The sequence below is a fragment of the Promicromonospora noduliphila genome (assembly GCF_056951025.1).
Map to the genome: position 1 here is coordinate 1434828 of NZ_CM167806.1, position 55920 is coordinate 1490747.

The window sequence follows — 55920 nt, forward strand, 5'->3', positions numbered from 1 at the left end:
ACGGCGTTGCCGAGCCCGCTGGTCATGCGGGGGTTCGGCGAGGAGCACCGGGGCGTCGTCGCGCTCGTGACGACGTGCCCGCTGACGGTCGAGTGCAAGGCCGACCTGTTCGCGGCGGCCTACGCGAGCCTGATCGGCGCGGCGATCTCCTCGGTGCTGCACACGGCCGAGGGGGCCGCCGAGCGGGGCGGCGATGCCGAGGACGCCGCGGTGTCCGAGGTGGTGGCGGCCCTCGCGGAGCGGCCGGGCGAGCCGTGGACCCTCGACCGGATGGCCGGCCTGGTGCACCTCTCCCGCTCGGCGCTGACCGACCGGTTCCGCCGCGCGACGGGGCACAGCCCGATGCGGATGCTGCGGGAGGTCCGCATGAACCAGGCCCGTCGGCTGCTCACCAAGCAGTGCCTCGCGGTCACCCGGGTCGCCTTCGAGGTGGGGTACGGCTCGGTCGCCGCGTTCAGCCGGGCCTTCACCGCGGACCACGGCGTCTCGCCCCACGCCTGGCGCACGGCGCCCGACGTCGCGACGCCGGCCGCGACCCCGGAGCGGGTTCGCGGCCGGCTCATCGCCAGGACGTCAGCCGCGGGGTATCCGCAGGAGCGCCCAGCCGAGGCCCGCCGCCACCGCGGCCCCCGCGCCGACCAGCAGCAGCGGCCCGACGCCGTACCCGTCCAGTAGCGCCCCGCCCAGCGCGGAGCCGGCCGTGATGGCCACCTGGAAGGCCGTGACGTTGAGCGACATCGCGGACTCGGCCCGCTCGGGCTCCGCCCGCGTGACCCAGAGCTGGGTGATCACGGGGGCCATGTTGAACGCGAAGCCCCACACGACCACCGCGACGGTCAGCACCGGCACGGACTGAGCGGTCGCCGCGAGCACCAGGGCACCGCCGAGCGCGATCGGCGCAGAGGCGGCCAGCGGCCGCAGCCAGCGCGCGAGCATCCCGGCGACGACGGTACCCGCGACGGCGCCGACGCCCCACGCCAGCAGCATCCAGGTGGTGGCGCTCGGGTCGACGCGCTCGATGGCGATGCGGATGTACGGGTAGGCCGCGAAGTTGCCGAGGGCGATCAGCACCACGCAGCCGATGCCGGCCATCAGCCGCGGGTTGCGCAGGGCCTCGCGGAGCATCTGCAGGCCGGCCGCCGGGTGGGCGGGGACCGAGGGCATGGTCACGGCAAGCGCGACGGCGCTCAGTACGCAGAGGACGGCGGCGCCCCCGAACGCCGTCCGCCAGCCGACGGCGTCGCCCACGAGGGAGCCGAGCGGGACGCCGAGCACCGTCGCGAGGCTGACGCCGAACGAGAGCGCCGACGACACCACACGGTCCTTGCCCGGCACCGCGTGCGTGCCGGCGCCGAACGCGAACGACCAGTACCCGGCGAGGGCGACGCCGAGCAGTAGACGGCCGGCCAGCAGGACGGCGAAGCTCGGCGCGACGGCCACGGCGAGGTTGGACACGGCAGCGCCCGCGAGCAGGGCGAGGAGCACGGTGCGCCGGTCGGTCCGGGGGAGCAGCACCGCGATGCTCGGTGCCGTGAAGGCCCCTGCGATCGCCGTCGCGGCGACAGCCAGGCCGGCCGTGCCCTCGCTGATGCCGACGTCGGCCGCCAGGGCCGGCAGCACGCTCGCGGGCAGGAACTCGCTCGCGACCAGCATCGTGATCCCGAACGAGAGGGCGACGACAGGGGTCCAGGTTGTGCCCGCCGAGCCGGATGTGGTGCTCGCCGAGGCGGGTGCGGTGCTCGTCGGGCCGGTGCTCGGCGGGGCGGCGGTCGTGGTGGTGGTCGTGGTCGTCGACGGTTCGCCGGCCGGGCCGGCGTCGGGCGGAGTGGGCACGGGCGCGTCGGCCGACGTGGTGCTCTGGGTGGGCATGCCCCCAGCCTGGGCGCCACACGCCCTGATGAGTTGATCGCACGGCGCCCCATGTTGATCCCCCGGCCACCGACGCGGCCGGCGCAGGGTGGTCGGCAGAATGTCAGGTGATCGGCATTCCGGGGTACCGATCACCTGACATTCTGCCGATCACTCGGTTTCTGATACGGCCTCCGCGCGTCCTGCCCGGTCCTGGTGCCAGGCGTGGAGGCCTGCTACCACCGACGTTGCGATGACCGCGCCCGCCACTATGTAGGCGATGGGCCGTACCGACGGGTCCGAGGCCGCGAAGTAGCCGAGCACCGTGATCAGCACGCCCCAGCTCAGTGCGCCGAAGATGTTCGCGGTGAGGAACCGCAGGTAGGGCATCCCCGCGATGCCCGCGATGACCGGCACGAACACGCGCGCCCACGGCATGTACCGGCCGATCACCACCGACCACCAGCCGAACAGCTCGTAGAACCGCTCGGTGCGCACCACGGTGGCCTGCACCCACCGGCCCTTCCGGCTGCTCAGGTACGGCCGCCCGTACCGCCGTCCGAGGAGGAACGCCACCTGGTCGCCCGCCACGGCGGCGACGCCGACGCCGATCGCGAGCACCCAGATGTCTATGCGGTCGGTGGTCCCCGCCACGATGCCCGCGCCGAACAGCAGGCCGTCCCCGGTGAGGAACGGGATGAAGACGCCGACGAAGAACGCCGTCCCCACGAACACCAGGCCCCACACGACCAGGTAGAACGCGAGGGGCCCGAGCACGTCGAGCCAGCCGGCGACGTCGTCGGACACCGAGGTTCTGATCATCGTGGGCGTCCTCCGGTCCTCGCGGAACATCCTGGTTAGGACAGCCTAAATGCTGCGGGCGCCCACCCGGTCCGTGGTGCCGGTCACGTCACGCCCCCGGCCGGTCGACGACCCGGGACATGACCAGCGCCGTGCGCGTCTTGACCACGTGGGTGACGGTCCGGATGCGTTCCACCGTGCGCTCGATCTCCTCCATGCTCGTGGCCATGACGTGCACTATCGCGTCGGCGTCGCCGGTCACCGTCGAGACCCGGACTACCTCCGGGATCGGCGCGAAGTCGCGCTCCAGCACGGCGGGCGACACGATGCCGGAGCAGAAGATCTCGACGTACCCCTCCAGCGTCCAGCCCATCGCCTGGGGGTCGACGCGCACGGTGAAGCCGGCGATCTCCCCGCGCGCGAGCATGAGGTCGACCCGCCGCTTCACGGCGGGCGCGGACAGGCCGACGGCGCTGCCCACCTCCTGGTACGTGGCACGACCGTCGCGCAGCAGTTCGCCGACTATCGCCCGGTTCACGGCATCCATGAACGAATCGTTCAATGTGCCGTGAAATTTTGCAAGATTCAGCGGCTGAACGCGCAACGGATGCTCGCCTGTTGTGAACCGGTCGGGCCGTAGCCTCGCGCCATGACGCAGACCACCGCGCAGACCACCGCGCAGCGCACCGCCACCCCGCGCCGCTACCTCATGTGCCCGCCCACGTACTTCGACGTCGTCTACGCCATCAACCCGTGGATGGACCCGTCCTCGCCCGTCGACACCGCCAAGGCCCTCGCCCAGTGGGAGGCCCTGCGCGACGCCTACGAGGCGCGCGGCCACAAGGTCGACGTCATCGAGCCGGAGCCCGGCCTGCCCGACATGGTCTACGCGGCCAACGGCGGCATCGTCGTGGGAGGACGGGCGCTCGCGTCCCGCTTCACCTACCCCGAGCGTGCGGCCGAGGGCCCGGCGTACGACCGCTGGTTCGGCACCCCCGCCGCCGAGGGCTACCGCAGGCTCGGCGAGGCCGTCGAGGTCATGGAGGGCGAGGGCGACCTGCTGCTCATCGGCAAGCTGCTGCTCGCCGGCACGGGCTTCCGCACCACGCCCGCCGGGCACGCCGAGGTCGCCGAGCGCCTGGAGCTCGCCGAGCAGGGCATCGAACTGGTCCCGCTCGAGCTCGTGGACCCGCGGTACTACCACCTGGACACCGCGCTCTCGGTGCTCGACGACGGCGCCGTCTCCGGCGAGACCGTCGTGGCCTACCACCCCGAGGCGTTCAGCCCGGCCGCGCAGGAGACGCTGCGCCGCCTGTTCCCCGACGCGATCCTGGTCGGTGCCGACGACGCCGCGGTGCTCGGTCTGAACGTCGTGTCCGACGGGCTGCACGTGTTCCTCAGCGACCGCGCCACGGACTACGCCGACGCGCTCAAGGAGCGCGGGTTCGTGCCCGTCGGCATCGACCTGTCCGAGATCTTCAAGGGCGGCGGCTCCGTCAAGTGCTGCACGCTCGAGCTGCGCCCCGAGACCACCACCGCGTCCGCCGTCCCCGCGCTGACCGGCACCGCTCTGGCCAGCGCTGTGGTCGCCAGCGCCGTCCTCGCGGACACGGCCACCACCACCGCCACCGAGGAGACCCGATGACCACCGTCCCGTACCTCGACGTCGCTGCCACCGCCCGCTGGGTGGCCCGCCGCGGCCCGGAGGCCGCCATCGCCGCGCTGACCGACGCCCTGGAGCGCGACTTCGCACGCTGGACCGAGCTGGACAAGCGGCCGCGCATCGCATCGCACTCGGCGGAGGGCGTCATCGAGCTGATGCCGACCTCCGACGCCGAGACGTACGGGTTCAAGCTCGTCAACGGCCACCCGCTCAACCCGTCCCGGGGCTTCCAGACGGTGACGGCGATCGGCATGCTCGCCGACGTCGGCAACGGCTACCCGACGTTCCTCGCCGAGATGACGCTGCTCACCGCGCTGCGCACGGCCGCGACGTCGGCGCTGGCCGCGCGCTACCTCGCCCCCGCCGAGTCCAGGACCCTCGCCCTGATCGGCTGCGGCTCGCAGGCCGAGTTCCAGGCGCTCGGCATGCGCGCGGAGCTGGGCATCGAGACGCTGCGCGTCTTCGACGTCGACCGCGCCGCGATGGAGAAGCTGGCCAGGCACGCCAAGGCGCTCGGCTTCGACGTCGTCCTGGCCGACGACGCCGCTGACGCGGTGCGCGGTGCCGACGTCATCACGACCTGCACCGCGGACAAGCAGAACGCGACGGTGCTGCAGGACGCCGACGTGCGCGGCGGCGTCTTCATCAACGCGATCGGCGGCGACTGCCCGGGCAAGACCGAGCTGGACCCGGCCACCGTGGCGCGCGCGAGCGTGTTCGTGGAGCTGCCGGAGCAGACCCGGATCGAGGGCGAGATCCAGCGCCAGGCGGCCGACTTCCCCGTCACCGAGCTGTGGCAGGTCGTGACCGGGGCCGCGCAGGGCCGCCGGAGCCAGGACGAACTGGTCGTGTGGGACTCCGTCGGGTTCGCCGTCGAGGACTGGACCACGCTGAAGTTCGTGCTCGACGACGTCACCGCGAACGCGCCCGAGCTGCTGGGCCACCTCGACCTGATCGCGGAGCCAAAGGACCCGAAGGACCTGTTCTCCTTGGTCGCCGAGGCCTGACCTTCCTCTCGGTCGCAGAGGACATGGCCTTCCCCTGGTCGCGGAGGGCGTGACCTTTCCCCTGGTCGCGGAGGGCATGACCTTCCTCTTGGTGCGCGGAGGGCTGGCCCCGGTGGCTCGCCAAGGATGGAGGGGAAACTTGCCTCGCGGAGGTGTGTTGCTCTGAGTAGACGACTGCTACGCAGAGCAACACACCTCCGCGACGGGATTCAACCCGAGCCGCGACACGCCGTACGAACGCGCGTGAGTACCGCGCCGCGATGGGCCGTACGGACGCGCGTGAGTACCGCGCGACGGGCCGTCGGACGTGGGTCGGGGCCGCGCCACGGAGCTCCTGGGTCGCCACGGCGCCCTTGTGTCAGGCGGCCCTTGTGCCAGGGAGCGCTTGTGTCAGGGAGCCGTTGCGTCAGAGGAGTTCCGCGCGCAGGGGCGGTTCGGCATCGAACTCGTGGAACGGGTGCACCGGGGCTGCCAGGCGGTGGTGGCCCAGGCGTAGCAGGTCCTGGTCCACGCCGCCGGGGGTGAGCATGAGCATCCAGTCGGCGGCCATGTCGTACAGCTCGGGCTCCAGGTAGCCGATCTTGACGATCACGATGTCGGTGTGGCGCGGGTCCAGGCCCAGCACCGTAAAGTCGCGTTCCAGGTGGTACGGCTTGCGGCGTTCCGTGAGGATGACGCGCAGGCCGCCCGCACGGACGACCGCGACGATGCCCGCGTCCGGGTCGCCCTCGCTGACGTGCTCGACCACGCCCCGGAGCCGGACCGGCCCGTGCGGGCCGTCGTCGACCCGGGCACCCACTTCGATGTCGACCTCGAGGTCGACCTTGACGTCGCCCGCGCCGACACCGCTCGCGGCGGCACCGCTTGCGCCGATGCCGCCCACTTCGGCGGCTCCTGCGCCGACACCGTCCGCGCCCACCCCGCTCGTGCCAACAGCGCCCGCGCCGACACCTCCCGTACCGGCGTCGGTGCCGCGTTCCGCCCAGAGCCTCGCGATCTCGCGCGCCGCCGCGGCGTCCGGCAGCGAGGCGTAGATCGCAGTGCGACCGCCGTCCTCGGCCGGTCGGGCGAAAGCCGGCTCCGCCAGGAGGCGGGCCAGGGTCCAGGTGACGTCGCCCGCGCCGCCCGCCGTCGGGTTGTCGCCGGAGTCGGACAGGAAGTACGGCCGCGCCTCGCTCGCCAGGGCGGTCGCGACGCACTCGTCGTACGGGGCGGCGGGCGCGACGAACGCGAACTCGTCGCGCGCGTCCCAGTACCGCTGGGCGAGGCGTTCGGCCTCGCGCACGATCACCTCCTCGGAGTCTCCCGTCACGACGACGGCGGCCTGGCAGCTCGGCTCGTCCGCCCACGCGTACCCGACCCAGAGCGCGGCGTCGACGACACCGGGCAGCTCGGCCACGCGGGCGACGTCGGCGTAGATCGACGCGGCGGGCTCGATGCGCGTGCTGGTCTTCTCGCCCGGGAGCAGCACGGGCACCTGGAGCCACGCCTTCTTGGGCGCGCCCCCGTCGCGCAGACGCTCCAGCAGGTTGGTCGCGGCGCGTTCGCGTGTCTCCCAGGCGTCCTCGTGCGGCGCCATGCGGTAGCACGTGATCAGGTCGCTGACCTGCGCCAGCTCACGCGGCACGTTGCCGTGCAGGTCCATGGTGGTGCTGATCAGCGCCCCGGGTCCGACGGCGGCGCGCACCGCCGCGGCGAGGTCGGCCTCGGCGTCGTCCCGGCCGACAACCGTCATGGCGCCGTGGATGTCGAGCAGCAGGCCGTCGTACGGCCCGTGCTCGGCCTGCTGGGTGCGCAGGGTCGCCACGATCTCGTCGCGCACCGACTCGTAGACCTCGGCGGGGACCGCGCCGCCGGGCAGCGAGCGCGCGTGCAGCACGCCGGTCCAGGCGGCGGCGTCCCGCAGCGGCGCGCCGTCGGCGAGGAAGGGGTAGTGCAGCACCAGTTCGTCGGCGCGCCGCAGGGTGAAGGCCTCCCACCCGGAGCGGTGCGGCGAGAACGTGCTGGACTCGATCGACATGCCGGCGATCGCGACCCGCGGGCGGGGATTCGTCATCGTGGTCCTTCCGGTCGGGTCGTGGCCAGGGCGTGCGGCACGAGCGCGTCCTCCAGGAGGCGGCCGACGCCCACCAGGTTCGCGTCGGCGCCGAGGGCCGACGGTGCGATCACCAGGTCGCGGGTCATGAGCGGGTGGGCGCCCTCGTAGATCTGGCTGCGGATCGCCGAGACGAACGGCTCCAGCGTGGACAGCGCGCCGCCCAGGTACACGGCTCCCGGGTTGAAGAAGTTGACCACCGTGCACAGCGCGGCGCCCAGGTGCCGGCCCGCGGTCCGGGTCAGGGTCGTCGCCACGGGCTCGGCGTCCCGCACCAGGGCGACGACGTCGGCGGTCGCCGCGACGTCGTAACCCTGGTCCCGGAGCAGCCGGACCAGGGCCGCGCCCGAGGCCACGGTCTCCAGGCAGCCGCGGTTCCCGCAGGAGCAGGGGGTGTCGCCGGCGGCCGGGACGCGGGTGTGCGTGATGTCGCCCGCGGCGCCGCCCGAACCGCGATACAGCCGGTCGTCCACCAGGATCCCGGCCCCGATCGCGCTGCCCGCCTTGACCGACACCGAGTGCCGCGTGCGGCGGGCGTGCCCGAAGTGCTCGCCGACAGCCATCGCGTTGGCGTCGTTCTCGACGACCACGGGCACGTCCAGGGCGTCCTCCAGCCACGAGCCGACGTCGAACCCCGACCACCCGGGCATCCGCGACGGGCTGTCGAGGGCACGGCGGGCGACGTCGACGGGTCCGGGCAGGGAGATGCCGACGCCGAGCAGGCGGCCGCCGTCGTCGGACCCCGCCGCCGACTCCGGCCCCAGCGTCCCCGCCAGTTCCCGCAGCGCCGCCGTGACCTGCGTCAGTACCGGTTCGGGGCCGTCGGCGATCGCGAGGGCGACCTCCGTCGTCGTGACGAGCTCGCCGCCGTGCCGCAGGATGCCCAGCCGGGCGTGAGAGCCCCCGACGTCGACGACGCCCAGGTAGCCCGTGCTGCCGGGCACACGCAGGGACCGCGGACGCCGTCCGCCGCTGGACGCGCCCTCGCCCGTCTCCTCCAGCGCGCCCGAGGCGAGCATCGCCTGCACCCGCTGGGAGACGGTGGACGGCGCCATGCCGAGCGACTCGGCGATCTCCTTGCGGGACCGTGCGCGTCCGCTCGACACGAGCACGAGGATCTCCCGCTCGAGCCGCGCGGCGGCGACGCGGGGGCGCGCGAGCTGGGGCACAGGTCTCCTCCAGACTTTTCTCCGAACACGGAACAAGTAGCGGGCACGAGTCTGCCCCACGGCGGGTGTGGAAACGGCCCTCGGGCCTTTTTGCGCTAGCGAATTAACAGCCTTGTTACTGATTCCGCATAGATCCGGGCAACTTGGTACGTCTACGGTGCTCGATTATTCGGCCGTCGAATCAAGTGCCCGGCCTCACAGGGCAGCGACGGCCCGCGACCAAGGAGACTCAGATGCGCACCACGCCTGCCGGACGGGCGGCACGGCTCGCCGTCGGCGCGGCCGCCGCCGTCGCCCTCCTCGCCGGATGCTCGACGTCCTCCGGTGCGGACGGGGCGGCCGACCGCACCGACGTCAACTACGCCCTGCCCGCCAACGCCACGCCCAACTGGATAGTGCCGCTGGGCATCGCGGGCAAGCTCGCGACCCACAACTCCGCCATCATGCGCACCCTCTGGGAGCCGCTCGTGGCCTACGACGGCTCCGAGGGCGAGGTGGGGCGCGTGGCCACCGCCGATCTCGCCGACGAGATCACCTTCTCCGACGACGGCACGTCGGTGACCATCACCCTCGACGAGGGCCGCACCTGGAGCGACGGCGAGCCCGTCACCTCGGCGGACGTGAAGTTCTGGTTCGACCTCGTGCGCGCCAACACCGACGTCTGGGCCAGCTACTCCGAGGGCCGCATGCCCGACAACGTGACCGACGTGGCCACCCCCGACGAGCAGACCGTCGAGCTCACCTTCGACAAGGTCTACAACCCGGAGTGGCTGCAGGCCTCCCAGCTCAACCTCATCGTGCCGCTGCCCGCCCACGCCTGGGCCAAGACCGCCGACGACGAAGAACCGGACCCTGGGCTCGCCGAGACAGCACAAGGTGCGAAGGCGATCTTCGACTACCTCGTCACCGAGAGCGAGGACCTGGGCAGCTACGCCACCAACCCGCTCTGGCAGACGATCAACGGCCCGTACTCGCTGACCGGGTTCACCGACGCCGGCCAGGTCGAGCTGACCAAGAACCCTGAGTACGACGGCGACGACGCCGCCTCGATCGAGACGGTCAACCTGCTGCCCTACACGTCCACGGACGCCGAGGTGAACGCGGTGCGCTCGGGCGCCGTCGACTACGGGTACATCCCGACCACGGGCCTGGACGCGCCGGAGCAGTACGAGCAGCTCGGCTACTCGGTCGAGCCGTGGGCCGGCTGGTCCATCACGTACCTGCCGTACAACTTCAACCACCCCGAGATGGGCCCGGTGTACCGCCAGCTCTACGTGCGGCAGGCGCTGCAGCACCTGGTGGACCAGGAGCAGATCTCCGAGGTGATCTGGAAGGGCGCCGCGCTGCCCGGCTACGGCCCGGTGCCGCAGAACCCCGAGAGCGACTTCCTCTCCGACGAGCAGAAGGAGAACCCGTACCCGTTCGACCCGGAGGCCGCGGCCACGCTGCTGGCCGACCACGGCTGGACGCCCGGCTCCGACGGCGTGCTCGAGTGCACCGCCCCGGGCGACGGCGACGACGAGTGCGGCGACGGCATCGAGGAGGGGCAGCGGCTCGCGATCACGATCCTGTCGCAGAGCGGCTCCGCCGAGACGGACAACATGTTCGCCGAGATCAAGTCGACGTTCGAGCAGGCGGGCATCGCCGTCACCATCGAGACGGCGCCGCTGAACACGGTGCTGTCGTCCATCGCCCCGTGCACCGCGGACCAGCCCGACTGCGACTGGGAGCTGCCGTTCTTCGGCACGGCGGGGAGCTGGTACTTCGGCGGCTACCCGAGCGGCGAGCGGGTGTTCGGCACGAGCGCGGCGTCCAACTTCGGCTCGTACTCGGACGAGGAGTTCGACACCCTCATGCTCGACTCCACCGAGAGCACGGACGCGTCGGTGATGCGGGAGTACTCGAAGTACGGTGCGGAGAACCTGCCGGTGATGTGGCTGCCGAACCCCGTCTACCAGGTCTCGGTGATCAAGGACGGCCTGGAGGGCACCACGCAGGACCCGCTCGCCAGCTTCCACCCGCAGCGCTGGAGCTGGGCCGGCTGACATGACGACAGCGATCCCCGCGCAGAGCGGGGCCGGTCAGCCCGGGGTCGCCGCGCCAGGGCTCACGCGAGCGCCGCTCGCGGGGGCACAGCGCGGCGGCTTCGGCCGGTTCCTGCTCCGGCGCGTGCTGCAGGCGCTCGTGGTGATCCTCGTGGTGACCGTCATCGTGTTCGCGCTGCTGCACGCGCTGCCGGGCGGCCCGGCCCGCGGGGTGCTCGGCCAGCAGGCCACGCCCGAGCAGATCGCGGCGTTCGAGGCCGCCAACGGCCTGGACCAGCCGGTGGTGGTGCAGTACCTGTCGTTCCTCGGGCGCTCCCTCACGGGCGACCTCGGCGAGTCGTACCTGCTCAACCAGTCGGTGGCGGACGCGATCGGCCTGCGGCTGCCCAAGACCCTGCTGCTGACCGGCCTCTCGCTGGTGGTCGCTGTCGTCATCGCGGTGCCGGTCGGCGTCTACCAGGCGGTGCGCCGCAACCGCGCCGTCGACTACTGGCTCTCGACGCTCGCGATCGTCGCCTACTCGACCCCCACCTTCTTTCTCGGCATGCTGCTGATCCTGCTGCTCAGCCAGGGCGCCGGGCTGTTCCCTGCGGCGGCGCCGCAGGGCAGCGGGGTCCTGGAGGTCCTGGCCCAGCCGGCCGGGCTCGTGCTGCCGGTGCTCACGGGCGCCGTGCCGATCGTGGCGACGTTCAGCCGCTACATGCGGTCCTCGACGCTGGACAACCTCGGCGAGGACTACGTCCGCACCGCCCGCGCCAAGGGCACCGCCTACCGCGACGTGGTGGTCCGGCACGTGCTGCGCAACTCCCTGACGCCGGTGGTCGCGATGCTCGGCTACTACCTGCCCGTGATGTTCGGCGGGGCGCTCGTCGTGGAGCAGCTCTTCAACTACCCGGGCATGGGGCTGCTGTTCTGGAGCGCCGCGCAGAGCAGCGACTTCCCGGTGCTGCTCGGCTGCGTGCTCGTGATCTCGGTGGCCACGGTGGTCGGCTCTCTCTTGGCTGACGTCGTCCAGGCTCTCCTGGACCCGCGCACCAGGGGAGCCCTGCGATGACCGCGCTGCGGCGGTTCGCCGCCAACCGGCTCGCCCTCGCCGGCGCGGTCGCCGTCGTCGTGCTCGTGCTGTTCGCCGTCGTCGGCCCCTTCGTGTACCCGACGGAGCAGGTGGCGACCGACCTCGGCGCCGCCAACCTGCCGCCCGGCGCCGACGGGCACCCCCTGGGCACGGACGCCCTCGGCTACGACAACCTGGGCCGGCTCATGGTCGCCGGGCGGGTGTCGCTCCTGGTGGGAGTGCTCGCGGGCGCGCTGGCGACGGTGGTGGGCACCCTGTGGGGCGCGGTCGCCGGGTACGTGGGCGGCGTGCTGGACGCCGTCATGATGCGCGTGGTCGACGCCGGCATCGCCATCCCCGCGATCTTCCTGCTGCTGGTGCTCTCCACGATCGTGCGGCCGACGGTCGGCATGATGATCGTCGTGCTGGGCCTGGTGTCCTGGCTGGTGCCCGCCCGGCTGATCCGGGCGGAGGCGCTGTCGGTCCGGACCCGCGACTACGTCGTGGCCGCCCGCGCCATGGGCGCCACCCACCGCCGCACGGTGCTGTCGCACGTGATCCCGAACACGGTGGGCACGGTGGTGGTGAACGCGACCTTCCAGGTGGCCGACGCGATCCTGCTCGTCGCCTACATCAGCTTTCTCGGGATGGGCGTCCAGCCGCCCACCACCGACTGGGGCGCGATGCTCAACGACGGCATCAACTACATCTACCAGGGTGCGTGGTGGCTGATCCTGCCGCCCGGCCTCGCCATAGTGGTCGTCGTGTGCGCCCTGAACTTCGTGGGCGACGGGCTGCGGGACGTCTTCGACGTGAAGGGGAGGACGGCATGAGCGCGCCGCCCGTGGACACGGCACGCCAGGACGACGTCGTCCTGCGCATCCGGGACCTGAAGGTCACCTTCGCCACCGGCTCCGGTGACGTGCCCGCCGTCCGCGGCATCGACCTGGAGGTGCGGCGCGGGCGGGTGGTCGCGCTGGTGGGGGAGTCGGGCTCCGGCAAGAGCGTCACGTCGCTGTCGGTCCTCGGCCTGCTGCCGTCCACGGCACGGGTCACGGGTTCGGTCGAGCTGGCCGACGGCGGCGGGCTGCGCGACGTCGTCGGCGCCGCCGAGGACCAGCTCGTGGACCTGCGCGGCCGGGTGGCGTCCATGGTCTTCCAGGAGCCGATGACGGCGCTCAACCCGACCATGACCCTCGGCGACCAGATCGCCGAGGCCGTGCTCAACCACGAGCGGGTCCCGCGTGCCGTGGCCCGCGAGCGGGCCGTCGGGCTGCTCCGGTCGGTCGGCATCCCGGACCCGGAGCGGCGTGCGAGGCAGTACCCGCACGAGCTGTCGGGCGGCCAGCGGCAGCGTGTGGTCATCGCGATCGCGCTGGCCTGCGAGCCGCGCCTGATCATCGCGGACGAGCCGACCACAGCGCTCGACGTGACCGTGCAGGCCGGGATCCTCGACCTGCTCCGCGAGCTGGTGGCCGAGCGGGACACCGCGCTGCTGCTCGTCACGCACAACATGGGCGTGGTCGCCGACCTCGCCTCCGACGTGGCCGTGATGAGCGACGGCCGGATCGTGGAGCACGGGCCCGTGGAGCAGGTGCTGCTGGATCCGGCGCATGCGTACACGCGGAGCCTGCTCGACGCGGTGCCGGCGGCGCCGCCGGCGAGTGTCGCCCTGGTACCGGGCGGGGATGCGGCGTCGGACGGCGGGCGCGGCTCGGCGTCGGACCGGAAGCCGGTGCCAGCGGCCGGGGCGGGCGACCGCGAGGTGGTGCTCGACCTGCGCGGCGTGAGCCTCGACTACCGCGTGCAGGGTCGCACCGTCCGCGCGGTGGAGGGCCTGGACCTGACCGTGCGCGCGGGCGAGATGCTGGGGCTGGTGGGCGAGTCCGGCTCGGGCAAGTCGACGGCGGGGCGGGCCTGCCTCGGCCTGCTGACGCCGTCCGAGGGCGAGGTGCTGCTGCTCGGCACGTCCGTGGCACGCGCGAGGGGGCGGGCACGACGGCGCCTGCTGGCCGACGTCGGCGTCGTGTTCCAGGATCCCGGCGGGTCGCTGGACCCGCGCAAGCTCGTGGGCGAGTCGATAGCGGAGCCGCTGGCGATCCATGGGCGGGACGGGCGGCGCCTGTCGGCGGCCGAGCGGCGGGCGCGGGTGCGCGAGCTGCTGGACGCGGTGCGGCTGCCGGCGGGGGCCGAGCGGCGCTACCCGCACGAGTTCTCCGGCGGGCAGCGGCAGCGCATCGGCCTCGCGCGCGCCCTGGCGCTGCGCCCGCGCCTGCTGGTGGCCGACGAGCCGACCAGCGCCCTCGATGTCTCCGTGCAGGCCGAGGTGCTGCAGGTGCTGCGCGACCTGCACGCGGAGCTGCGCTTCGGCTGCCTGTTCATCAGCCACGACCTGGGCGTGGTGCACGAGCTGACCGACCGTGTGGCCGTGCTCCGGTCCGGCCGCCTGGTCGAGAGCGGCACGACGGCGGAGGTGTTCAGCGCGCCGCGCGAGCTGTACACGGCCGAGCTGCTGGCCTCCGTGCCGACGCCGGATCCAGCGGCGCAGCGCGAACGGCGTGCGGCGCGGCGGCGGCTGGTGTCGGAGGCCGGCGGCGGTTCCGGCGTCGCCCCATGACGGACGGGTCCACCGCGGGCGTCGACATCGGCGGCACCAAGATCCGGGCCGCCGTCGTCACGCCGGACGGCGAGGTGCTCGCCTCGGCGACCGCGCCGACGCCGTCGGGGGGCGAGGTGATGCTCGACGTCGCGGCGGGCCTGGTGGCGCGCGCGACGGCGGAGGCGGGTGTGCCCGTTGCGGCGGTCGGCGTGGGTGCGGCGGGTGTCGTCGACCCCTGGACGGGCGAGGTGCTCGCGGCGAGCGACTCCTTCGTCGGCTGGGTCGGCACGAACCTGCGCTCCGGCCTCGCGTCCCGGACCGGCCTGCCCGTGACGGTGGCGAACGACGTCGACTCGTTCCTCGTGGGCGAGGCGACCTGGGGCGCCGTCCGGGGCGTCCGGTCCGCTGCCGGCATCGCGCTGGGGACCGGGGTCGGGGGAGCGCTGTGGCTGGACGGCGCGCTGTACCGCGGCGCCGGCGCGGCGGGGGAGATCGGGCACATGCCCGGGTTCGGTGACGCGCGGTGCACGTGCGGCCAGCGCGGGCACCTGGAGACGCTCGCGTCGGGCCGCTCGGTGGAGCGGCGGTACGCGGAGCTTGTCGGTGCTGAGGGTGGTGGTGTTGGGGTCGTCGGCGCAACCGAGATCGAGTCCCGTGCTCGCGCAGGGGACGAGACGGCGGTCCGGGTGCTCGCCGACGCCGGCCGGGCGGTCGGGTCGGCGGTCCTCATGCTGGCGGCGCTGCTCGACGTCGGACACGTGGTGGTGGGCGGGGGCCTGGCCCGCGCCTGGGACCTGCTGGAACCCGCGCTCCTGACGCGGCTCCGCGACGAGCCGCCGGTGTCGGGACACGCGATCGAGGTGCGCCGGGCGACCCTCGGCGCGGACGCGACGGTGGTGGGCGCCGCGGCGCTGGCGCGCGGGCCTGTTGGACTCCACTGAGTTCGGTCAGCTGCCCTGCGCCGTCGCCGAGATCGGTCGGTTGTCCTGAGATCGGTCCATCAATGGACCGATCTCAGGACAACCGACCGAAGTCGGCGAGTTCGGTCCGACGTCGGACCGAACTCGGTGAGTGCGGGGCTCAAAGGCGAACTTGGTGGGCGCGGGGCGCTCGAAGACTTGGTGAGCGCGGGCGCTCAAGACAGGGCAACGCAGACGGCGCCCGGCCGCATGAGCGGTCGGGCGCCGTCGGTGTGTGCGCCTGAAATGATCAGGCGGCGGTGGTGACCTCGATGCGCTGCGGCGTGGTGCCGGCGAAGATGCCGGTCACGGTGACCGTCAGCACGCCGGCGTCGTAGGACGCGCGGACAGCGTCGCCGTCCACGGTCTTCGGGAGCGTGACGACGCGCCGGAAGGAACCGAAACGGACCTCCGAGATGCGGCGGCCCTCCGACTCCTCGGAGCGCTGGTCCTTGCGCTCGCCGCGCACGACGAGCTTGCGGCCCTCGACCTCGACGGTGATGTCGGCCAGGTCGACGCCCGGCAGGTCGAGGCGGGCGACGAGGTCCTCGCCCTCGCGGTAGACGTCGGCCGCGGGCACGGGGCCCTCGGTCGCGGCGAACTGCGGGCTCCACGGGTCGCGGAGCCAGGCGTGGGCGAACGGGGAACGGGTCAGAACGGTGGTCATGGTGTCCTCCTCCGGATGATGCTGATGATCAGCTCAACGTGAGTCGACCCGACTCAATTTCAGGGTTCGCCGACGGCGGACGGTGCGGCGTGCCGGTGTGGTAGGCGCCGGGCAGTTTCGGTATGTCGGCGATATGTGCCGGCTCGTAGCATCGAGGGCATGCGTGTCTTGGTCGTCGAGGACGAGCCCTACATGGCGGAGGCCATCCGCGACGGGCTGCGCCTGGAGGCGATCGCCGCGGACCTGGCCGGCGACGGCGACACCGCGCTGGAGCTGCTGAGCGTCAACACCTACGACATCGCCGTGCTCGACCGCGACATCCCCGGCCCGTCGGGCGACGAGGTCGCCAAGAGCATCATCGCCTCCGGCAGCGGTATGCCGATCCTGATGCTCACCGCCGCCGACCGGCTCGACGACAAGGCCTCGGGGTTCGAGCTCGGCGCCGACGACTACCTCACCAAGCCGTTCGCGCTGCGCGAGCTCGTGCTGAGGCTGAGGGCGCTCGACCGCAGGCGCGCGCACAACCGGCCACCCGTGCGGGAGATCGCGGGCCTGCGGCTGGACCCGTTCCGCCGCGAGGTCTACCGCGACGGCCGCTACGTGGCGCTGACCAGGAAGCAGTTCGCCGCGCTCGAAGTGCTGGTCGCCGCCGAGGGCGGCGTGATCAGCGCCGAAGAGCTCCTGGAGCGGGCGTGGGACGAGAACGCCGACCCGTTCACCAACGCCGTGCGCATCACCGTCTCGGCGCTGCGCAAACGCCTCGGTGAACCGTGGATCATCGCCACCGTGCCCGGCGTCGGCTACCGCATCGACGTCCGGCCGGACGGCGGAGGTGGCACCCGGCCGGACGGCGAAGGCGACGCCCGGCCGGACGGCGAGAGCGACGTCCACCGAGACGCGGGACGTGACGTTCAGTCGAACGCGGAACGTGACGTTCAGTCGAACGCGGGACGTGACGTCCAGCCGGACGTCGGACGCGAGGAACGCGGCCGTGGATAGAAAGCCCGGGATGAGCGCTCGTCTCCGGCTCACCCTGAGCTATGCCGGGTTCCTCATGCTCGCGGGCGCTCTGCTGCTCGCGGTCGTCTGGGTGTTCCTGCTGCGGTACGTGCCCGAGAGCATCGCCTACGACCTGCCCCGGCGTGGCGGCCCGGTGATCTTTGTCCCGAACCGCTCCGACCTGGAGAGCGCCTTCATTCCGAGGGCAACCGCTGCGCTCGTGGCCCTGCTGGTGTTCGGCCTGGTGGGCGGGTGGATCCTCGCGGGGCGCATGCTCACCCCGCTGACTCGCATCACGCGCGCCACCCGCCAGGCAGCGGGAGGATCCCTCTCGCACCGGATCGAGCTGGAGGGCCGGCGCGACGAGTTCCGCGAGCTCGCCGACGCCTTCGACGCCATGCTCGGGCGGCTCGAGGCACACGTCGCCGAACAGCGGAGGTTCGCGGCCAACGCCTCGCACGAGCTGCGTACCCCGCTGGCGATCACGCAGACGCTGCTTGACGTCGCCCGCAACGACCCTGGCGGCGACACCGAGGAGCTTGTCGAGCGCCTCTACGTCGTCAACGCGCGGGCCATCGACCTCACCGAGGCGCTGCTCCTGCTCAGCCGCGCCGACCGGCGGTCGTTCACGCGGGAGCACGTCGACCTGTCCCTCGTGGCGGAGGAGGCCGTCGAGACGCTCCTTCCCCTCGCCGAGAAGCGGGGCGTGACCATCGAGAACTCCGGCGACATCGCCTCGACCATCGGCTCGCACGCCCTCCTGCTGCAGATGACCACCAACCTCCTGCACAACGCCGTCGTCCACAACCTCCCCGAGCACGGAACCGTGCAGGTCGCCACCGCCGTCCGCCCCGAGTCCGTGCTGCTCACCGTCGAGAACACCGGCGAACGGCTCACCCCGCAGCTCGTCTCGACCCTCACCGAACCGTTCCAGCGCGGCACCCAGCGCATCCGCGGCGACCACGCGGGGGTCGGCCTCGGCCTGGCGATCGTCAAGAGCATCGCCCAGGCCCACGACGGGACGCTCACCGTCGTCCCCCGCGCCGACGGCGGGCTGCGCGTCACGGTGCGGCTGCCGGACGCGCGCGTCCGGGGAGACCTGCCACGGTTGTGACGGTGCTCCTCGCTGAGACCGGGCTTGGGCGAGACGATGGTTCGTACGTGCGCTGAAATGTCCGCGGCCTAGATCGGCGGCGCCAAGACAGGAGGAACGATGCACGCCACACGCGTCACGGCCAACCTTCGGGTGGCCGACCTTGAGACGGCGAAGAGCTTCTACGCCGACTATCTCGGGCTCAGCACCGAGGAGTTCAACCTGGGCTGGGTAGCCCGGTACACCTCTCCCGACACCGGAGCGCACGTTCAGCTCGTGACGGGCGATGCGACGTCTCCCGAGGACTCGGTCATCTCGGTTCATACCCCCGACGTCGACTCCGCCTACGAAGAGGCGCAGCGGCTCGGCTACGAGATCGTGCACCCGCTGACCACGGAGCCCTGGGGCGTGCGCCGGTTCCTCGTGCGTGCGCCGGACGGCAACGTGGTCAACATAGTGAGTCACCGAGACTGACGATGTCGCTGCTGATCGAGCTTCTTCGAGACCGGCGGGACGAGATCGTCGAGGCCGCCGCACGTCACGGCGCGCGCAACGTCCGTGTCTTCGGGTCGGTGACGCGCTGTGAGGAAACCGCTGAGTCGGACGTCGACCTGCTTGTCGATCTCGATCCCGGGGTCGGTCTGTTCGCGATCGGTGCGCTCGAAGTCGAGCTCGAGGAGATGCTGGGACGCAGGGTCGACGTGGTGATCGCACGGGCGTTGCGCGAGGGTGTCGCTGCGACGGTCGAGGCGATCCAGCTGTGATCGAAAGGGTGGGTCCGCCTGGGCGATGGTCCGGGCGGACTTTCAGCCGTGGATTGGGCCCTCCATCTCGCGCAGCGGTCGTGCCGAGGCGCCCGATCGCGCGGCGATGATCTCCGCCGCTATCGAGACGGCGGTCTCGTCCGGCGTGCGGGCGCCGAGGTCCAGCCCGATCGGGCTGCGCAGCCGGGCCAGCGCCTCGGGCGGGACGCCGTCCTCGGCCAGGCGGGCCGCGCGCTCGGTATGTGCCTGACGCGAGCCCATCGCGCCGACGTAGGTGCCGGCCGGGAGTTCCGTGAGCGCCGTGCGCAGCAGGGGCACGTCGAACTTCGGGTCGTGCGTCAGCACGCAGACGGCGTCGCGCTCGGCGACGCGGCCCGCCTCGATCTCCCCCGCGAGATACCGGTGCGGCCAGTCAACGACTACCTCGTCGGCCTCCGGGAAGCGGGCCGCGGTCGCGAAGATCGGGCGCGCGTCGCACACCGTGACGCGGTAGCCGAGCAGCCGCCCTGCACGAGCCATGGCCGCGGCGAAGTCGATCGCGCCGAACACCAGCAGCCGCGGGCGCGGGGCGAAGACCTGCAGGAACACCCGGGTCCCCGACCCGGTCCGCTCCCCGTGCGGCCCGTACTCGCGCACGGCGGAGGCACCGGCGGTGAGCTGTCCGACGGCGTCGGCGGTCACCGCGGCGTCGAGGCGGCGGGAACCGAGCCCGCCGGAGCTGAGCTCACCGGAGTCCGACCTGCCGGCATCGATCCCGCCGGAACTGGGCCCACCAGAGTCCGACCCGCCGGCATCGATCCCGCCGGAGTCCAGTCCACTATCCCGTCTGCCGGATGCGTGTCCGTCCCCGAGCCCCGGCCCAGCACCGGCGACGGCGAGCCGACGGCCCAGCGCGCCGCCGTCGTCGTCAGGCCTGACGAGCCGTCTCGCTTCCCCGCGGGAGCCCGCGGGTATCACAGGGCTGACGCCGCCGTCGGGCGCAGCGATGACCGTGGCGAGGCAGACGCCCGGGCCGGGCCGGGCGCCGTCGGGCGAGGAGGCGCCCAGGACGCTCCGGGCGAAGGGCTCGAAGCCCGGCCAGGCGGCCCGCGAGAGGGGCGCGACGAAGATCTCGATGGTCCCGCCGCAGGTCAGGCCCACCTCGAGGGCCTGCTCGTCGGAGACGCCGTAGCGCGCTAGCACGGGGCGCCCGGTCTCGGCGACCTCCAGGCACAGGTCGTAGACCGCGCCCTCGACGCACCCGCCGGACACCGACCCGATCACCTCGCCGCCGGGGCCGACGGCCATCGCGGCGCCGGGCTCGCGCGGCGCGGACCGGAAGGTGCGCACCACCGTGGCGACGGCGACGCGCTCACCGGCACGCCACCACTCCAGGAGCTGCGGCAACAGGTCTCGCACGTGACGCTCCTCCCGCCGCTCGAACCGTTCCTCGAACCAGACTCTCGCTCACCTGTCAGGATCCCACCCACGTGTTACGCCTTCGGGTCACCCAGGTGACCCGTACGTCTGGCACGCGGCCACGTTCGGCACGGCGGCCACGTCCGTCACACGGCGCCCGACACCAGGCGCTCCCCACCAGCCGGATGACCACGAGCGCAGGCCAGGTCAGATCGGGGATGCCACAGACCGGGGTGTGGAGAGATGATGGAACCTGTCGCAACGACGCGAGGAGGACCCCATGAAAGCAGCAGTGGGCGACAGGATCGTCACCGCCTCTGGGGTGGTCGGCGGCGCGGTGCGCGACGGCGTGGTGACGGAGTGTCCCCACGGCGACGGTTCGCCGCCCTATCGGGTGAAGTGGTCGGACAGCGGCGAGGAGACCCTCGTCTATCCGGGCGCTGACACGTACGTGGACCACCAGGTCGAGGCGGGCGCCGGCGAGTGGGGTGAGGCCCGGCAGGGGCGCGCCCTCACCTGGGACGTGCGGATCACGGTGGTCGAGTCGGCGGGCACCACGACGGCGGAGGCCACCGTGACGAACGGGCCGCCGGACGCACTGCGCGCCGTCGGGCACGCCAGGAAGTCGCCGGACGACGACGAGGTGCCCCTGATCGGTGACGAGATAGCGGCCGGACGAGCGCTGCGCCGGCTGGCGGACCGCCTGCTCGCGGTGGCCGAGGCGGACGTGTCGGCGGCGGTCGGGCACCGGGCGCACCTGCACAAATAGCCAAGGAGGCGCCGGCCCCGGACGGCGCTACGCCAGGATGCCCGACGCGTTCAGCGCGCCGCGCACCTCCGGGTCGAGCCACGGCTCGATGCCCTCCCACGTGGTGCGCCACGAGACGCCGGTGATGCGGCTGCCGTCGGGGAACGTCTCGACGTAGTCGGCCTGGAGCACGCCGAAGTTGTCGCACCAGAACGCGTTCGCCGGGCTGCCGTCGAGGAGCTGGTCGATGCGCATCGCCGACGTCGAGATGCCGTCGGGCAGCACGAGCGGCTGCGTGTCGGTGCGGACCAGCAGGGCGTGCTGCGTGCGCGTCGGGTCGGCGTCGTCGAGCTGGGTGTACTCGATCCACGAGCCCACCGTCGCGAGCTCCAGCACCAGGAGGTACCGGGCGAACGAGGGCACGCCGTTCCCGACCCCTGGCGGCAGGTCGGCGCGCTCGAAGGCGACGTCCACGCCGCCCGGTTCGCGCTCCAGGGAGTAGCGCACCCAGCGGCGGATGTCGCCGTCGTACTCGACGCGCTGCCTGGCCCGTAGCACGACGTCGGGCGTCGGGCGCATGGCGAGCACGGAGTCGAGGACCCGCAGACCGTCGTGGGTCCACGCGTCCCGGCGGATGAGGGCGCCGTCGGGAGTGGTCCCGTTGTTGCTCAGCGCGTGGATGTACATGGTTGATTCTGGCGTGCGGTGCGCATCGCGCGCCATGGGAGCAGGGGGTGCTTTTCCGGGTCGCGTGCTTCCCCTCGGGCGCGGCGGGTAGGTTGCGGACATGAGCGAGCGCATGGACGTGGAACAGCACCGGGCCGACGTCGTGGAGCTGCTCGCAGGGCTCGCCGACCGGCCGGCCGAGGAGGTGGCGACCGGCGAGGGTGCGCTCGGCCGGGTGCTCGCGCGCGACGTCGTCGCCCCGGGGCCGCTGCCCCGGTTCCGCAACTCGCAGATGGACGGCTTCGCGGTACGGGCCGCCGACGTCGCCGGTACCCCGGTGACGCTGCCCGTCGCGGGCGACGTCGCCGCCGCGCCCGGCGAGCCCGCGCCGCTGGAGCCCGGCACCGCCGTCCGGATCATGACGGGTGCCCCGGTACCCGACGGCGCCGACGCCGTCGTCCCCGTCGAGGACACCGACCACGGGACCTTCAACGGGGTGGCCGGGAGCCTGGCGGCGACGGTCACGGTGCTGCGCGGCCGGGCGGCTGGGGAGTTCGTCCGGGAGACCGGGTCCGACGTCGCCGCGGGCGACGTCGTGCTGCGGGCGGGTACGGTGCTCGCGCCGCACCACGTGGCGGCCGCCGCCGCGTGCGGCGTCGCCCGGCTGGCGGTACGGGCGCCGGTCTCGGTGGCCGTCGTCTCGACGGGCAGCGAGCTCGTCACGCCCGACACCGAGCCCGGACCCGGCCAGATCTGGGACGCCAACGGTCCGGCGCTCGCGGCCGCCGTGAGCGCCGCCGGCGGGCGGGTCGGCCTGCGCCTGAGCGTGCCCGACGACCCGGAGGTGGTGCGCGCCGGCCTGGCGCGTGCGGCGGCGCTGTGCGACCTCGTGCTCACCACCGGCGGCGTCAGCCAGGGCGCTTACGAGGTGGTCAAGGACGCCCTGCCCGACGTCACGTTCCGCTCCGTGGCGATGCAGCCCGGCGGTCCGCAGGGCCTCGGCCGGATCGGCGGCACGCCCGTGCTCGCCTTCCCCGGCAACCCGGTCAGCGCGCAGGTCTCGTTCGTGGTGTTCCTCCGGGACTTCCTCCTGTTGGCGGCCGGCCTCCCGCCGGTCGAGCGGGTTCTGGCGGTGCTCGACGGCGCCGTCGCCTCGCCCGCCGGGCGGCGTCAGCTTCTGCGGGGGCGGTGGGTGGACGGCGCTGCCGCTGCGGGGGCTGGCGCCGAAACCGCTGCTGCTGGGGCCGGCGATGAGGCCCCTGTCGGGGCCGCTGCCGCTGCGGGCCAGCCCCGGCGCGTCGCCGTCGTCGGCGGGCCCGGGTCCCACCTGGTGGCGTCGATGGCCGCGGCGGACGTGCTGATCGACGTCCCCGCCGCCGCGACTACGCTCGAACCCGGCGCCGAGGTGGCCGTGTGGCCGCTGTGACCGGGAACGAGGGGTTCGTGATGGACGACGTGGTGCGTGTGACGCAGGAGGTGCTGGACGATGCCGTCGGCCGGGCCGTCGAGGCGGCCGTTGCCGCGCCCGAGTGCGGCGCCGTGGTGACGTTCCGCGGCGTCGTCCGCGACGAGGACGGCGGCAGGGACGTGACGAGCCTCGACTACGAGGCGCATCCTTCCGCGACCGCCGTCCTGCGGGAGGTATGCCAGGCCGTGGCCGCGGAGACGGGCCTGCGCGTCGCCGCGACGCACCGGTACGGGCACCTGGAGGTGGGGGACGTCGCGCTCGTGGCGGCGGCGTCGGCCGGGCACCGCAAGGAGGCGTTCGAGGCGTGCTCCCTGCTGGTGGAGCGCATCAAGGCCGAGGTGCCGATCTGGAAGAAGCAGCAGTTCACGGACGGCGAGTCCGAGTGGGTAGGCCTGTAGTCATCCGGCGTACCCGCCGGACCGCCCGGCGCACCCGCCCGGGGACCTTGCCGGGGATCTCGCCGGAGAAGCGGTTCTGTGGCAGCGCGCCGAACCGGGCCCTGCGGATCCGGTCGAGGCCCGGCCTGCTGAAGAACGGGCGGCTCGGCAGCGACATCGTCGGCATCGAGAGCCCGGGCAGCGTGAGGCTTGGCATGGTCAGGGTCGGCATCGTGAGGGTCGGCATGCTCAGCGTGGGCATGCTCAGGCCGAGACTGGGCAGCCGCTGGATCCCGCGCCGCCAGATCCGCTCCCGCACGGGTGGCGGCGGCACGTCGAGCTGGGCGTAGAACGCCTCGGCGCACGCCCGCCACGAGAAGTGCTCCGCGTAGCGGCGGGTGTCCTCGCGGGAGCAGTCGAGGGCGGCGAGGCAGGCCGCGCGCAGGTCGTCGTCGACGGCGCCGGCGCCCGAACCGGGGATGAGGTCGCGCGGACCCGGCGCGTCGAAGCCGGCCACCGGCGTGCCCGACGCCATCGCCTCCAGGATGACCAGGCCGAACGTGTCCGTGCGGCTCGGGAAGACGAGCACGTCGGCGTCGGCGAAGTGCCGGGCCAGGTCGTCGCCCGAACGGCGCCCGAGGAAGTGCGCGTCGGGGTAGCCGGTCTCCAGCTCGGCGCGGGCGGGACCGTCGCCTACCACCACCTTCGTACCCGGCAGGTCGAGGTCGAGGAAGGCCTCGACGTTCTTCTCCACCGCCAGCCGCCCCACGTACAGGAAGACGAGGCCGGGCGGCAGGTCGCGGTACACGCCGCGCCCCCGCCCCTGGTCCGGCGGCGCCGCCCGGCGGCGGGGGTGGAACTGCTCGGTGTCCACGCCGAGGCTCCACGGCGTCACGTTGCGGATGCGCCACTGGGTGAGCTGCTCACGCATGGTCGGCGTCGTGACGAGCACGCGACCCGACTTGTGGTGGAACTTGCGCATGTACCCGTACCCGGCCCAGAGCGGGATCCACGACCAGCGCGCGCTCAGGTACTCCGGGAACCTGGTGTGGTAGCTGGACGTGAACGGGAAGCCGAAGTGGTCGCAGACGGCGCGCGCGTACCAGCCGAGCGGGCCCTCGGTGGCGATGTGGACGGCGTCGGGCGCGAACTCCAGGAACCGCCGCTCCACGTCGTCGCGGGCCATGATGGGCACGCGGATCTCGGAGTAGGTGATCAGGGGGATGGTGCGGTAGCCGTCCCACGGCGTGACCACCTCGACCGTGCAGCCCATCCGGCGCAGCTCGGCGACTGTGCGCGACAGCGCCGTGGCGACGCCGTTCACCTGCGGTTCCCAGGCGTCGGTGACGATCATGATGCGCTGCGGCCGGCCGGTCGCTGTAATCACGGCGCGATTCAACCACGTCCGCGGGCGAAAACCGATCCACCCGGCGGGGTTCGGAGCGATCCGGAATCTCAGCCGCCGATGGCGCCCATGCTGCGCTGGGTGTCGGCGAAGGCGTCGGCAGCGAGCTCGACGGCGTCGCTGCCGTGGGCGCGGGGCTTGGCCCACATGGCGGCGCGCCAGGCGTCGCCGACCTCGTCGTCCGTCGCGCCGGCCCGCAGCAGGCTCTTGAGGTCGGTCTCCTCGTTGCCGAACAGGCAGGAGCGCACGGTGCCCTCCGCGGTCAGCCGGGTGCGGTCGCAGGCCCCGCAGAAGGACCGGGTCACGGACGCGATGATGCCGACGGTCGCCGGGCCCTCGTCCACCAGCCACTCCTCCGCCGGGGCGGACGGGTCTTCCCGGCCCGCCGGCGTCAGCGTGAAGCGCGACCCCAGGACCTCCAGCAGGTCGGCGGCGCTCACCACGTCGTCGCGCGTCCACCGGCCGTCGGCGTCGAGCGGCATCTCCTCGATGAAGCGCAGGTTGCAGCCGTGCTCGACGGCCCAGGCGAGCAGGTCGGCCGCGCCCTCCAGCGTCTCGGGCAGGAGCACCGCGTTGATCTTGACCGGCGCCAGCCCGGCGGCCAGCGCCGCACGGATCCCCGTGAGCACGTCGTCCAGGCGGTCGCGGCGGGTCAGGGTCGCGAACGCGGCCCGGTCGACCGTGTCCAGGGAGACATTGATGCGGTCCAGACCCGCCGCGACCAGCGCGTCCACACGCTTGTCGAGACCGAGCGCGTTGGAGGTCATGGCGATGCGGACGCGTTCGGGCATCCGGAGGCCTGGGTCCCGTGCACCCGACGGCGCCCCTGGCCCCAGGGCACCCGACGAGGCCGCCACGGCCGCCATCCCGTCGTCCGCCGCCGCACGCGCCGCGCCGATGATCTGCTCCAGGTCGCGCCGCATGAGCGGCTCGCCGCCGGTGAACCGGATGTCCCGGATGCCGAGGTCGCGCACGCCGATGCCGACCAGCCGACCGATCTCGTCGGGTGTCATCAGCTCGTCGCGCGGCACGAGAGGCAGGCCCTCGGCCGGCATGCAGTAGGTGCAGCGCAGGGAGCACGCCGTCGTGATGGACACCCGCAGGTCGCGCGCGACGCGCCCGTACCGGTCGACGAGCAGCGGGGTGTCCGGGCGAGGCCTGCCCGCCGGCGTGGCTGCGCGCCTGGGCACGCCTCGCACCGACGGGATACCGAGCGTGACTGCGGCCATGTTCCGAGACTAGACCAGCTCCCTGTGGACACCCTGGCCGTGTCCGGGCTAACGTTCCGGCCATGACGTCGCACCTGATCAGCCTCGACTGGTGGCCCGCCGACTAGGCGGGCTCGCGACGCATCCACTCACACGTCAACGACCGCCTCGCTCCGGGGCGGTCGTTTCGTGTTCCCACGAGGCTCCCGGTCCGGGGCGGGCACCCCGAACCGAGAGGTCCCCCATGCCCCACGCTTCCCGCGACACCGGCCGGTACCCCCTCCTCGACCGCGTCCTCGCCTCCGACGGCTCCCTCCCGTTCGCGCTCCTGCGCCGCCACGGCGGCACCGACGTCGAGGTGCTGACCGGCGACGTCGTCGACGCGGGCCTCCTGACCGACATCCCGCTCGCCGGCGCACCCGTGCTCGCCGTCGTCCCGTTCCGGCAGGCCCGCGAGCGCGGCTTCACCGTGCACGACGACGGCGCCCCGCTGCGCTGCCTCGTCGTCCGCGAGTCGGAGCGCGTCCCGCTGCCCGACGCCGTCGCGGCCCTCCCGCCCGAGCCCGTCGCCGCCGAACCGCTCGGCTTCGACATCCCCGACGAGGAGTACGCGGGCATCGTGCGCCGCGTGATCGACGACGAGATCGGCCAGGGTGCGGGTGCCAACTTCGTGGTGGTGCGCCGCTTCGAGGCCCGCACCGACGCCGCGCCCGTGCCGGCGCTGACGTCGTGGTTCCGTGCGCTGCTCACGCACGAGGTCGGCTCGTACTGGACGTTCGCGGTGCACGCTCCGGCGCCGTCCGGCGGGCAGGTCGACGTGCCCGCCGGCACGCCGGACGGTGCGACGTCGAATGCTGCCGCCGAGACGCTGTCCATGGCCGGCGCCACCCCCGAGCGGCACCTGACCGTGCACGACGGCGTGGCGCGGATGAACCCGATCAGCGGCACCTACCGCCACCCCGCGACCGGGCCCACGCGCGACGGCGTGCTGGAGTTCCTGCGCGACACCAAGGAGAACGAGGAGCTCTTCATGGTGGTCGACGAGGAGATGAAGATGATCAGCGCGCTCTGCCCCGACGGCGGGCGCATCCTCGGCCCGTACCTCAAGCAGATGGCCCGCCTGAGCCACACCGAGTACCTGCTGGAGGGTCGCACCACCCTCGACCCGCGCGAGGCGCTGCGCCTGACCATGTTCGCGCCGACCGTGACCGGGTCGCCCATGGAGAACGCCTGCACGGTCATCACCCGCCACGAGACGCGGCCGCGCGGCTACTACTCGGGGTTCCTCGCCCTGTTCGAGCCCGACGGTGTCGGCCCCGCGACCTACTCGCTCGACGCCCCCATCCTCATCCGCACGGCCTATCTGCACGACGGCGGCCGGGTGTCGGTCCCAGCGGGAGCGACCCTCGTGCGCCACTCCGTCCCGGAGCACGAGGTCGCGGAGACCCGGGCCAAGGCGGCGGGCGTGCTGGCCTCACTCGGGCTGGTGCCGCGCGGGGCCGGGCCCGACGCCGTCGTCGACCTGAACGCGCAGCCCGGCGTCGCCGAGGCGCTGACCGCCCGGAACCGCCAGCTCGCCGAGTTCTGGGTCCGCCCGCAGGACGCGGCGCACGCCGCGCCGTCGGCTGGCGCGCTGCCGGGCGGCGCGCCGTCGGCCGGCGGCCCGGCCGACCTGCTCGAACCCGCCGGGGCCTCGCCCCTGGCCGGCCGGAACGTCCTCGTCGTCGACCACGAGGACCAGTTCACGACCATGCTCGCCCACCAGCTCCGCCACCTCGGCATGAACGCCCGCGTCGTCCGGTGGGACGCCGTCGACGACGTGCTCACGGACGATCTGGTCGTTCTCGGCCCGGGTCCGGGCGACCCGCGCGACCGGGAGGAGCCGCGCATCGCCGCGATCACCCGGCGGATCCACGAGCGGGTCACCGCGGGCCGCCCGCTGCTCGCGGTCTGCCTCAGCCACCAGGTGCTCGCCGGGCTGGCGGGCTTCCCGCTCCGCCCCCTGCCCGCGCCGCGGCAGGGCGTGCGGCTTGACGCCGACGTGTTCGGCACCACGGCCGCCGTCGGCTACTACAACACCTTCGGCGCCCGGCTCACCACCATCGATGCCGCTGCCGCCGACAACCCGGTAGCCCGGCTCGCCCTGGAACCGTCGGTCGACACAGACGGGGTGCTCACGGCCCTGCGCGGACCCGGCGTCGCGTCGGTCCAAGGCCATCTGGAGTCGGTCCTCTCGGCCGACGGCCTCGCCGTGCTGGACACCCTGGTCCGGCATGTCCTGGGCGTCCCGGCGAAACCGGCCGCTGCCCGGCCCGGCGTGCGGCAGGCTCAGGCGTAGCTGGCCTTGACCACCAGCACGGGGGCGGGGGAGTCGAGGAGCACCCGCTGCGTCGTCGCGCCGACGAGGAACGTGCCGACCGTCGAGTGCTTGCGCGAGCCGATGACCACGAGGTCCGCGGCGACGGCCTCGGCGCGGTCGACGATCGTGTCGGCGACGTCGGCGTGCTCGGCCCGGAAGGTGATCGGGGCTACGGAGACCGTGCCGGGTACGGCGTCGAGCAGGTGGGCGAGCGCCGCGGGGACCTTGGTGTCCACCTGCGGCGTGAGCACGAGGACCGCCAGGTCCTGCCGGCGTCGTACCGCCTCGGCGACCGCCACGCGCATCGCAGCCTCACCCTGGGGCGACTCGTTGTACGCCACGAGGACGGTCATCGGTCCTTGCACCTCCGGACAGGTTCGCCGGGCTGTCACCCTGCCGGTGAAACTCTCTCACAAGTCCGGTGCGACGGCAGTCGTCGCCTGCCACCGGGGCGCGCTCGCCGAGGCGCCGGCGGCCGCCGTCCGGCGTCGGCGCTTGGGCTGGGCGGGCGACCGTGAGAGCGTGGGGGCTACGCGGATCCGGGTTCGCGGAACCGCGCGCCCGGCCCGTCCGTTGGTCACCGGCAGACGACGACCGCAAGGAGACCCATACGATGCTGTGCCCCATCGACCAGACCACGCTCGTCATGTCCGAGCGCAAGGGGATCGAGATCGACTACTGCCCGACGTGCCGTGGCGTGTGGCTCGACCGTGGTGAGCTCGACAAGGTCATCGACCGCTCGGTCGAGAACGAGATCGCCGCCGAGAACCGGCCGACGACGCCGTCCGCCCCGGCGACTCCCGGCCCGCCGGTCGCGCCGTCGGTGCCGAACCCGGTGCAGGCGGGCCCGGCCTACGGCTCCCCGCAGCCGGCCTACGACCCGCGGTACGACGACCGCCGGTACGACGACGACCGGCGTTACGACCGGGACCGCCGCTACGACGACGACCGGCGCTACGACTCGTACGGCGACCGCAGGCACGACCCGCGGTACAAGAAGAAGCGCAAGGAGTCCTTCCTGGAGGACCTCTTCGACTTCTGAGGCTGAGCCTCGGCAAGACTCTCTGAGGTCGGCAGTTCGCATCGAGATCGGTCCAGCGCTGGACCGATCTCGATGCCAACTACCGACCTCAAGCTGTCAGCCCTGAGCCAGCATCAGAGGGGTGTCAGGGTCAGGGCCCCCACCGTCAATGTTCCGTCAAGGACCGGCTCTCCGGGGCGCGCGGCGGCGTAGACCGGGGGCATGAGCGATCTGGTCTTCATCCTCCTGACCGTGGCCTTCTTCGCCGCGGTCGCCGTGGTGGCACGCCGTGCCTCCTCGTCGAGCGACTCGTCCGTCAACCCCCTGGGGAGGCGGAGGTGAACCCCTTCGACGCGGCAGGCCTCGTGCTGACCCTCGCGGGCCTGGTGTACCTCTTCGTGGCGCTGGTGCGCGCAGACCGGACGCGGTGATCACCCGTGCACACCGCAGTCCTCATCGCCGTGGCACAGGTTCTCGTCCTGATCGCCGCCCTCGCCGCCGTCCACGCACCGCTCGGTGCGTACCTGGCGCGCACCTACACGAGCCCGAACCACCTGCGGGTCGAGCGCCTCTGGTACCGCCTCGTGCGCGTGGACCCGGACGCCGAGCAGCGCTGGACCACCTACCTGATGTCCCTGCTCGGCTTCTCGCTCGTCTCCGTGCTCTTCCTCTACGGCATGCTGCGCCTGCAGGAGTACCTGCCCTGGAGCCTCGGCAACACCTCGTTCGACCCGGCAGGCGCCTGGAACACCGCCGTCAGCTTCACCACCAACACGAACTGGCAGTGGTACTCGGGCGAGGCCGCCGCCGGTCACCTGGTGCAGATGGCCGGGCTGGCCGTGCAGAACTTCGTCTCGGCCGCCGTGGGCATGGCCGTCGCGATCGCCCTGGTGCGCGGCTTCGCCCGCTCCGGGACCGACGCGCGCATCGGCAACTTCTGGACCGACCTGACCCGCGGCGTCACGCGGATCCTGCTGCCGCTGTCGGTGGTGGCGGCGATCGTGCTCATGGCCGGCGGCGTGATCCAGAACCTGGACCCGCACACCGCGATCACCACGGTCGAGGGTGCCACGCAGCATGCGCTGGGCGGCCCGATCGCCTCCCAGGAGGCCATCAAGGAGCTCGGCACCAACGGCGGCGGCCCGTTCAACGCCAACTCGGCGCACCCGTACGAGAACCCGACGCCGTTCACCAACATCGTCGAGATCTTCCTGCTGCTCCTGATCCCGTTCACCCTGCCCCGTGCCTTCGGCATCATGGTCGGCGACAAGCGGCAGGGCTGGGCGATCCTCGGCGTCATGGCCGGCCTGTGGGCCGTGTCGGTGGCGCTGACCACCTGGGCCGAGCTGGCGGGCCCCGGCGTCGCCCCGCAGGCGGCGGGCGCCGCCATGGAGGGCAAGGAGACCCGGTTCGGGCTCGCGGGCAGCGCCCTGTTCGCGGTCTCGACGACGGCGACTTCGACGGGCGCGGTGAACACGATGCACGACTCGCTCACGGCGCCGGGCGGCGGCCTCGTGCTGTTCAACATGCTGCTCGGCGAGGTCGCCCCCGGCGGCGTCGGCGCCGGCCTGTACGGCATGCTCGTCCTCGCCGTGGTCGCGGTCTTCATCGCCGGCCTCATGGTGGGCCGCACGCCCGAGTACCTGGGCAAGAAGATCGGCCGGCCCGAGATGACCGTCGTCGCGCTGTACGTGCTGACGACGCCCGCGCTGGTCCTGGTGGGCACGGCGCTCGCCGTCGTGGTCGAGCCGGGCCTCGCGGGCATCCAGGAACCCGGCCCGCACGGGCTGTCCGAGGTGCTGTACGCCTACGCGTCGGCCGCGAACAACAACGGCTCGGCCTTCGGCGGCCTGACCACCGGCACCCCGTTCTACGAGGTGACGCAGGGCCTGGCGATGCTCGCCGGCCGGTTCATCCCGATCGCCCTGGTGCTCGCCCTGGCCGGCCGTCTGGCCGGCCAGACGGCGGTACCCGCGACGGCGGGCACCCTGCCGACGCACCGCCCGCTGTTCGCGGGCCTCGTGGCCACGGTGGCGATCGTCGTCGTGGGGCTCACCTTCATCCCCGTCCTTTCCCTCGGTCCCGTTGTGGAGTCCCTGTCATGACCATCGACACCCGGAGCCTCCCGGACGTCCCCACCCACGAGCCCGCCTCCGGCAGCGGGATCCGGCACCACTCGAAGCGTGGCTCCCAGCGTGCCCTGACCTGGGAGCAGGTACGCGCGTCGCTCCCGGGCGCGCTGCGCAAGCTCGACCCGCGCGTGCTGTACACCTCGCCGGTCATGTTCGTGGTCGAGGTGGGCGCGTTCGTCACGACGGTCCTCGCGGTCGTCGAGCCGGACGTCTTCGCCTGGTGGACAGCGGTGTGGCTGTGGGCGACGGTGTTCTTCGCGACCCTCGCGGAGTCCGTCGCGGAGTCCCGCGGCAAGGCGCAGGCCTCCACCCTGCGCGCCACGCAGCAGCAGACGACGGCGCGCAAGGTGCTGGCGCCGCAGGACACCCTGGACAACGGCACCCGGCTGGACCTGCTGGAGACGGCGGAGGTGCCGTCGTCGGTGCTGCGGGTGGGCGACGTCGTCGTGGTCGCGGCGGGCGAGACCATCCCGGGCGACGGCGACGTCATCGAGGGCGTCGCGTCCGTGGACGAGTCGGCGATCACCGGCGAGTCGGCCCCCGTGATCCGGGAGTCCGGCGGCGACCGGTCCGCCGTCACGGGCGGCACCGTGGTGCTGTCCGACCAGATCGTCGTGCGGATCACCGCACCGGCCGGGTCCACCTTCGTGGACCGCATGATCGCGCTGGTCGAGGGCAGCGAGCGGCAGAAGACGCCCAACGAGATCGCGCTGAACATCCTGCTCACGTCGCTGACCATCGTGTTCCTGCTGGCCGTTGCCACGCTGCAGCCGTTCGCCGTCTACTCGGGGTCGCGGCAGTCCTTGCTGGTCCTGGTGGCACTGCTGGTCTGCCTCATCCCGACGACGATCGGCGCGCTGCTGAGCGCCATCGGCATCGCGGGCATGGACCGGCTGGTGCAGCGCAACGTGCTCGCGATGTCGGGCCGAGCCGTCGAGGCGGCGGGCGACGTCGACGTGCTGCTGCTCGACAAGACCGGCACCATCACCTACGGCAACCGGCGGGCCACCGAGGTGCTGCCGGTGAGCCGGGTCGCGCCGCGCGAGCTGGCCGCAGCCGCGCGGCTCGCGTCGCTGGCCGACGAGACGCCGGAGGGGCGCAGCATCGTCGAGCTCGTCGACGGTAAGTATGGGGAAGGCGACGAGCTCCCGCTGGACGCCGAGCTCGTGCCGTTCACGGCCCAGACCCGCATGTCCGGCGTCGACCTGCCGCTGACCGGCACCCCAGAGGCCGGCGGCGCGGGCCACACCGAGATGCACCGCATCCGCAAGGGTGCAGGCAGCGCCGTGCAGCGCTGGGTGCACAGCACAGGGGCGCAGATCTCCGCCACGGAGTCGGCGGAGCTGGACGCGCACATCGACGCGGTCTCCCGGATGGGCGGCACGCCGCTGGTCGTCGCGGAGCAGGTGGGGGAGGCGCCGGCCCGGGTGCTCGGCGTCGTCCGCCTCAAGGACGTGGTCAAGGAGGGTATGCGCGAGCGGTTCGACGAGCTGCGCGCCATGGGCATCCGGTCCGTCATGGTCACCGGCGACAACCAGGTGACCGCGCGCGCCATCGCGGCCGAGGCGGGTGTGGACGACGTGCTGGCCGAGGCCACGCCCGAGGACAAGCTCGACCTGATCAAGCGCGAGCAGGAGGGCGGCAGGCTGGTCGCGATGGCCGGGGACGGCACCAACGACGCCCCGGCGCTGGCCCAGTCCGACGTCGGCGTGGCGATGAACACCGGCACGTCCGCCGCCAAGGAGGCGGGCAACATGGTGGACCTCGACTCCGACCCCACCAAGCTCATCGAGATCGTGGAGATCGGCAAGCAGCTCCTCATCACGCGCGGCGCGCTGACCACGTTCTCCGTGGCGAACGACGTCGCGAAGTACTTCGCGATCCTGCCCGCCATGTTCGTGACCGTGTTCCCGCAGCTCGACGTGCTGAACATCATGCGGCTGGCGAGCCCCGGCTCGGCGATCCTGTCGGCCGTCATCTTCAACGCGTTGATCATCCTTGCGCTCATCCCGCTGTCGCTGCGCGGCGTGCGGTACCGGCCGGCCTCCGCGTCGTCGCTGCTGCAGCGCAACCTGCTGATCTACGGCCTCGGCGGGCTGGTGGCCCCGTTCCTCGGCATCAAGCTCATCGACCTCGTCGTCTCGCTGCTCCCGGGCCTGTAGCCCGGCCGCGCCCCGGCTCTGGCACCCGGCTCCGAGGCCGGCCCGACGCCGGCCCGACGCCGGCTCTGAAAGGAATGCACCATGGCATCGACCACCGTGGCGAGCGACCTCGCCACCCTCACCCGGCACTCGCTGGCCGGCCTCCGCATGCTGCTCGTCTTCACCCTCGTGACGGGCCTCGCCTACCCGCTCGCGATGACCGCCGTCGGCCAGGTGGCCTTCCCCTGGCAGGCGAACGGCTCGCTCGTCCAGGCCGACGGCGCCCGCACCACCTCCCGCTCGGACGCGGTAGGTTCGGCGCTCATCGCCCAGGGCTTCGCAGGCGACCAGTACTTCCACCCCCGGCCGTCCGCCGCGGGCGACGGGTACGACACGCTGGCCTCCGGCGGGTCCAACCTGGGCCCGCTCAACCCCGACCTGGTCACGACGATCGAGGACCGCAAGGCCGCCGTCGCGCAGGAGGAGGGCGTGGACCCTGCGGACGTGCCCGCCGACGCCGTCACCGCGTCGGCCTCCGGCCTGGACCCCCACATCAGCCCCGCGTACGCGGCGATCCAGGTGGCGCGCGTCGCGCGGGCGCGCGGCCTGCCCGTCGCCGACGTCGAGGCGGCCGTCGCCGAGCACACCGCCGGCCGGGACCTCGGAGTGCTGGGCGAGCCGCGGGTGAACGTGCTGGAGCTCAACCTGGCCCTCGACGCCGCTGCCGCCGCCGGTCCGCACGCAGATGCCGCAAACTGAGGACATGACCACCGGACGCCGGGGCCGCCTCACCGTCTACCTCGGGGCGGCCCCTGGCGTGGGCAAGACCTACGCCATGCTCGACGAGGCGCACCGCCGCCGCGAGCGGGGCACCGACGTCGTGATCGGCCTCGTCGAGACGCACGGGCGCACGGCGACGGTCGCCAAGATCGGCGACCTGGAGATGGTCCCGCGGCGGCTCGTCGAGCACCGCGGGTCCACGCTCACGGAGCTCGACGTCGCCGCCGTGCTGGAGCGGGCGCCCGAGGTGGCCCTCGTGGACGAGCTCGCGCACACCAACGCGCCCGGGTCCGAGCACCCCAAGCGCTGGCAGGACGTGCACGACCTGCTCGACGCCGGCATCGACGTCGTGACAACGGTCAACGTGCAGCACCTGGCGTCGCTGACCGACGACGTCGAGGCCATCACCGGCGTCCGCCAGCGCGAGACCGTGCCCGACCAGGTGGTGCGCGACGCCGACCAGATCCAGCTCGTGGACCTCTCGCCCCAGCAGCTCCGGCGCCGGCTCGCGCACGGCAACGTGTACCGGGCCGAGCAGATCGACGCCTCGATGTCGTCGTTCTTCCGCGTCGGCAACCTGACGGCGCTGCGCGAGCTCGCCCTGCTGTGGCTCGCCGACCGGGTGGACGATGCCCTGACCAGGTACCGCGCCGACCACGCGATCGGCAGCACGTGGCCGGCCCGCGAGCGCATCGTCGTGGCCGTCACGGGCGGCCCGGAGACCGAGACGCTGCTGCGCCGGGCCGCGCGCATCGCCCAGCGGGCGGCGGGTACCGAGCTGCTCGCGGTGCACGTGCTGCCGACGGACGGGCTGCCGGCCACGCCGTCGGCCACGATCGCGGCCCACCGGGCGCTCGCCGAGTCGCTCGGCGGCGTGTTCCACACGGTGGTGGGGGAGGACGTGCCGACGGCGGTCGTGGACTTCGCGCACGGGGTCAACGCGACGATGATCGTGGTGGGCGTGTCCAGGCACTCCGTGTGGCGGCAGGCGCTGCTCGGCTCGTCGAGCGCGGAGATCGCGCGGCTGTCGGGCGCGATCGACGTGCACCTCGTGACGCACGAGCAGGCGCGGGTCGGCGTGGGTGTGGGCTCGCGGTACTCGTCGCTGTCCCCGAAGCGCCGGGCGGCCGGCTGGGCGTCGTCCCTGGTCGTGCCGGCGGTCCTGACGGCGGCGCTCCGGCTGATCGGCCGCGACGACGTGGCCCTCGCGACCGACGCCATGCTGCTCCTGGCCGGGGTGGTCGGGGTGGCGCTGATCGGCGGGCTGTGGCCCGCCGTCGTGGCCGCCATCGTGTCCAACCTGTGCCTGAACTGGTTCTTCACGCCGCCGGTGGGCCGCCTGACGATCGCGGAGGGGGAGAACGTGTTCGCCCTCGGCGTGTTCGTGGTGGTCGCGGTGGCGGTCGCGTCGGTGGTCGACCTGGCGGCGCGGCGCACGGGCCAGGCCTACCGGGCGCGCGCGGAGGCGTCCACGCTGGCCGCGCTGTCGCGTTCGGTGCTGTCGGGGGCGGATACCGCGCAGGCGATAGTGCAGCGCCTCGCGCAGACGTTCGCGATGGCCGACGTGCGGCTGGAGGAGCGCGACGACGAGCGCTCGCCGTGGACCGTGGTGGCGGACGCGCGGTGGGCCACCGAGCCGGATCCTGCTGCCGGGCCGGGCGGCACCGTGACCGAGGTGGCCATCGACGACCGGCACCGGCTCGTCCTCGTGGGCCGGGTGCTCCCGGCCAGCGACCGGCAGGTGGTCGAGGCGTTCGGGGCGCAGGCCGGCATCGTGCTGGAGCACCGCCGGCTGCGCGAGCAGGCGGCGCAGGCCGAGGTGCTGGAGCAGACGGAGCGCACCCGTACGGCGCTGCTCGCCGCCGTCTCGCACGACCTGCGCACGCCGCTCGCGGTGATCCGGACGGCGGTGGACGGCCTCGCCTCGCCCGACGTCGAGCTCGACCGGGAGGACCGCGACACGCTCACGGCCACCATCGCCGACTCGACCTACCGGCTGGAGCGGCTGATCGGCAACCTGCTGGACCTGTCCCGCCTGCAGACCGGCGCCGTCCGCCCCGCGCTGCGCGCCGCGTCGCTGGAGGAGGTGGTGCCCGTCGCCGTCGAGCCGTGGCTGGCCGACCTCACGCTGGACGTGCCGGAGGACCTCCCGCTCGTGCACACCGACCCCGGCCTGTTCGAGCGGGTCGTGGCGAACGTGGTCTCCAACGCGGTGCGGCACTCGCCGCCCGGCGCCAAGGTGCTGTGCACGGCGTCGGCCGCGCGGGACTCGGTGGAGCTGCGCGTCGCCGACACCGGCCCCGGCGTGCCCGACGACCGCAAGGCCACGATGTTCGAGCCGTTCCAGCGGCTCGACGACACGAGCGCCGACGGCCTCGGCCTGGGGCTGGCGGTCGCGTCGGGGCTCGCGAACGCCGTCGGCGCGCGGATCGCTGCCGAGGACACGCCCGGCGGCGGCCTGACGATGGTGCTCACGGTGCCGCGTGAGCGGCCACGCGAGGAGCGGCCGCGCGAGGAAGGGCCGTCTGAGGAAGGGCCGTCCGAGGAAGGACCGTCTGAGGAGAGGCCGCAGGACGACGAGCCGCGCGAGGAGCCGCGTGCGGGGATGCCGCGTGATGGGATGGTCCCGTGACCGGTGCGGCGGACGGCGGGGGCGAGCAGGCGGGAGCCGGCAACCGCGTGCTCGTGGTGGACGACGACGCGGCGTTGGCCCGCGCGCTCGCCATCAACCTGCGGGCGCACGGCTGGGACGTCACGGCAGCGCCGACCGGGGCCGCGGCGCTCGATGCGGTGGCGTCGGCCCGGCCGGACGTGGTGCTGCTCGACCTCGGCCTGCCGGACATGCCGGGCCTCGACGTCATCGAGGGGATCCGGGGCTGGACCCGGGTGCCCATCGTGGTGCTGTCGGCCAGGCAGCTCGGCGACGACAAGGTGGACGCCCTCGACGCGGGCGCCGACGACTACGTGACCAAGCCGTTCGCGATGAACGAGCTCCTGGCGCGGCTGCGCGCGGCGGTGCGCCGGGCGGGGCCCGCGCAGGCAGAGGAGCCCGTGGTGACGGCGGGCGAGCTGCGGATCGACCTGGCCCGGCGGCAGGTGTCCCGGGCCGGGGTCGAGGTGCGGCTGAGCCCCACCGAGTGGGCGCTGCTGGAGGTGCTGGTGCGCAACCGCGGCCGGCTCGTGGACCGCAAGCTGCTGCTGCACGAGGTCTGGGGTCCCGCCTACTCGACCGAGACCAACTACCTGCGCGTCTACACGGCGCAGCTCCGGCGCAAGCTGGAGCAGGACCCGTCGCACCCGCGGCACATCCTCACCCACCCGGGGGCGGGGTACCGGTTCGAGGAGTGAGTTGGCTGCAGGGGCCGGCACCAGAAGCGCCTGGAGTGGGTGAGGAGCGAGACTCAGTGGGAGCGATCATTGGTGGCCCTGCTGTTATGTCCGAGGGGCCGGAGCTTTTCCGCATGCGCAGCCAGACTCCTGTACTTACCCTTGTTGCGCTACCACGAGTTCACCCAGTGGTCCCAGGGGGCGGCCATGGACCTATGTCAGTGGTTTGGTGGATGATGAGGTTCACGTCGAGATTGGGGAGGACGCCATGGCACCAATGACCATCCGCGTCACACGTGAGGAGCTGGAAGCACGGCGCCTCGCGATCCTTGAGCGGCTGGACCTTTCGATCGACGAGCTTCGTGAGCGCGCCCGGTACGGGTCGCTCTCGGGCGACGAGTGGGAAGCAATCTCAGGCCTACGAGAGATTGGGTTCTTGCTCGATGACGTCGATCCCGAACACGACTTCTGACCTTGAGGAGAAGTCACGCGCGTTTGCCGGTGAGATCGGTGACCTACTGACGGGAACCCTCGGCGTCAGCAAACAGATCGTCTCGGTTGAGTTCCGAGACCGGTTCGCGGTACGACCGGCGGGGGACACGGAGCGAGACCAGTTGATCCCGCTCAACGTCGCTGGCAAGCACCTCGCCGATCTGGAGCTCGCGCTGTACCAGACGCTCGATCGTTCGGGCACGCATCTCAAGACCGTCCGGAGTGACCTCAAGGTGTACTCCACACTCGACAGGACGCCCTTGCTGCGGCTGGAGTATCAGGCAGGCATGCGTGTTGACCCCGTGACGCACTGGCAGGTCCATGCGGAACGGGGTGCTTTCACGCACCTGCTGTCGATGGCGAACGCGAATGACGCTCGTCGGGTGCGCCGCCCGCACGACCTGGCGACTGTGCACCTTCCAATCGGCGGTGAGCGCTTCCGACCATGCTTGGAAGACCTCCTTGAGATGCTCATCCGTGACTGCGGTGTCGACCGCGTGCCTGGGTGGGAGGGCGTGATCCGTGAAGGGCGCCGCGCGTGGCGGGTCCGGCAGCTGCGCGCTGCGGTGCGTGATCAGCAGGCGGAGGCCGCGGAGGTTCTAGAAGCCGAAGGTTGGACCGTCATCCCGCCAGAGACCTTGCCAGAAGCGTACGACGACCCATTCGAGTGTTGGTGATCGAACGACTTCTCAAGCAGTGGCCAAACGAAGGTAGGAGTAATCGCTCACTTCAGCCTGAGAGGGTGGCCATTCCTATTCTGGCCGGGCCGCGCGGGCGTCGGCCGTGCTCCGCATCCCCAGCATGACGCCGAACACCACGACCGCGACGCCCAGCCACACGACCTGCTCCGGCACCGGACCGCCGAGCAGCACGCCGCCCACGGCCGACGCGACCGGCACGATCCCGGTGAACAGCCCGGCGCGCCCGGGCCCGATTTGGCCGACCGCCGAGTACCAGAGCAGGAACGCCACGACGGTGACGCCCAGCGCGAGGTGCAGTATCGCGGGGACATGCTCGGCTCTCAGGGTCCCGACGGCCCCGGCTCCCTCGGTGACCAGGCTGAGGCACCAGAGCGCCACCGCGGCGATCCATACAGCGTGGAGTGACACGCCGTGCGGCCCGAGTCGGCGCAGCACGGGCACTGCGAGCAGGGTGAACCCGGCCTCGCAGAGCAACGTCATCAGGGCGTAGCCGAGCCCGGCGGCATCCGTACGCCCGCCGCCCGTGACCAGGGCGGCGCCCACGGTGACCACCGCCGCGGCGGCCACCACTATCGGCGCGGACCGGCTCCGTTCGAGGAGCGGCCCGCCGAGCGCGAGCAGCACCGGCACGGCGGCGACCGCGACACCGATCACCGCGGGCTCTGCATGCTCGACGCCGCGCACGACGCCCACGTTGAACAGCACCAGCCCGCTCAGCGCCACGCCAGCGAGCCAGGCCCACTCGCGGCCGCGCGGCACGGGGACAGCCCGCCCGGTCGCGCGCAGGACCACCAGGAGCCCCACGGCCGCGAGCGTGTACCGGAGGGCCTGCACCGCGAAGAGGGGTGCGTCGATGAGCCTGCCCGAGACCGCCACCTGGCTGCCCACCAGCGTCATGCCGAGCGCCGCGAAAAGGGGGCCGGTCCAGGGTCGCGGGTGGCGGGCTGGTCCATTCTTGTTGTCGGCGATGGTGGCGGTCTCGGGCGTGCTCGCTGTCATGTCCGCGAGCCTGCCTGTGCTTTGGTATATCTGACAGGGCCAAGATTGTCTCGGCTGAGAGGACCAAGGTGACCGACGGGCACACGGTAGGCGGGGCCGACTTTCTCCAGCTTGATCCTGCACGAGCAGCGCCGGGGAGCCTGACCATGTGGCTCGCCGAGGAGGTGCGGGGCGCGGTGGCCGACGGCCGGCTCGTGCCCGGCGACCGGCTGCCCGCCACCCGCGTGCTCGCCGACCAGCTCGGCTGTTCGCGCGGGGTGGTGGTCGACGCCTACCGGCGGCTCACGGATGAGGGCCTGCTGTCCGGCCGGCGCGGCGGGGGTACGACCGTCCGAGCCGCTTGGATGCCGTCGCCGACGGTGATGCGGTCGCCGTCGGCAGCGTCAGCTCTGTCGGCAGCGCCGGCGCCCGCTACGGTCTCAGGGCGGCCGACCGAATCCCGCGGTGCGCCGTCGGACCGGGCGAACATGCGGCGGGCAGCGTCGGACCGAGCGGGCGGGCCGCCGGCGCCGTCGGCCGCACCGAATGTGCTGCTGGGCCCGCTCGCCCCCGAAGCTCCGCGCGCCGACCCGATCGACGTCTCACCCGGCCTGCCCGACCTGTCGGCGTTCCCGCGCGCCGCCTGGGCGCGCGCCGAGCGGGCCGCGCTGAACGGCCTCGCGTCGAGCGACCTCGGCTACGGCGACCCGCGCGGCCTGCCCGCGCTCCGCGAGGCGCTCGCGGGCTGGCTCGCCCGCACGAGAGGGCTGCGCGCGCACCCGGACGAGATTCTCGTGGTCAACGGTGTCTCGCAGGGCCTGATGCTGCTAGCCCGTGCGCTCGGCCTGCGCGGGGTGCGCCGGATCGGGTTCGAGGATCCCGGCTCGTTCGGGGCGCGCGAGCACCTGCGGCGGTGGGACCTGGAGCCCGTCCCCGTCCCGGTGGACCAGGACGGGCTCGACGTCGCGGCTCTGGACCGGACGCCGGTCGACGTCGTGCTGGTCACGCCCGCGCACCAGTTCCCGACGGGCGTGGTGCTCGCCCCGGAGCGACGGCGCGCCCTGGTCGCCTGGGCACGCTCCGCGCCGACGTCGGACCAGAGCGCGCCGACGTCGGACCAGAGATCGCCGTCGCACCACGGACCGCCGTCGGGCGAAGGACCGACGTCGGACCACAGCCCGCCGTCCGACCCGGGCGGCCTGCCCGGCCGCCTGGTCATCGAGGACGACTACGACGCGGAGCACCGGTACGACCGCCCGCCGGTGCCCGCGCTGCGCGCCCTGGCGCCCGACCACGTGGTGCACCTGGGCAGCGTGTCCAAGACGCTGGCGCCGGCCATCAGGATCGGCTGGCTGCTCGCACCCGCCGCGCTCCAGGCCGAGCTGGTCGAGGCGCGCTACTGGACCGACCTCGCCGGTCCGGCGCTGCCCCAGCTCGCGCTGGCGCAGTTCATCACGTCGGGCGGTTTCGAGCGGCACCTGCGCCAGGTCCGACGTCGTCACCGCGCCCGCCGCGACGCCCTCCTGGCGGCGCTCGCGACCCACCTTCCGGACGCCACGGCGCACGGCGTGGCCGCCGGGCTGCACCTGCTGGTGACGCTGCCCGGCGTGGACGACGTGGCGATGGCCCGGCGTGCCGCCGAGGCCGGGGTCCGCGTGCACCCGCTGTCGGCGCACCGGGTGGGCGACGGGCCTTCCGGGCTGGTGATCGGGTACGCGGCGAACACCCCGGACCGGCTGCACGAGGCGGTGCGGCGGATAGCCGCGATTACGACCTAGGCTGTCCGATGGGTCCGCTCCGCGCGCCCGGCACACCGAACCCCCGAACCCCCGAATTGGAGCATCCAGCGATGGCCCGCCACCTTGTCACCAGCGCGCTTCCGTACATCAACGGCATCAAGCACCTGGGGAACATGGTCGGGTCGATGCTCCCGGCCGACGTCTACGCGCGGTATATGCGCCAGCGCGGCCACGACGTGCTGTACATCTGTGCCACGGACGAGCACGGCACGCCCGCAGAGCTCGCCGCCGCCGAGGCCGGCCTGCCGGTCGCGGAGTTCTGCGCCCAGGCGCACGAGACGCAGCGGAAGATCTACGCGGGCTTCGGGCTGTCGTTCGACCACTTCGGGCGCAGTTCGTCGGCGCAGAACGCCGAGACCACGCAGCACTTCGCGCGGCGCCTGCACGAGCACGGCTTCATCGAGGAGCGCGCCATCCGGCAGGTGTACTCGCCGGTCGACGGCCGGTTCCTGCCCGACCGCTACGTCGAGGGCACGTGCCCCCACTGCGGCTACGACCGCGCGCGCGGCGACCAGTGCGAGAACTGCACGCGCGTGCTCGACCCGACCGACCTCATCGACCCGCGCTCAGCGATCAGCGGCTCGACCGACCTCGAGGTGCGCGAGACCAAGCACCTGTTCCTGCTCCAGTCCAAGCTCCAGGCCGAGGTCGAGGCGTGGATCGACGAGAACAGCGCGGACTGGCCCCTGCTGTCGACGTCGATCGCGCGCAAGTGGCTCACCGAGGGGCTGCAGGACCGCGCGATCACGCGCGACCTGGAGTGGGGCGTGCCCGTCCCGGCCGACACCTGGCCGGAGCTCGCGGCCGACGGCAAGGTCTTCTACGTCTGGTTCGACGCCCCGATCGAGTACATCGGCGCCACCAAGGAGTGGGCCGACGCCGGTGCGCCGGGCGCCGGCCGCGACTGGCGGTCCTGGTGGTACCAGGCCGACGACGTGCGCTACACGCAGTTCATGGCCAAGGACAACGTCCCGTTCCACACGGTGATGTTCCCGGCCACGCAGCTCGGCGTCCGCGAGCCGTGGACCATGGTCGACTACGTCAAGGGCTTCTCCTGGCTCACGTACTACGGCGGCAAGTTCTCGACGTCGCAGAAGCGGGGCGTGTTCACCGACGCCGCGCTGGAGATCCTGCCCGCCGACTACTGGCGCTACTTCCTCATCGCCAACGCGCCGGAGTCCGACGACTCGTCGTTCACCTGGGAACAGTTCGCGGGAACCGTCAACAAGGACCTGGCCGACACGCTCGGCAACTTCGTGAACCGGGTCCTGACGTTCTCCGCCAAGCGGTTCGGCGACAGCGTGCCGGCGGGCGGCGCGCCGGGCGCGGCAGAGGAGCGGCTCGGCGCCGAGGTGGCCCGGCTCCTGGCCGAGTACGAGGAGCACCTGGAGGCCCTGCAGTTCCGCAAGGCCGCCAACGCCCTGCGCGCGCTGTGGTCGGCCGGCAACGCGTACCTGGTCGAGAAGGAGCCGTGGAAGCAGGTCAAGGCCGATCCCGAGGCGGCGGCGGTCTCGCTGCGCACCGCGATGAACCTGATCCGCCTCTACGCGGTGGTCTCCGAGCCGTTGGTCCCGGAGACGGCGGCGACGCTGCGGGGCGTGTTCGCGCTCGACGGCGACACCGCGACCTGGGTCTCACCCCAGGAGGCCACGTCGCTCGACACCGTCCCGGCCGGCACGCCGTTCACGGTGCCCCCGGTCCTGTTCGCCAAGATCACGGACGAGGACCTGGAGCGCTACCGCGACCGCTTCGGCAGCTGACCCAGGCTCAGACCCTCGCCGCCAGCTGCTCCCGGACCTGCCGCTTGGCGCGGGCCAGCATGCCCGCCATGCCGTTGAGCCGCAGCAGGCTGACCACCTTCGTCAGCCCGAGCTGCAGCGGGTAGTCGTCGGGCACGTCCAGCACCTGCTGCGCCGTCAGCCCGGTCAGGCCCTGCGCCAGGATCGACGCGAAGCCCCGCGTGGTGGGCGCCTCCTCCGGTGCGGTCGCGTGGAAGGCGACCACGCCGGCGTCGTCCACCTCGGCGAAGGCGTAGACCGGGGACTGGCACTCCTGGACGCGCTCCAGCCGTTCCGGCGCGTCCGCGTACCGCTCGGGCAGCGGCGGGAGCTCGCGCGACACCTCCAGCAGGAGCTGGAGGCGGTCCCGCTCGGGCGTCTCCAGGAACGCGTCCCGGAGCTCCGCGAGGGCCTCGGGCAGGTCGACGTCGTTGGTGCTCATCCGTTCATCCTCCCACCGCCGCGAGTGCCCGGGCGAGCCACCCGGCGGCGTCGTACGTTGGTGTCATGGCCGATGACAAGCGGTCGGACGGCGACCGCAACCGCTGGTCCCAGAGCGTCACCGAGGGCAGCGACTCCCTCGACCTCGAAGAGGGCGTCTTCACCTGGCGCGACCCCGCGCGCATCGCTAGGTCCCTCAAGCGCTCCGCCGAGGCGAGCGACCGGCGCAAGAGCTCCCCGTACCGCTCGGCGATGTCGATGCTCACGTTCTACGTGAACCGCGCGGGCAAGGAGCTCGACGCCGACCAGCGCAAGGTGCTGGAGCGCGCCAAGGACGAGCTGCGCAAGGAGTTCGGGCGGGCCTGACCTGCCCGGCGTACGGGTCGCCCGGGTGACCTGTCCGGCTGACCCGCGCGCCGACGTCCGACAGCTCCGTGCGCGGCCGCCCCCAGGGGCCGTCCTCAGACGGTACCCGGCTCGGTCCCGGTGGCGACCGGGACCCGCACCGCGTTGCCCCACTCGGTCCACGAGCCGTCGTAGTTGCGCACGTTCGTGTAGCCGAGCAGGTAGGTGAGCGCGAACCAGGTGTGGCTGGAGCGCTCGCCGATGCGGCAGTAGGTGATCACGGCGTCGTCCGGGCTCATGCCCAGGCCGGCCGTGTAGATCGCCTCGAGCTCCTCGCGGGTCTTGTAGGTGCCGTCCTCGGCCACCGCCGTCGCCCACGGCACGTTGCGCGCCGTGGGGATGTGGCCGCCGCGCAGCACGCCCTCCTCCGGGTAGTCCGGGATGGCGATGCGCTCGCCGGTGTACTCCTGCGGTGAGCGGATGTCGACGAGCGGGCCGTTGCCCAGGTGCGCCAGCACCTGGTCGCGGAAGGCGCGGACCGTGGTGTCGTCGCGTTCGACCGCCGGGTACTCGACCGGCGCGGGCGCCGGCACGTCGGTGGTGAGCTCGCGGCCCTCGGCGGTCCAGAGCCCGCGGCCGCCGTCGAGCAGCCGCACGTCCTGGTGCCCGAACAGCGTGAACACCCAGGCCGTGTACGCGGCCCACCAGTTGTTCTTGTCGCCGTACAGCACGATCGTGGTGTCGCGTGTGATGCCCTTGCTGCCCATGAGCGCGGCGAACGCGGCGCCGTCCAGGTAGTCGCGCATCTCGGGGTGCTGCAGGTCGGTGTGCCAGTCGACCTTGACGGCACCGGGGATGTGCCCGGTCTCGTAGAGCAGCACGTCCTCGTCCGACTCGACCACCACGACCCCCGGGTCCTTCAGATGATCGGCGAGCCAGGTGGTGCTCACGAGGCGCTCCGGGTGGGCGTACTGCGCGATCTTGTCCGACGGGTCGATGGGGGCGGGCATGGTTCCTCCTCGATGAGCCGCTGCGGCTCGATGAGTCGATGCACTGTCGAGGATATGAACACACCGCCGTGCCGAAAAGATCCCGCCTGGCGGCATCCGGCCAGCCGACGGCGCCGTAGTCGCCTCGCGCGGTGAGGGCGCCCATGGCCGACGGCGCCGTGGCCGCCCCCGGTCAGCCCATGGCCGACGGCGCCGTGGTCGCCCGCCCGGTCAGGACAGCCGCCGCTCCAGCACCGCCAGGTGCGCGGCAGCCCGAGCGGCCTGCGGGCCGCCCGGCTCCGCCAGCGCGGCCAGCCGCGTCCAGGCGGCGTGGTCGTCCGCGCCCTCGTCGCGCGCGGTCCACCGCTCGACGGCGGCCGCGTCGTCGCAGACGTGCACCGCCTCGCGGACCTCCGCCTCGAGCTCCTCGCGCAGCCGCTCCACGCCCGGCGCCACCGACCGGCGCAGCAGCGCCTCCGGGTACGCCGCGAGCGCGCCGCGCACGTCGCCGCGCCGCAGCCGGGACCGCACCGTGCCGACGTCGGACCGCAGCGGCCGGGCGAGCCGGTACGGGCGGGAGCCGGCGAGCAGGGGGCCGTCCAGCACGCCGTCGGCCACGCGGCGCAGGCGCGAGATCTCCGCCCGCACGGCCACGAGCGACAGGTCGCCCGGGTGCAGCAGCACGGCGAGCTCCTCCGCGCTCAGGCCACGCGGGTGCTCGGCGAGCAGGAGCAGGATCTCGGCGTGCCGCAGGGAGAGGCGGCGTCCGCGCAGCGCGGGCGGGCCGAGCAGCCGGAGGTCCGGGGTGTGCTCGGCCGGGCCGAGGGTCAGATCCGAGGCGAGGTCGCCCACCCAGGGCGCGCGGCCGCCGTCGGCCCCGGGCAACCGGTCGGCGGCGCGCGCGGCGAGCTCGCGCTCCACCATGGCGACCGTCGCCCGGACCAGCGCGAGGGCCACGTGGGAACCGGCAGCGCTCCCGCCGGTGAGGTCGAGGACGCCGAGGATCCCGCCGGCCGGGTCGTGCACCGGGGCCGCGGTGCAGCTCAGCCGCTGGACCGGCCGCGCGAAGTGCTCGGCGCCGAGCACCTGGACCGGACGGCGGGTGGCCAGGGCGGTGCCCGGCGCGTTGGTGCCGACGGACTCCTCGCGCCACACGGCACCCTCGACGAACCCGACGTCGTCCACCGCCGAGCGCACCGGACCGCGGCCCTCGACCCAGAGCAGCCGACCGACGTCGTCGGACACCGCGACCACGAGCCCGTCGCCGGTCGCGCCGCCCACCAGGTCGCGGACCAGGGGCATCGCGGCGGCCAGGGGATGGGTGCCGCGGTAGTCGTCGAGATCGTCCGACGCCGCGACGGCGACCGTCCCCGGCCGGTCCGGGTCCACACCGTTGCGCAGGCTCCGCCGCCACGAGGCCGCGACGACGGGGTCGATCCCTGCGGGCTCCTGCGAGCCGGCGGAACCGACGAAGCTCTCATATGCCGCGCGAACCCATTGCGCGTCCCGGTGTGGCGCCTGAGCCATGCTGCCCCTGACCTTGTCCCGACGTCGTCGTCGAACCACGCCAGTGTAGGCACCGGACCAAGGCCATCAACAGGTTGTCCACCGCGATCGCCAAGTTATCCACCGTGCCGGGCGTGGTTTTCCACAGATCACGGATGTATCACGGTCTCGCCGCGCGGGATATTGAAAGTAGTTCTAGCGTCATTCGCAAGCGGTTGTTGATGGGCCACGAGCCCGACAGATTGTTTTCATGGGAACTCTCTTTGGGGGAAGAGTTGAACACCGTCGCATTAGCACCGTCGAGACCCGCCACGCCTGAATCAGACGAATCGCCAGGGGACAGTCCGGGCTCACTGCCCGCACCGGAACCTGCACAGCTCCCCGCGCTCGACGCGGTCGAGCCCCCACCCCTCGACGTCGCGGGGGCCCGCGGGCGGCGGGCCTGGACCTTCGGGGCCGCGATCGTCACCGGCATCGCCGTCGCCGTGACCCTCTGGGTCGTGTCGGCCCGCGCAGACGAGACCAGCCACCTCATGGCCCTGACCGCCCGGATCGACAGCCAGGTCAGCAGCACCTCGGCCCGCTCGCACGACCTCGCGGCGGTGATGGACGTGGCCGAGCGGGTCTACGAGCACTCGGACGGTCAGGTCGCCGACCCCGCCACGCGGGACGTCCTCGCCCAGGCGCTCGCCGAGGCCCGCCAGGCCGTGGCCCAGCGGGTGACAGACGCCCCGCCGACATCGGTGACGCAGGCCCGTACCCTGCTCGCCCAGGCCACGCACATGGAGAGCTCGCTCGACTGGGCCACGGAGGACCTGCGGGTCGCCGTCGACATGGTCCAGCAGTCGCAGGGCGCGCAGCGGGCCCTGGACTCCAGGGACCCGGTCGGCAGCCGGACGATGCTCACGTCGCACGACGGGTCCTGACGGCTCCCGACCCAGCGCTGTTCGGTCCGCTTCGAGAATGGTCTCGGGTGCCGAAATGGGCCCTGATCGGCACCCGACGACATTCTCGAAACGGACAGCGGCCGGAGAAGTCCGCGATCCTGCAAAGCTCACGGTCGGCTGAAAATTCCACGACAAATCATGGTCAGGGAAACGGCCTCCGGCGCATTCTTCATGCCTTTCGATGCGCCAGGTGGAATTCGCGGACGCGAAGAAGTCCGGGCGGGTCCCCGGTCAAGCCACCGCGCCGAAGGCGTCCACCAGGTCGACGAACTCCGCCCGTAGCCCGTACGGGTCGTCGCCCAGGGCGCCGGCGGCCCGCTCCCGGACCGCGCCGAGGTCAGCCTCGCCCCGGTACCTCGAGTCCGTGGCGATGAGTCCCAGCTCGGCCACCGCAGAGGCGAACGCGAAGTCGGCCGACGGCGTGGACGTGAACGCGTCGGCGCCCACGGGGAACTCGACCTCGGTGCTGGACGCCGGCTCGGCGCCGTCCGGGTCCTTGTACCGCACGTGCACGGTCATGAAGTCGTCGCTCGTGCCGACCTCCCGGTCGGAGTACTTCAGGTCGTCGTCACCGGTGCCGTTCTCGGTGTGCGCGGCGGGGACCAGCTCGTAGAACGCGGTCACGGAGTGGCCGGCCCCGACGTCGCCGGCGTCCTTGGTGTCGTCGTCGAACTCCTCGTCCTCCAGCCGCCGGTTGTCGTAGCCGATCAGCCGGTAGGAGGCGACGGTGGCCGGGTTCAGCTCCACCTGCAGCTTCAGGTCCTTCGCCACCACGAACATGGTCGAGCCGAACTCGTCCACCAGCACCTTGCGTGCCTCGTCGAGGGTGTCGATGTAGGCGTAGTTGCCGTTCCCGTGGTCGGCGATGGCCTCCATCGTGTTGTCCTTCAGGTTGTCCATGCCGAAGCCCAGCACCGACACGTAGACGCCGGACTCCCGCTCGGCCTCGATCAGCTCGGTGAGCTCCTCGGGCGTGGACGGACCCACGTTGAAGTCGCCGTCGGTCGCCAGGACCACCCGGTTGTTGCCGCCCTCGACGAAGTTCTTCTCGGCCAGCTCGTACGCGGTCCGCAGGCCGTCGGCGCCGCCCGTGGACCCGCCCGCCTGCAGCGACCGCAGATGGTCCACCAGCACACCGTGCTCCGAGCCGGGCACCGAGTCCGCCACCACCTGGTTGTCGCCCGCGTACGTCACTATCGACACCCGGTCGTCCTCGTCGAGCTGCTCGACCAGCAGCGCGAACGACTCTGCCAGCAGCGGCAGCTTGTTCGGCTCGTCCATCGACCCGGACACGTCCAGCAGGAAGACGATGTTGTTGCCCTCCGACGTCGGTAGCGCCTCCGTCGCCTGCACGCCGACCATCGCGAGCTGGTGCTCCGGGTTCCACGGGGCACTCGCCACCTCGGTCGTCACCGAGAACGGATGCTCGGCCCCGGCGGCGGGCGCCGGGTAGTCGTAGTCGAAGTAGTTGACCAGCTCCTCGATGCGCACCCCCTCCGGCGCGACACCCTGGTTCACCTGGCGGCGCAGGTTCGAGTAGGACGCCGTGTCGACGTCGGCCGAGAAGGTGGACAGCGGGCTCGTGGAGACGTCCTGGAACGGCGTCTCGGGGGAGTCGTCGTACTCCTCCCGCTCGGTGATCCCCGGGTCGATCGGGCCGGGACCCGGCAGCGGCGGCGCGATCGCCTCGTCGGCCAGCGCCTCGGCCGAGTCGCGCGCCTGGCCGGACTCGGGGACCGGGGCCGGCAGGCCGACGGGGTCGCCCGCTGTCGGCGACGTCTCGCCGGAGGCGGTGCAGCCCGCGAGCGCCAGCACCACGGCAAGGGCCGCCGACAGCGGCACCATGAGCGGCACGGTCAGCGGCCGGGCGTGGGTTGGGTGGGGTGTCGGGGTGGTCATGGAGGCCTCTCCTCGTGGTCGGCTCGTCGGGTTGGTCTCGCTGGTCCGGCGATCTGTCCTCTGCAGGCCTTTTGTCCCGACGCCGGCGGGGCTTGCCGCGACGAGGGTCACGGTCGGGTTGCAACCCGGATGCAACGGCCGCCTGCCTAGCCTCGCGAGAACCCGGGTGCGCCGTTGCACCCGGGCGAGGCTCCGCCGTCGGGCAGCGGACGGCGGGCACGCGAACCCTGCGAGGAGGCAGACCATGACCGTGTACGCAGCCCCGGGCACCGAGGGGGCCATCGCCACCTACCGGCCCCGGTACGACCACTGGATCGGGGGCGAGTACGTGGCCCCGGCGAACGGGCAGTACTTCGAGAACCCCAGCCCTGTGAACGGGCGCACCTTCACCGAGGTGGCGCGCGGCGACGCCGACGACATCGACCGGGCCCTGGACGCCGCGCACGGCGCCGCACCCGCCTGGGGGCGCACGTCGGTCACCGAGCGCGCGATCATCCTGAACAAGATCGCCGACCGCATGGAGGAGCACCTGGAGGAGCTGGCCGTCGCCGAGGCCTGGGAGAACGGCAAGCCCGTCCGCGAGACGCTGGCCGCCGACCTGCCGCTGGCGATCGACCACTTCCGGTACTTCGCGGGGGCGATCCGGGCGCAGGAGGGGTCGATCAGCGAGATCGACGGCGACACCATCGCCTACCACTTCCACGAGCCGCTGGGTGTGGTCGGGCAGATCATCCCCTGGAACTTCCCGATCCTCATGGCGGTGTGGAAGCTGGCGCCGGCGCTCGCGGCGGGCAACGCCGTGGTGCTCAAGCCGGCCGAGCAGACGCCGGCGTCGATCCTGTACCTGATGGAGCTCATCGCGGACCTGCTGCCGCCGGGCGTCGTGAACGTGGTCAACGGGTTCGGCGCGGAGGCGGGCAAGCCGCTCGCGAGCTCGCCCCGGATCCGCAAGATCGCGTTCACGGGCGAGACCACCACGGGCCGCCTGATCATGCAGTACGCGTCGCAGAACATCATTCCCGTGACGCTCGAGCTGGGCGGCAAGTCGCCGAACATCTTCTTCAGCGACGTCGCCGCGGCGAACGACGAGTTCTACGACAAGGCTCTGGAGGGCTTCACGATGTTCGCCCTCAACCAGGGCGAGGTGTGCACGTGCCCGTCGCGGGCGCTCATCCAGAGCGACATCTACTCCGGCTTCCTGGCCGACGCCGTGGCGCGCACCGAGGCGGTCAAGCAGGGCAACCCGCTGGACACCGACACGATGATCGGGGCGCAGGCGAGCAACGACCAGCTTGAGAAGATCCTCAGCTACTTCGACATCGGCAGGGCCGAGGGCGCCAAGGTGCTCACGGGCGGGCACCGGGCCGAGCTGGAGGGCGACCTCGCGGGCGGGTACTACGTGACGCCCACGATCTTCGAGGGCAAGAACGAGATGCGGATCTTCCAGGAGGAGATCTTCGGGCCCGTGGTGGCGGTCACGGAGTTCGCCGACTTCGACGACGCTATCAAGATCGCCAACGACACCCTGTACGGGCTGGGCGCGGGCGTGTGGACGCGGTCGGGCGCGGACGCCTACCGGGCCGGGCGCGCGATCGAGGCGGGCCGCGTGTGGACGAACAACTACCACGCGTACCCGGCCGCGGCGGCGTTCGGTGGCTACAAGGGCTCGGGCGTGGGACGCGAGAACCACAAGATGATGCTCGACCACTACCAGCAGACCAAGAACCTGCTGGTGAGCTACGCGCCCCAGAAGCTGGGCTTCTTCTAGGACCACGGAGGTATCCATGTCCGACGACGGGCGGGCGGGCGGCACACCGCCCGCACGGGTCGCCGTGACCGACGCCGCGGCCGCGCTGCTCACGCGGCTGCGGGACAAGCACGGTGACCTGATGTTCCACCAGTCCGGCGGCTGCTGCGACGGGTCGTCGCCGATGTGCTATCCCGACGGCGACTTCCTCACCGGGGATGCCGACGTGCACCTCGGGGATCTGGCCATCGGGTCCGGTGCTGCCGGTCCTGCCGGCGCTGCCGGTGCGGCCGGTGGCGGGGCCGGCGCCACGGGCGACGGCGAGCCGTTCACGGTCCCGGTCTGGATGAGCCGGAACCAGTTCGAGTACTGGAAGCACACCCACCTCACGATCGACGTCGTGCCCGGCCGCGGCGCCGGGTTCAGCGTCGAGGCGCCGGAGGGCGTGCGGTTCCTCATCCGCTCGCGCCTGTTCACCGACGACGAGTGGGAGCTGCTCAGGGACTGAACCGGACGTCCGGCGCGGGTCTCGGCCCATCGGCACCTGTCGGGGCCCGCGCCGGGCTCAGTCGTCCGGCAGCGGGACGACGCCGTCCGCCGTCGCGAGGAAGAAGCCGGCGACCGAGAGGCCGCGCTCGGCGGCGGCCGCGCCGAGGGCTACCCGCCAGGCGTGGTCGTCGAACGACGGTTCCGCCGGGCCGGGCCGTTCGAGCATGAGCAGCACCGACGCGTCGGGCTCGTCGTGCAGGATCTCGTGCCAGGCCTGGCCCAGGTTGTCCACCATGAGCGCGTCGGGCTCGTCCGGCACATGGTCGACCGGGACGATCACCGGGAGCGGACGGCGCCCGCCGTCCAGCATGACGAACCACAGCGTGCGGCGGCGCGGCGTGACGCCGTCGTGCAGGAACCGCGCGAAGGCGAGCAGGGCGGCGTCGTCCGCCAGTGGATGGTCAGGCGTCATCTCGCTTGTTGAGGTCATGGGACCATTGTCGGCCTTCCATGTCTTTGGGATCTGTTATCCACAGAAGGTGCGCGTAGGCGCTCGGAAACTGCTTCGGTTATCCGGTTGAAGTTGACGCAGCGTCAACCTCTACCGTGGTCGGCATGCAATGGTCCATCCAGGAGATCGCGCGGCTGACCGGCGTCACGAGCCGCACCCTGCGCCACTACGACGCCGTCGGGCTGCTGCCCGCCGCCCGGACGACGGCGAGCGGCCCGCGCCGCTACGACCGCACCGCACTGGTGCGGCTGCAGCGGATCCTGCTGCTGCGCGACCTCGGGCTCGGCCTCGGCGACATCGCCGAGGTGCTCGACACCGACCAGAGCGAGGCGGACGCGCTGCGCACCCACCTCGTCTCGCTGCGGGCAGAGCGGGACCGGCTGGCGCGGCAGATCGCGTCGGTCGAACGGACCGTCGCAGCCCTGGAGAACGACCCCGAAGCGAAGGAGAACATCATGGCCAAGGACATGCTCGACGGATTCGACCACACCCAGTACGAGCAGGAGGTGACCGAGCGCTGGGGCCGCGACGCGTACGAGCAGGGCGACGCGTGGTGGCGCGGCCTCGGCGCCGAGGGCCAGCGGCAGTGGACGGAGCGGGCCGAGGCCCTGGGCAAGGCCTGGATCGACGCGGCGGAGGCCGGGCTGGACCCGGCGTCCTCCGATGCGCAGGCCGTCGCCGCCCGGCATGCCGAGTGGCTCGGCTCCATCCCCGGCACGCCCGGCCACCAGCAGCGCCGCCCCGAGCGCGGATACCTGCTGGGCCTTGCCGACATGTACGTGGCCGACGACCGGTTCGCCGCGAACTACGGCGGTACGGAGGGGGCCAGGTTCGTGCGGGACGTGCTGCGGATCTACGTGGAGCGGACCTACCCCGACGGCGAGTGACGAGCTCGCGGGGCGGTGGTCGTGACCAGCCGGGCCTCGGGCTCGGGCACTCGTGCTCGGGCCCGAGGCCCCCGTCGTTTCGGGTGGTAGTCCTGTTTGCACGGTATGCCCGGTCTGTGACACTCGGTTTCACAGGTAGCCTCTGCACATGCTCGACGCTCCAGCCGATGCCCCTCAAAAAATGCCCGTGACCTGCTGGTTTGCTGGTCTGACGACACTCGACGTGATTCACCGCAGCAGTGTTCGGCCGGGTCCCAACCAGAAGGTCACGGCCGTCCGCCAGGACGTGTCCGCGGGCGGTCCGGCGGCCAACGCGGCCGTCACCGCCGCCACGCTCGGGGCGCGGGCGCTGCTGATCAGCGCGGTCGGCTCGGGTCCTGTGGGCTCGGCCGCGCGGGGTGACCTGGAGCTGCACGGCGTCGAGATCCACGACACGGCGGAGGGCCGGGAGATCCCCCTCGCGGTGTCGGCGGTCATGGTCGACGACGAGACCGGCGACCGGTCGGTCGTCTCGCCCGACGCCACCCTCGCCGACGGCCTCGACGTCACGCCGGCGGCCCTCGACGCGCTGCCCCGCCCCGACGTCGTCCTGCTCGACGGCCACCACCCCGACCTGGCCCGGAGCGTGCTCGCGTACGCGAAGTCCCTCGAACCCCGCCCCCTGATCGTGCTCGACGCCGGCCGGTGGCGCCCCGTCTTCGCCGACCTCATCGGCTCCGCGGACGTCACGGCCAGGTCCGCGGACTTCCACGCCCCCGCCGATGCCCCGCACTCCCGCGCCGTCGTCGCCACGCACGGCCCGGGGCCCGTCACCTGGCGGGACAAGGACGGGCGGCGCGGGTCCACCGACGTCCCGACGGTCGACGTCCGCGACACCCTCGGCGCCGGGGACGCCTTCCACGGCGCGCTGTCCGTGGCCCTCGCCCGGGGCGCCGACCTGGAGACCGCGGTCGTCGAGGCGATCCGGGTGGCGTCCATCCGGGTGCAGTACATCGGCCCCCGCTCCTGGCTGGAGCACCTGCGGTGCGCCTGACGACCGGCGAGCTCGTCGAGCGCGCGGCCGGGCTCGCGGTCGAGGCCACCCGCGCGAGCGGCGCCCGTGTCCTCGGGATCACGGGCCCGCCCGGCGCCGGAAAGTCGACCCTCGCCGCCGCCCTCGTCGCCGGGCTCGCGCCCGGCACGGCGGTGGTAGTCGGCATGGACGGCTTCCACCTGTCCAACCGGGTCCTGGAGGCCCGCGGCAGCCGCGGCCGCAAGGGCGCCATCGATACGTTCGACGACGCCGGGTACGCCGCCCTGATCGACCGGATCGCGGACCGCCGTCCCGGCAGCCCACCCGTCTACGCGCCCGAGTTCCGCCGCGAGATCGAGGAGCCGATAGCCGCCGGCGTCGTCGTCGCGGACGAACCCCTTGTGGTCACCGAGGGCAACTACCTGCTGGCCCCCAGCGGTGCCTGGCCGGCCGCCCGCGCCCGGATGGCCGAGGTCTGGTACCTCGACCTGCCCGACGCCGAGCGCCTGCGGCGCCTCGTGGCGCGCCACCACGCCTTCGGAAAGCCCTTGCCCGACGCCGAGGCGTGGGCGCGCGGTACCGACCAGCGCAACGCGGACCTCATCGCGACCACCCGGGACGAGGCGGACCTGATCGTGGAGTGGGTGTAGCTGAGGCCGAGCGGGTGCCGGCTGAGCCCGCGGTCCCGCTTCGGGCGCGTGCCCAGTTCCTCGGCCCGCACGCTGCGCCGCACCTCCGCCTCAGCCGATCTCCAGGACCGCGACGCGCCAGACTCCCCGCCGGGCCTCCAGCCGCACGGCCGCCGCCCGCACCCGCCCCTCGTCGTGCAGGATCACCGTCGCCTCGGCCGACGTCGCGCCCAGCCGGACCATTCGCACCCGCCGGACCACGGCGGCGTGCGCCTTGGGCCGGGGCGGACGCACCTGCCGGGCCTCCCGCATGAGCCGCCCCCGCTCCAGGAGCTGGTCGTAGACCTGCGGGGTGACCCAGCGCGCGAGCTGCGCCGCCGGGCGCTCGCCGCGCAGCACCTCCACCGCGGCGCGCACCACGCGGCACACCTGTGCGGTGGGGTCGGGCAGCGTGGGATCCGGTTCGGGTACGGGTCGGCCGGTCATGGCTTCGAGGGCGGCCGCCGCGTTCTGCAGCTCGGGGTACGGGGTGCCGCCGATCCGCATGCGGCGGAGCCGCTGACCGATCCCGGGTCCGGTGACCGGGCCCGTCGGCGGCGTGACGGGCCGGCGGGTGGGCGCGGTTGTGGTGATGCGTTGCGATGTGGCCGTGTCCGCGCGCCGGGGCGTGGTCGTGCTGGTCGGTCCGGGCATGGCGGCCGTGCCCGCGCGCTGCGGTGCCGTCGTTCCGGTGGGCGGGGATGCCGTGCGGGTGTGCTCCGGCGCGGCACCTGGCGGGCTGTCGAGTGTGGTCATGCAGTTCTCCTGGGGACGGCGTGCGGGAGGGGAGCGGCTCTCCTGGGACGGGCGCGGGAGGGGAGCGGCTCTCCTGGGACGGGCGCGGGAGGGGAGCGTCGGGCGGTCAGGGCTGGCGCAGCACCGTGCCCGGGTGGATCAGGTCGGGGTCCGCGCCCAGCACCTGGCGGTTGGCGTGGTGC

52 protein-coding genes and 1 pseudogene (2 of these 53 running past the window's edge) are annotated in these 55920 nt (G+C 72.8%); 34 read left to right on the plus strand and 19 right to left on the minus strand.

Annotated features, from left to right (window positions below; all coding sequences use genetic code 11):
- Window positions 1-675, plus strand: partial view of a helix-turn-helix transcriptional regulator gene (locus AC0QU1_RS06195; protein WP_483575198.1) — the 3' portion only. 255 nt of this gene lie to the left of the window's left edge; only the last 675 of its 930 coding nucleotides appear in the window; its start codon lies beyond the left edge, outside the window; it ends in the stop codon at window positions 673-675.
- On the opposite strand, the gene AC0QU1_RS06200 is transcribed toward AC0QU1_RS06195, so the two are convergent.
- The 3 genes from AC0QU1_RS06200 to AC0QU1_RS06210 all read right to left on the minus strand — a co-directional run bounded on the left by AC0QU1_RS06200 (window position 574) and on the right by AC0QU1_RS06210 (window position 3196).
- A complete protein-coding gene (locus AC0QU1_RS06200) occupies window positions 574-1869 on the minus strand; it encodes an MFS transporter (RefSeq protein ID WP_483575200.1) in 1296 nt (431 codons plus the stop codon). The two genes, AC0QU1_RS06195 and AC0QU1_RS06200, sit on opposite strands and share 102 nt — an antisense overlap.
- Window positions 1870-2019: 150 nt before the next feature.
- A complete protein-coding gene (locus AC0QU1_RS06205; RefSeq protein WP_483575202.1) occupies window positions 2020-2670 on the minus strand; it encodes a DedA family protein in 651 nt (216 codons plus the stop codon).
- Window positions 2671-2758: 88 nt separating this feature from the next.
- Window positions 2759-3196, minus strand: a complete 438-nt coding sequence (locus tag AC0QU1_RS06210) for an Lrp/AsnC family transcriptional regulator (RefSeq protein WP_483575204.1) — start codon at window positions 3194-3196, stop codon at window positions 2759-2761.
- Window positions 3197-3298: 102 nt separating this feature from the next.
- On the opposite strand from AC0QU1_RS06210, the gene ddaH reads away from it, so the two are divergent.
- Together ddaH and ocd are read left to right on the plus strand one after the other, a co-directional pair.
- Window positions 3299-4294, plus strand: a complete 996-nt coding sequence (gene ddaH / locus AC0QU1_RS06215) for a dimethylargininase (RefSeq protein ID WP_483575206.1) — start codon at window positions 3299-3301, stop codon at window positions 4292-4294.
- Window positions 4291-5319, plus strand: coding sequence for an ornithine cyclodeaminase (gene ocd / locus AC0QU1_RS06220; RefSeq protein ID WP_483575207.1), 1029 nt, complete (start codon window positions 4291-4293; stop codon window positions 5317-5319). Before ddaH ends, ocd begins: the two co-directional genes overlap by 4 nt.
- A gap of 406 nt (window positions 5320-5725) precedes the next feature.
- On the opposite strand, the gene AC0QU1_RS06225 is transcribed toward ocd, so the two are convergent.
- A complete protein-coding gene (locus tag AC0QU1_RS06225; RefSeq protein WP_483575209.1) occupies window positions 5726-7375 on the minus strand; it encodes a M81 family metallopeptidase in 1650 nt (549 codons plus the stop codon).
- Window positions 7372-8583, minus strand: coding sequence for an ROK family transcriptional regulator (locus AC0QU1_RS06230; RefSeq protein ID WP_483575210.1), 1212 nt, complete (start codon window positions 8581-8583; stop codon window positions 7372-7374). The genes AC0QU1_RS06225 and AC0QU1_RS06230 overlap by 4 nt, the downstream gene beginning before the upstream one ends.
- 233 nt (window positions 8584-8816) lie before the next feature.
- On the opposite strand from AC0QU1_RS06230, the gene AC0QU1_RS06235 reads away from it, so the two are divergent.
- Genes AC0QU1_RS06235 through AC0QU1_RS06255 form a run of 5 tightly spaced genes read left to right on the plus strand, consistent with a single transcriptional unit; the run spans window position 8817 to window position 15222 of the window.
- On the plus strand, window positions 8817-10628 hold the full coding sequence (locus tag AC0QU1_RS06235) for a peptide ABC transporter substrate-binding protein (protein ID WP_483575211.1): 1812 nt from the start codon (window positions 8817-8819) through the stop codon (window positions 10626-10628).
- Window position 10629: 1 nt separating this feature from the next.
- Window positions 10630-11682: an ABC transporter permease gene (locus AC0QU1_RS06240; RefSeq protein ID WP_483575212.1), complete on the plus strand. Its 1053-nt coding sequence runs from the start codon at window positions 10630-10632 to the stop codon at window positions 11680-11682.
- Complete coding sequence (locus AC0QU1_RS06245; RefSeq protein ID WP_483575213.1) at window positions 11679-12515, plus strand: ABC transporter permease; 837 nt, start codon at window positions 11679-11681, stop codon at window positions 12513-12515. The genes AC0QU1_RS06240 and AC0QU1_RS06245 overlap by 4 nt, the downstream gene beginning before the upstream one ends.
- A complete protein-coding gene (locus AC0QU1_RS06250; protein ID WP_483575214.1) occupies window positions 12512-14299 on the plus strand; it encodes a dipeptide ABC transporter ATP-binding protein in 1788 nt (595 codons plus the stop codon). Before AC0QU1_RS06245 ends, AC0QU1_RS06250 begins: the two co-directional genes overlap by 4 nt.
- Window positions 14296-15222, plus strand: a complete 927-nt coding sequence (locus tag AC0QU1_RS06255) for an ROK family protein (RefSeq protein WP_483575215.1) — start codon at window positions 14296-14298, stop codon at window positions 15220-15222. The genes AC0QU1_RS06250 and AC0QU1_RS06255 overlap by 4 nt, the downstream gene beginning before the upstream one ends.
- 268 nt (window positions 15223-15490) lie before the next feature.
- On the opposite strand, the gene AC0QU1_RS06260 is transcribed toward AC0QU1_RS06255, so the two are convergent.
- A complete protein-coding gene (locus tag AC0QU1_RS06260) occupies window positions 15491-15907 on the minus strand; it encodes an Hsp20/alpha crystallin family protein (RefSeq protein ID WP_483575217.1) in 417 nt (138 codons plus the stop codon).
- Between the two features lie 159 nt (window positions 15908-16066).
- On the opposite strand from AC0QU1_RS06260, the pseudogene AC0QU1_RS06265 reads away from it, so the two are divergent.
- The 4 genes and pseudogenes from AC0QU1_RS06265 to AC0QU1_RS06280 form a co-directional block, all read left to right on the plus strand.
- Window positions 16067-16729, plus strand: a pseudogene (locus AC0QU1_RS06265) (response regulator transcription factor); the annotation flags it as partial.
- Between the two features lie 187 nt (window positions 16730-16916).
- Entirely contained in the window at window positions 16917-18020 is a 1104-nt protein-coding gene (locus tag AC0QU1_RS06270; RefSeq protein ID WP_483575219.1) for a sensor histidine kinase, read from the plus strand.
- Between the two features lie 99 nt (window positions 18021-18119).
- Window positions 18120-18473 (plus strand): VOC family protein, encoded by a 354-nt coding sequence (locus AC0QU1_RS06275; RefSeq protein WP_483575220.1) that lies wholly within the window; start codon window positions 18120-18122, stop codon window positions 18471-18473.
- 2 nt (window positions 18474-18475) lie between these two features.
- Window positions 18476-18763 carry a nucleotidyltransferase family protein gene (locus AC0QU1_RS06280; protein WP_483575221.1) on the plus strand — a complete coding sequence of 96 codons (288 nt, stop codon included), beginning with the start codon at window positions 18476-18478 and terminating at the stop codon, window positions 18761-18763.
- 42 nt (window positions 18764-18805) lie between these two features.
- Here the strand turns inward: AC0QU1_RS06280 and AC0QU1_RS06285 are convergent, their stop codons facing one another.
- Window positions 18806-20161, minus strand: coding sequence for an XdhC family protein (locus AC0QU1_RS06285; RefSeq protein WP_483575223.1), 1356 nt, complete (start codon window positions 20159-20161; stop codon window positions 18806-18808).
- A 280-nt stretch (window positions 20162-20441) separates the two neighbouring features.
- Between AC0QU1_RS06285 and AC0QU1_RS06290 the strand changes: the two genes are divergently transcribed.
- A complete protein-coding gene (locus AC0QU1_RS06290) occupies window positions 20442-20930 on the plus strand; it encodes a dsRBD fold-containing protein (RefSeq protein WP_483575225.1) in 489 nt (162 codons plus the stop codon).
- A 27-nt stretch (window positions 20931-20957) separates the two neighbouring features.
- Here the strand turns inward: AC0QU1_RS06290 and AC0QU1_RS06295 are convergent, their stop codons facing one another.
- Window positions 20958-21596: a hypothetical protein gene (locus AC0QU1_RS06295; RefSeq protein WP_483575227.1), complete on the minus strand. Its 639-nt coding sequence runs from the start codon at window positions 21594-21596 to the stop codon at window positions 20958-20960.
- Between the two features lie 100 nt (window positions 21597-21696).
- Between AC0QU1_RS06295 and AC0QU1_RS06300 the strand changes: the two genes are divergently transcribed.
- Window positions 21697-23001 carry a molybdopterin molybdotransferase MoeA gene (locus AC0QU1_RS06300; RefSeq protein ID WP_483575228.1) on the plus strand — a complete coding sequence of 435 codons (1305 nt, stop codon included), beginning with the start codon at window positions 21697-21699 and terminating at the stop codon, window positions 22999-23001.
- A 20-nt stretch (window positions 23002-23021) separates the two neighbouring features.
- Entirely contained in the window at window positions 23022-23441 is a 420-nt protein-coding gene (locus tag AC0QU1_RS06305) for a molybdenum cofactor biosynthesis protein MoaE (RefSeq protein ID WP_483576641.1), read from the plus strand.
- Here AC0QU1_RS06305 and AC0QU1_RS06310 read toward each other — a convergent pair.
- Both AC0QU1_RS06310 and AC0QU1_RS06315 read right to left on the minus strand, forming a co-directional pair.
- Window positions 23407-24807, minus strand: a complete 1401-nt coding sequence (locus AC0QU1_RS06310) for a glycosyltransferase family 4 protein (RefSeq protein WP_483575230.1) — start codon at window positions 24805-24807, stop codon at window positions 23407-23409. The two genes, AC0QU1_RS06305 and AC0QU1_RS06310, sit on opposite strands and share 35 nt — an antisense overlap.
- 68 nt (window positions 24808-24875) lie before the next feature.
- Window positions 24876-26054 (minus strand): GTP 3',8-cyclase MoaA, encoded by a 1179-nt coding sequence (locus AC0QU1_RS06315; RefSeq protein ID WP_483575232.1) that lies wholly within the window; start codon window positions 26052-26054, stop codon window positions 24876-24878.
- A gap of 223 nt (window positions 26055-26277) precedes the next feature.
- Here AC0QU1_RS06315 and AC0QU1_RS06320 point away from each other — a divergent pair, with 223 nt between their 5' ends.
- Window positions 26278-28371 (plus strand): anthranilate synthase family protein, encoded by a 2094-nt coding sequence (locus AC0QU1_RS06320; protein WP_483616413.1) that lies wholly within the window; start codon window positions 26278-26280, stop codon window positions 28369-28371.
- Here the strand turns inward: AC0QU1_RS06320 and AC0QU1_RS06325 are convergent.
- Window positions 28362-28745, minus strand: a complete 384-nt coding sequence (locus AC0QU1_RS06325; protein ID WP_483575235.1) for a universal stress protein — start codon at window positions 28743-28745, stop codon at window positions 28362-28364. The genes AC0QU1_RS06320 and AC0QU1_RS06325 overlap by 10 nt on opposite strands.
- Before the next feature lie 260 nt (window positions 28746-29005).
- Here AC0QU1_RS06325 and AC0QU1_RS06330 point away from each other — a divergent pair, with 260 nt between their 5' ends.
- From AC0QU1_RS06330 to AC0QU1_RS06370, 9 genes are all read left to right on the plus strand, one after another.
- Entirely contained in the window at window positions 29006-29434 is a 429-nt protein-coding gene (locus tag AC0QU1_RS06330) for a TFIIB-type zinc ribbon-containing protein (protein WP_483575237.1), read from the plus strand.
- Between the two features lie 317 nt (window positions 29435-29751).
- A complete protein-coding gene (locus tag AC0QU1_RS06335; RefSeq protein WP_483575239.1) occupies window positions 29752-29844 on the plus strand; it encodes a potassium-transporting ATPase subunit F in 93 nt (30 codons plus the stop codon).
- A gap of 6 nt (window positions 29845-29850) precedes the next feature.
- On the plus strand, window positions 29851-31518 hold the full coding sequence (gene kdpA / locus AC0QU1_RS06340) for a potassium-transporting ATPase subunit KdpA (protein WP_483575241.1): 1668 nt from the start codon (window positions 29851-29853) through the stop codon (window positions 31516-31518).
- Complete coding sequence (gene kdpB / locus AC0QU1_RS06345) at window positions 31515-33707, plus strand: potassium-transporting ATPase subunit KdpB (RefSeq protein ID WP_483575242.1); 2193 nt, start codon at window positions 31515-31517, stop codon at window positions 33705-33707. Before kdpA ends, kdpB begins: the two co-directional genes overlap by 4 nt.
- 81 nt (window positions 33708-33788) lie before the next feature.
- Window positions 33789-34445: a potassium-transporting ATPase subunit KdpC gene (kdpC, locus tag AC0QU1_RS06350; protein WP_483575243.1), complete on the plus strand. Its 657-nt coding sequence runs from the start codon at window positions 33789-33791 to the stop codon at window positions 34443-34445.
- Window positions 34446-34449: 4 nt separating this feature from the next.
- Window positions 34450-37098 (plus strand): DUF4118 domain-containing protein, encoded by a 2649-nt coding sequence (locus tag AC0QU1_RS06355; RefSeq protein ID WP_483575244.1) that lies wholly within the window; start codon window positions 34450-34452, stop codon window positions 37096-37098.
- Entirely contained in the window at window positions 37095-37814 is a 720-nt protein-coding gene (locus AC0QU1_RS06360) for a response regulator (protein ID WP_483575246.1), read from the plus strand. The genes AC0QU1_RS06355 and AC0QU1_RS06360 overlap by 4 nt, the downstream gene beginning before the upstream one ends.
- 208 nt (window positions 37815-38022) lie before the next feature.
- Window positions 38023-38265 (plus strand): hypothetical protein, encoded by a 243-nt coding sequence (locus AC0QU1_RS06365; RefSeq protein WP_483575248.1) that lies wholly within the window; start codon window positions 38023-38025, stop codon window positions 38263-38265.
- Complete coding sequence (locus AC0QU1_RS06370) at window positions 38237-38962, plus strand: hypothetical protein (protein WP_483575249.1); 726 nt, start codon at window positions 38237-38239, stop codon at window positions 38960-38962. The genes AC0QU1_RS06365 and AC0QU1_RS06370 overlap by 29 nt, the downstream gene beginning before the upstream one ends.
- A gap of 75 nt (window positions 38963-39037) precedes the next feature.
- On the opposite strand, the gene AC0QU1_RS06375 is transcribed toward AC0QU1_RS06370, so the two are convergent.
- Complete coding sequence (locus AC0QU1_RS06375) at window positions 39038-39985, minus strand: DMT family transporter (protein ID WP_483575250.1); 948 nt, start codon at window positions 39983-39985, stop codon at window positions 39038-39040.
- Between the two features lie 68 nt (window positions 39986-40053).
- Between AC0QU1_RS06375 and AC0QU1_RS06380 the strand changes: the two genes are divergently transcribed.
- Together AC0QU1_RS06380 and metG are read left to right on the plus strand one after the other, a co-directional pair.
- Window positions 40054-41742, plus strand: a complete 1689-nt coding sequence (locus AC0QU1_RS06380; protein WP_483575252.1) for an aminotransferase-like domain-containing protein — start codon at window positions 40054-40056, stop codon at window positions 41740-41742.
- Between the two features lie 71 nt (window positions 41743-41813).
- Window positions 41814-43523: a methionine--tRNA ligase gene (gene metG / locus AC0QU1_RS06385; protein WP_483575254.1), complete on the plus strand. Its 1710-nt coding sequence runs from the start codon at window positions 41814-41816 to the stop codon at window positions 43521-43523.
- A 7-nt stretch (window positions 43524-43530) separates the two neighbouring features.
- On the opposite strand, the gene AC0QU1_RS06390 is transcribed toward metG, so the two are convergent.
- Window positions 43531-43983: a SufE family protein gene (locus AC0QU1_RS06390; protein ID WP_483575255.1), complete on the minus strand. Its 453-nt coding sequence runs from the start codon at window positions 43981-43983 to the stop codon at window positions 43531-43533.
- 65 nt (window positions 43984-44048) lie between these two features.
- On the opposite strand from AC0QU1_RS06390, the gene AC0QU1_RS06395 reads away from it, so the two are divergent.
- Window positions 44049-44348, plus strand: coding sequence for a DUF3175 domain-containing protein (locus tag AC0QU1_RS06395; RefSeq protein WP_483575256.1), 300 nt, complete (start codon window positions 44049-44051; stop codon window positions 44346-44348).
- A gap of 95 nt (window positions 44349-44443) precedes the next feature.
- Here the strand turns inward: AC0QU1_RS06395 and AC0QU1_RS06400 are convergent, their stop codons facing one another.
- Window positions 44444-45337, minus strand: coding sequence for a sulfurtransferase (locus AC0QU1_RS06400; protein WP_483575257.1), 894 nt, complete (start codon window positions 45335-45337; stop codon window positions 44444-44446).
- Window positions 45338-45547: 210 nt separating this feature from the next.
- Window positions 45548-46843, minus strand: coding sequence for an AfsR/SARP family transcriptional regulator (locus tag AC0QU1_RS06405; RefSeq protein WP_483575258.1), 1296 nt, complete (start codon window positions 46841-46843; stop codon window positions 45548-45550).
- Window positions 46844-47322: 479 nt separating this feature from the next.
- Between AC0QU1_RS06405 and AC0QU1_RS06410 the strand changes: the two genes are divergently transcribed.
- A complete protein-coding gene (locus AC0QU1_RS06410; protein WP_483575260.1) occupies window positions 47323-47748 on the plus strand; it encodes a hypothetical protein in 426 nt (141 codons plus the stop codon).
- Between the two features lie 252 nt (window positions 47749-48000).
- On the opposite strand, the gene AC0QU1_RS06415 is transcribed toward AC0QU1_RS06410, so the two are convergent.
- Window positions 48001-49668, minus strand: a complete 1668-nt coding sequence (locus tag AC0QU1_RS06415; RefSeq protein WP_483575261.1) for a vWA domain-containing protein — start codon at window positions 49666-49668, stop codon at window positions 48001-48003.
- 244 nt (window positions 49669-49912) lie between these two features.
- Between AC0QU1_RS06415 and exaC the strand changes: the two genes are divergently transcribed.
- Together exaC and AC0QU1_RS06425 are read left to right on the plus strand one after the other, a co-directional pair.
- On the plus strand, window positions 49913-51436 hold the full coding sequence (exaC, locus tag AC0QU1_RS06420) for an acetaldehyde dehydrogenase ExaC (protein ID WP_483575262.1): 1524 nt from the start codon (window positions 49913-49915) through the stop codon (window positions 51434-51436).
- A gap of 16 nt (window positions 51437-51452) precedes the next feature.
- Complete coding sequence (locus AC0QU1_RS06425; protein ID WP_483575264.1) at window positions 51453-51923, plus strand: DUF779 domain-containing protein; 471 nt, start codon at window positions 51453-51455, stop codon at window positions 51921-51923.
- A gap of 57 nt (window positions 51924-51980) precedes the next feature.
- Here AC0QU1_RS06425 and AC0QU1_RS06430 read toward each other — a convergent pair whose 3' ends face one another.
- The gene (locus AC0QU1_RS06430; RefSeq protein ID WP_483575266.1) at window positions 51981-52394 is read right to left on the minus strand and encodes a hypothetical protein; all 414 of its coding nucleotides are present in this window, start codon (window positions 52392-52394) and stop codon (window positions 51981-51983) included.
- A 125-nt stretch (window positions 52395-52519) separates the two neighbouring features.
- Between AC0QU1_RS06430 and AC0QU1_RS06435 the strand changes: the two genes are divergently transcribed.
- The 3 genes from AC0QU1_RS06435 (at window position 52520) to AC0QU1_RS06445 (ending at window position 54964) form a co-directional block, all read left to right on the plus strand.
- Window positions 52520-53302, plus strand: a complete 783-nt coding sequence (locus AC0QU1_RS06435) for a MerR family transcriptional regulator (protein ID WP_483575268.1) — start codon at window positions 52520-52522, stop codon at window positions 53300-53302.
- Between the two features lie 223 nt (window positions 53303-53525).
- The gene (locus tag AC0QU1_RS06440; RefSeq protein WP_483575270.1) at window positions 53526-54335 is read left to right on the plus strand and encodes a PfkB family carbohydrate kinase; all 810 of its coding nucleotides are present in this window, start codon (window positions 53526-53528) and stop codon (window positions 54333-54335) included.
- The gene (locus AC0QU1_RS06445) at window positions 54326-54964 is read left to right on the plus strand and encodes a nucleoside/nucleotide kinase family protein (protein WP_483575271.1); all 639 of its coding nucleotides are present in this window, start codon (window positions 54326-54328) and stop codon (window positions 54962-54964) included. Before AC0QU1_RS06440 ends, AC0QU1_RS06445 begins: the two co-directional genes overlap by 10 nt.
- Before the next feature lie 90 nt (window positions 54965-55054).
- Here AC0QU1_RS06445 and AC0QU1_RS06450 read toward each other — a convergent pair whose 3' ends face one another.
- Window positions 55055-55738: an Rv3235 family protein gene (locus tag AC0QU1_RS06450; protein WP_483575273.1), complete on the minus strand. Its 684-nt coding sequence runs from the start codon at window positions 55736-55738 to the stop codon at window positions 55055-55057.
- Between the two features lie 106 nt (window positions 55739-55844).
- Window positions 55845-55920: the 3' portion of a LysM peptidoglycan-binding domain-containing protein gene (locus AC0QU1_RS06455; RefSeq protein ID WP_483575274.1), read on the minus strand. The gene runs 683 nt beyond the window's last position; only the last 76 of its 759 coding nucleotides appear in the window; its start codon lies off the right edge, out of view; its stop codon occupies window positions 55845-55847.

Coding starts and splice junctions, on each gene's coding strand:
- AC0QU1_RS06200 (WP_483575200.1), bottom strand. CDS start 1,869: ATGCCCACCCAGAGCACCACGTCGGCCGACGCGCCCGTGCCCACTCCG.
- AC0QU1_RS06205 (WP_483575202.1), bottom strand. CDS start 2,670: ATGATCAGAACCTCGGTGTCCGACGACGTCGCCGGCTGGCTCGACGTG.
- AC0QU1_RS06210 (WP_483575204.1), bottom strand. CDS start 3,196: ATGGATGCCGTGAACCGGGCGATAGTCGGCGAACTGCTGCGCGACGGT.
- ddaH (WP_483575206.1), top strand. CDS start 3,299: ATGACGCAGACCACCGCGCAGACCACCGCGCAGCGCACCGCCACCCCG.
- ocd (WP_483575207.1), top strand. CDS start 4,291: ATGACCACCGTCCCGTACCTCGACGTCGCTGCCACCGCCCGCTGGGTG.
- AC0QU1_RS06225 (WP_483575209.1), bottom strand. CDS start 7,375: ATGACGAATCCCCGCCCGCGGGTCGCGATCGCCGGCATGTCGATCGAG.
- AC0QU1_RS06235 (WP_483575211.1), top strand. CDS start 8,817: ATGCGCACCACGCCTGCCGGACGGGCGGCACGGCTCGCCGTCGGCGCG.
- AC0QU1_RS06240 (WP_483575212.1), top strand. CDS start 10,630: ATGACGACAGCGATCCCCGCGCAGAGCGGGGCCGGTCAGCCCGGGGTC.
- AC0QU1_RS06245 (WP_483575213.1), top strand. CDS start 11,679: ATGACCGCGCTGCGGCGGTTCGCCGCCAACCGGCTCGCCCTCGCCGGC.
- AC0QU1_RS06250 (WP_483575214.1), top strand. CDS start 12,512: ATGAGCGCGCCGCCCGTGGACACGGCACGCCAGGACGACGTCGTCCTG.
- AC0QU1_RS06255 (WP_483575215.1), top strand. CDS start 14,296: ATGACGGACGGGTCCACCGCGGGCGTCGACATCGGCGGCACCAAGATC.
- AC0QU1_RS06260 (WP_483575217.1), bottom strand. CDS start 15,907: ATGACCACCGTTCTGACCCGTTCCCCGTTCGCCCACGCCTGGCTCCGC.
- AC0QU1_RS06270 (WP_483575219.1), top strand. CDS start 16,917: ATGAGCGCTCGTCTCCGGCTCACCCTGAGCTATGCCGGGTTCCTCATG.
- AC0QU1_RS06275 (WP_483575220.1), top strand. CDS start 18,120: ATGCACGCCACACGCGTCACGGCCAACCTTCGGGTGGCCGACCTTGAG.
- AC0QU1_RS06280 (WP_483575221.1), top strand. CDS start 18,476: ATGTCGCTGCTGATCGAGCTTCTTCGAGACCGGCGGGACGAGATCGTC.
- AC0QU1_RS06290 (WP_483575225.1), top strand. CDS start 20,442: ATGAAAGCAGCAGTGGGCGACAGGATCGTCACCGCCTCTGGGGTGGTC.
- AC0QU1_RS06295 (WP_483575227.1), bottom strand. CDS start 21,596: ATGTACATCCACGCGCTGAGCAACAACGGGACCACTCCCGACGGCGCC.
- AC0QU1_RS06300 (WP_483575228.1), top strand. CDS start 21,697: ATGAGCGAGCGCATGGACGTGGAACAGCACCGGGCCGACGTCGTGGAG.
- AC0QU1_RS06305 (WP_483576641.1), top strand. CDS start 23,022: ATGGACGACGTGGTGCGTGTGACGCAGGAGGTGCTGGACGATGCCGTC.
- AC0QU1_RS06315 (WP_483575232.1), bottom strand. CDS start 26,054: ATGGCCGCAGTCACGCTCGGTATCCCGTCGGTGCGAGGCGTGCCCAGG.
- AC0QU1_RS06320 (WP_483616413.1), top strand. CDS start 26,278: ATGCCCCACGCTTCCCGCGACACCGGCCGGTACCCCCTCCTCGACCGC.
- AC0QU1_RS06325 (WP_483575235.1), bottom strand. CDS start 28,745: ATGACCGTCCTCGTGGCGTACAACGAGTCGCCCCAGGGTGAGGCTGCG.
- AC0QU1_RS06330 (WP_483575237.1), top strand. CDS start 29,006: ATGCTGTGCCCCATCGACCAGACCACGCTCGTCATGTCCGAGCGCAAG.
- kdpB (WP_483575242.1), top strand. CDS start 31,515: ATGACCATCGACACCCGGAGCCTCCCGGACGTCCCCACCCACGAGCCC.
- kdpC (WP_483575243.1), top strand. CDS start 33,789: ATGGCATCGACCACCGTGGCGAGCGACCTCGCCACCCTCACCCGGCAC.
- AC0QU1_RS06355 (WP_483575244.1), top strand. CDS start 34,450: ATGACCACCGGACGCCGGGGCCGCCTCACCGTCTACCTCGGGGCGGCC.
- AC0QU1_RS06370 (WP_483575249.1), top strand. CDS start 38,237: ATGACGTCGATCCCGAACACGACTTCTGACCTTGAGGAGAAGTCACGC.
- AC0QU1_RS06375 (WP_483575250.1), bottom strand. CDS start 39,985: ATGACAGCGAGCACGCCCGAGACCGCCACCATCGCCGACAACAAGAAT.
- metG (WP_483575254.1), top strand. CDS start 41,814: ATGGCCCGCCACCTTGTCACCAGCGCGCTTCCGTACATCAACGGCATC.
- AC0QU1_RS06390 (WP_483575255.1), bottom strand. CDS start 43,983: ATGAGCACCAACGACGTCGACCTGCCCGAGGCCCTCGCGGAGCTCCGG.
- AC0QU1_RS06395 (WP_483575256.1), top strand. CDS start 44,049: ATGGCCGATGACAAGCGGTCGGACGGCGACCGCAACCGCTGGTCCCAG.
- AC0QU1_RS06400 (WP_483575257.1), bottom strand. CDS start 45,337: ATGCCCGCCCCCATCGACCCGTCGGACAAGATCGCGCAGTACGCCCAC.
- AC0QU1_RS06405 (WP_483575258.1), bottom strand. CDS start 46,843: ATGGCTCAGGCGCCACACCGGGACGCGCAATGGGTTCGCGCGGCATAT.
- AC0QU1_RS06415 (WP_483575261.1), bottom strand. CDS start 49,668: ATGACCACCCCGACACCCCACCCAACCCACGCCCGGCCGCTGACCGTG.
- exaC (WP_483575262.1), top strand. CDS start 49,913: ATGACCGTGTACGCAGCCCCGGGCACCGAGGGGGCCATCGCCACCTAC.
- AC0QU1_RS06425 (WP_483575264.1), top strand. CDS start 51,453: ATGTCCGACGACGGGCGGGCGGGCGGCACACCGCCCGCACGGGTCGCC.
- AC0QU1_RS06430 (WP_483575266.1), bottom strand. CDS start 52,394: ATGACCTCAACAAGCGAGATGACGCCTGACCATCCACTGGCGGACGAC.
- AC0QU1_RS06435 (WP_483575268.1), top strand. CDS start 52,520: ATGCAATGGTCCATCCAGGAGATCGCGCGGCTGACCGGCGTCACGAGC.
- AC0QU1_RS06450 (WP_483575273.1), bottom strand. CDS start 55,738: ATGACCACACTCGACAGCCCGCCAGGTGCCGCGCCGGAGCACACCCGC.